42 protein-coding genes and 2 pseudogenes are annotated in these 44,637 nt (G+C 61.1%); 29 read left to right on the top strand and 15 right to left on the bottom strand.

Translation table 11 applies throughout. The annotated features are described in order from the left end of the window. Window positions 1–68 precede the first annotated feature (68 nt). The 3 genes and pseudogenes from M1B34_RS09150 to M1B34_RS09160 form a co-directional block, all read right to left on the bottom strand. Window positions 69–377 carry an AtuA-related protein gene (locus tag M1B34_RS09150; RefSeq protein ID WP_123328323.1) on the bottom strand — a complete coding sequence of 103 codons (309 nt, stop codon included), beginning with the start codon at window positions 375–377 and terminating at the stop codon, window positions 69–71. Next, window positions 374–1,704: pseudogene (locus M1B34_RS09155) on the bottom strand (acyclic terpene utilization AtuA family protein). Before M1B34_RS09155 ends, M1B34_RS09150 begins: the two are co-directional and overlap by 4 nt. Before the next feature lies 1 nt (window position 1,705). Next, entirely contained in the window at window positions 1,706–3,001 is a 1,296-nt protein-coding gene (locus M1B34_RS09160) for a CitMHS family transporter (protein WP_123328325.1), read from the bottom strand. Window positions 3,002–3,132: 131 nt separating this feature from the next. On the opposite strand from M1B34_RS09160, the gene M1B34_RS09165 reads away from it, so the two are divergent. Continuing rightward, the gene (locus tag M1B34_RS09165) at window positions 3,133–4,038 is read left to right on the top strand and encodes a LysR family transcriptional regulator (protein ID WP_268264908.1); all 906 of its coding nucleotides are present in this window, start codon (window positions 3,133–3,135) and stop codon (window positions 4,036–4,038) included. A gap of 37 nt (window positions 4,039–4,075) precedes the next feature. Here the strand turns inward: M1B34_RS09165 and M1B34_RS09170 are convergent, their stop codons facing one another. Then, window positions 4,076–4,678, bottom strand: a complete 603-nt coding sequence (locus M1B34_RS09170; RefSeq protein ID WP_268264909.1) for a glutathione S-transferase family protein — start codon at window positions 4,676–4,678, stop codon at window positions 4,076–4,078. A gap of 10 nt (window positions 4,679–4,688) precedes the next feature. Then, window positions 4,689–5,855: an aminotransferase-like domain-containing protein gene (locus M1B34_RS09175; protein ID WP_268264910.1), complete on the bottom strand. Its 1,167-nt coding sequence runs from the start codon at window positions 5,853–5,855 to the stop codon at window positions 4,689–4,691. Window positions 5,856–5,937: 82 nt separating this feature from the next. Here M1B34_RS09175 and M1B34_RS09180 point away from each other — a divergent pair, with 82 nt between their 5' ends. The 3 genes from M1B34_RS09180 to M1B34_RS09190 all read left to right on the top strand — a co-directional run bounded on the left by M1B34_RS09180 (window position 5,938) and on the right by M1B34_RS09190 (window position 8,666). Beyond that, the gene (locus M1B34_RS09180) at window positions 5,938–6,390 is read left to right on the top strand and encodes a MarR family winged helix-turn-helix transcriptional regulator (RefSeq protein WP_123328329.1); all 453 of its coding nucleotides are present in this window, start codon (window positions 5,938–5,940) and stop codon (window positions 6,388–6,390) included. A gap of 236 nt (window positions 6,391–6,626) precedes the next feature. Further along, a complete protein-coding gene (locus M1B34_RS09185; RefSeq protein ID WP_268264911.1) occupies window positions 6,627–7,976 on the top strand; it encodes an NCS2 family permease in 1,350 nt (449 codons plus the stop codon). Between the two features lie 63 nt (window positions 7,977–8,039). Continuing rightward, window positions 8,040–8,666 carry a LysE family translocator gene (locus M1B34_RS09190; protein WP_123328331.1) on the top strand — a complete coding sequence of 209 codons (627 nt, stop codon included), beginning with the start codon at window positions 8,040–8,042 and terminating at the stop codon, window positions 8,664–8,666. A 148-nt stretch (window positions 8,667–8,814) separates the two neighbouring features. Here the strand turns inward: M1B34_RS09190 and uraH are convergent, their stop codons facing one another. Continuing rightward, window positions 8,815–9,168 carry a hydroxyisourate hydrolase gene (gene uraH, locus M1B34_RS09195; RefSeq protein ID WP_078470741.1) on the bottom strand — a complete coding sequence of 118 codons (354 nt, stop codon included), beginning with the start codon at window positions 9,166–9,168 and terminating at the stop codon, window positions 8,815–8,817. A 423-nt stretch (window positions 9,169–9,591) separates the two neighbouring features. Between uraH and puuE the strand changes: the two genes are divergently transcribed. The 8 genes from puuE to M1B34_RS09235 all read left to right on the top strand — a co-directional run bounded on the left by puuE (window position 9,592) and on the right by M1B34_RS09235 (window position 17,926). Then, window positions 9,592–10,518: an allantoinase PuuE gene (puuE, locus tag M1B34_RS09200; RefSeq protein WP_123328333.1), complete on the top strand. Its 927-nt coding sequence runs from the start codon at window positions 9,592–9,594 to the stop codon at window positions 10,516–10,518. Continuing rightward, window positions 10,515–11,030, top strand: coding sequence for a 2-oxo-4-hydroxy-4-carboxy-5-ureidoimidazoline decarboxylase (uraD, locus tag M1B34_RS09205; protein WP_268261626.1), 516 nt, complete (start codon window positions 10,515–10,517; stop codon window positions 11,028–11,030). Before puuE ends, uraD begins: the two co-directional genes overlap by 4 nt. A gap of 91 nt (window positions 11,031–11,121) precedes the next feature. After that, window positions 11,122–12,117, top strand: coding sequence for an allantoicase (gene alc / locus M1B34_RS09210; protein WP_268264912.1), 996 nt, complete (start codon window positions 11,122–11,124; stop codon window positions 12,115–12,117). Between the two features lie 120 nt (window positions 12,118–12,237). Continuing rightward, window positions 12,238–12,741: an ureidoglycolate lyase gene (locus M1B34_RS09215; protein WP_123328336.1), complete on the top strand. Its 504-nt coding sequence runs from the start codon at window positions 12,238–12,240 to the stop codon at window positions 12,739–12,741. Window positions 12,742–12,791: 50 nt separating this feature from the next. After that, a complete protein-coding gene (locus tag M1B34_RS09220) occupies window positions 12,792–14,105 on the top strand; it encodes a urate hydroxylase PuuD (RefSeq protein ID WP_268264913.1) in 1,314 nt (437 codons plus the stop codon). A gap of 172 nt (window positions 14,106–14,277) precedes the next feature. Further along, a complete protein-coding gene (locus tag M1B34_RS09225) occupies window positions 14,278–15,636 on the top strand; it encodes a nucleobase:cation symporter-2 family protein (protein WP_268264914.1) in 1,359 nt (452 codons plus the stop codon). A 434-nt stretch (window positions 15,637–16,070) separates the two neighbouring features. Continuing rightward, window positions 16,071–16,856 carry an outer membrane protein OmpK gene (locus M1B34_RS09230; protein WP_268264915.1) on the top strand — a complete coding sequence of 262 codons (786 nt, stop codon included), beginning with the start codon at window positions 16,071–16,073 and terminating at the stop codon, window positions 16,854–16,856. 215 nt (window positions 16,857–17,071) lie between these two features. Then, window positions 17,072–17,926 (top strand): pirin family protein, encoded by an 855-nt coding sequence (locus tag M1B34_RS09235; RefSeq protein WP_268264916.1) that lies wholly within the window; start codon window positions 17,072–17,074, stop codon window positions 17,924–17,926. Here M1B34_RS09235 and M1B34_RS09240 read toward each other — a convergent pair. Together M1B34_RS09240 and M1B34_RS09245 are read right to left on the bottom strand one after the other, a co-directional pair. Beyond that, window positions 17,923–19,080, bottom strand: a complete 1,158-nt coding sequence (locus tag M1B34_RS09240) for a patatin-like phospholipase family protein (RefSeq protein WP_123328341.1) — start codon at window positions 19,078–19,080, stop codon at window positions 17,923–17,925. The genes M1B34_RS09235 and M1B34_RS09240 overlap by 4 nt on opposite strands. Before the next feature lie 43 nt (window positions 19,081–19,123). Next, complete coding sequence (locus tag M1B34_RS09245; protein WP_123328342.1) at window positions 19,124–20,056, bottom strand: lipid A biosynthesis lauroyl acyltransferase; 933 nt, start codon at window positions 20,054–20,056, stop codon at window positions 19,124–19,126. A 121-nt stretch (window positions 20,057–20,177) separates the two neighbouring features. On the opposite strand from M1B34_RS09245, the gene minC reads away from it, so the two are divergent. The 7 genes from minC (at window position 20,178) to M1B34_RS09280 (ending at window position 26,894) form a co-directional block, all read left to right on the top strand. Next, window positions 20,178–20,915, top strand: coding sequence for a septum site-determining protein MinC (minC, locus tag M1B34_RS09250; protein ID WP_123328805.1), 738 nt, complete (start codon window positions 20,178–20,180; stop codon window positions 20,913–20,915). Between the two features lie 199 nt (window positions 20,916–21,114). Then, complete coding sequence (minD, locus tag M1B34_RS09255; protein WP_123328343.1) at window positions 21,115–21,927, top strand: septum site-determining protein MinD; 813 nt, start codon at window positions 21,115–21,117, stop codon at window positions 21,925–21,927. After that, complete coding sequence (gene minE / locus M1B34_RS09260) at window positions 21,927–22,181, top strand: cell division topological specificity factor MinE (RefSeq protein ID WP_019693048.1); 255 nt, start codon at window positions 21,927–21,929, stop codon at window positions 22,179–22,181. The genes minD and minE overlap by 1 nt, the downstream gene beginning before the upstream one ends. A 90-nt stretch (window positions 22,182–22,271) precedes the next feature. After that, entirely contained in the window at window positions 22,272–22,907 is a 636-nt protein-coding gene (locus M1B34_RS09265; protein WP_123328344.1) for an RluA family pseudouridine synthase, read from the top strand. 140 nt (window positions 22,908–23,047) lie between these two features. After that, window positions 23,048–24,337, top strand: coding sequence for a M18 family aminopeptidase (locus M1B34_RS09270; protein WP_268261630.1), 1,290 nt, complete (start codon window positions 23,048–23,050; stop codon window positions 24,335–24,337). Window positions 24,338–24,484: 147 nt separating this feature from the next. Beyond that, complete coding sequence (locus M1B34_RS09275) at window positions 24,485–24,661, top strand: hypothetical protein (protein ID WP_185039065.1); 177 nt, start codon at window positions 24,485–24,487, stop codon at window positions 24,659–24,661. A 76-nt stretch (window positions 24,662–24,737) separates the two neighbouring features. After that, on the top strand, window positions 24,738–26,894 hold the full coding sequence (locus M1B34_RS09280; protein WP_268264917.1) for a mechanosensitive ion channel family protein: 2,157 nt from the start codon (window positions 24,738–24,740) through the stop codon (window positions 26,892–26,894). A gap of 50 nt (window positions 26,895–26,944) precedes the next feature. Here M1B34_RS09280 and M1B34_RS09285 read toward each other — a convergent pair whose 3' ends face one another. Then, complete coding sequence (locus tag M1B34_RS09285; protein WP_123328347.1) at window positions 26,945–27,658, bottom strand: UTRA domain-containing protein; 714 nt, start codon at window positions 27,656–27,658, stop codon at window positions 26,945–26,947. A 358-nt stretch (window positions 27,659–28,016) separates the two neighbouring features. On the opposite strand from M1B34_RS09285, the gene M1B34_RS09290 reads away from it, so the two are divergent. The 6 genes from M1B34_RS09290 (at window position 28,017) to M1B34_RS09315 (ending at window position 33,333) form a co-directional block, all read left to right on the top strand. Continuing rightward, the gene (locus M1B34_RS09290; protein ID WP_123328348.1) at window positions 28,017–29,084 is read left to right on the top strand and encodes an ABC transporter substrate-binding protein; all 1,068 of its coding nucleotides are present in this window, start codon (window positions 28,017–28,019) and stop codon (window positions 29,082–29,084) included. A 133-nt stretch (window positions 29,085–29,217) separates the two neighbouring features. Then, the gene (locus M1B34_RS09295) at window positions 29,218–30,024 is read left to right on the top strand and encodes an alkaline phosphatase family protein (RefSeq protein WP_268264918.1); all 807 of its coding nucleotides are present in this window, start codon (window positions 29,218–29,220) and stop codon (window positions 30,022–30,024) included. Continuing rightward, on the top strand, window positions 30,021–30,866 hold the full coding sequence (locus tag M1B34_RS09300; protein WP_123328350.1) for an ABC transporter permease: 846 nt from the start codon (window positions 30,021–30,023) through the stop codon (window positions 30,864–30,866). Before M1B34_RS09295 ends, M1B34_RS09300 begins: the two co-directional genes overlap by 4 nt. Beyond that, window positions 30,853–31,653, top strand: a complete 801-nt coding sequence (locus M1B34_RS09305) for an ABC transporter permease (protein ID WP_268264919.1) — start codon at window positions 30,853–30,855, stop codon at window positions 31,651–31,653. Before M1B34_RS09300 ends, M1B34_RS09305 begins: the two co-directional genes overlap by 14 nt. Further along, window positions 31,650–32,639 carry an ABC transporter ATP-binding protein gene (locus M1B34_RS09310; protein ID WP_268264920.1) on the top strand — a complete coding sequence of 330 codons (990 nt, stop codon included), beginning with the start codon at window positions 31,650–31,652 and terminating at the stop codon, window positions 32,637–32,639. Before M1B34_RS09305 ends, M1B34_RS09310 begins: the two co-directional genes overlap by 4 nt. A gap of 40 nt (window positions 32,640–32,679) precedes the next feature. Next, on the top strand, window positions 32,680–33,333 hold the full coding sequence (locus tag M1B34_RS09315; protein ID WP_268264921.1) for an HAD family hydrolase: 654 nt from the start codon (window positions 32,680–32,682) through the stop codon (window positions 33,331–33,333). A gap of 111 nt (window positions 33,334–33,444) precedes the next feature. On the opposite strand, the gene M1B34_RS09320 is transcribed toward M1B34_RS09315, so the two are convergent. Further along, entirely contained in the window at window positions 33,445–34,407 is a 963-nt protein-coding gene (locus M1B34_RS09320) for a zinc-binding dehydrogenase (RefSeq protein WP_268264922.1), read from the bottom strand. A gap of 139 nt (window positions 34,408–34,546) precedes the next feature. Between M1B34_RS09320 and M1B34_RS09325 the strand changes: the two genes are divergently transcribed. Together M1B34_RS09325 and M1B34_RS09330 are read left to right on the top strand one after the other, a co-directional pair. After that, a complete protein-coding gene (locus M1B34_RS09325; RefSeq protein ID WP_425273397.1) occupies window positions 34,547–36,628 on the top strand; it encodes a carboxy terminal-processing peptidase in 2,082 nt (693 codons plus the stop codon). A 131-nt stretch (window positions 36,629–36,759) separates the two neighbouring features. Next, window positions 36,760–38,580 (top strand): bifunctional diguanylate cyclase/phosphodiesterase, encoded by a 1,821-nt coding sequence (locus M1B34_RS09330; RefSeq protein WP_268264923.1) that lies wholly within the window; start codon window positions 36,760–36,762, stop codon window positions 38,578–38,580. On the opposite strand, the gene M1B34_RS09335 is transcribed toward M1B34_RS09330, so the two are convergent. The 5 genes from M1B34_RS09335 to bamJ form a co-directional block, all read right to left on the bottom strand. Continuing rightward, on the bottom strand, window positions 38,537–38,947 hold the full coding sequence (locus M1B34_RS09335) for an SEL1-like repeat protein (RefSeq protein ID WP_268264924.1): 411 nt from the start codon (window positions 38,945–38,947) through the stop codon (window positions 38,537–38,539). The two genes, M1B34_RS09330 and M1B34_RS09335, sit on opposite strands and share 44 nt — an antisense overlap. Continuing rightward, complete coding sequence (locus M1B34_RS09340; protein WP_007898892.1) at window positions 38,948–39,319, bottom strand: hypothetical protein; 372 nt, start codon at window positions 39,317–39,319, stop codon at window positions 38,948–38,950. Next, window positions 39,316–39,657: a helix-turn-helix domain-containing protein gene (locus M1B34_RS09345; RefSeq protein ID WP_123328806.1), complete on the bottom strand. Its 342-nt coding sequence runs from the start codon at window positions 39,655–39,657 to the stop codon at window positions 39,316–39,318. The genes M1B34_RS09340 and M1B34_RS09345 overlap by 4 nt, the downstream gene beginning before the upstream one ends. A gap of 115 nt (window positions 39,658–39,772) precedes the next feature. After that, a complete protein-coding gene (locus M1B34_RS09350) occupies window positions 39,773–40,228 on the bottom strand; it encodes a YkvA family protein (RefSeq protein WP_123328358.1) in 456 nt (151 codons plus the stop codon). A 293-nt stretch (window positions 40,229–40,521) separates the two neighbouring features. Further along, a complete protein-coding gene (bamJ, locus tag M1B34_RS09355) occupies window positions 40,522–41,235 on the bottom strand; it encodes a BamJ family beta-barrel-assembly machinery protein (RefSeq protein ID WP_123328359.1) in 714 nt (237 codons plus the stop codon). A 267-nt stretch (window positions 41,236–41,502) separates the two neighbouring features. Here bamJ and M1B34_RS09360 point away from each other — a divergent pair, with 267 nt between their 5' ends. Together M1B34_RS09360 and M1B34_RS09365 are read left to right on the top strand one after the other, a co-directional pair. Next, the gene (locus M1B34_RS09360) at window positions 41,503–43,311 is read left to right on the top strand and encodes a c-type cytochrome (RefSeq protein ID WP_268264925.1); all 1,809 of its coding nucleotides are present in this window, start codon (window positions 41,503–41,505) and stop codon (window positions 43,309–43,311) included. A 28-nt stretch (window positions 43,312–43,339) separates the two neighbouring features. Then, a pseudogene (locus M1B34_RS09365) lies at window positions 43,340–44,475 on the top strand (catalase family protein). Window positions 44,476–44,637: the final 162 nt, after the last annotated feature.

Raw genomic sequence — 44,637 nt, forward strand, 5'->3', positions numbered from 1 at the left:
GGCCTTGGATTGGGCGGTGATTTTGCGGCCGTAATCGCTGGCAAACCAGCGCCTACAAAAGCCAGCGGTTACAAGGTGAGGTCCAGCAGGGCCGAGCCCAGGCATTTGCCGTGGGCGTCCAGTGCCAGCGAGCGGGTCACGCCGCCGCGCAGGATGCCCGGCAGCACGAAGTTCAGCGCCTGTACGTTGGGCAACTCATAGCGCCGCACCGGCGCCGCACCAGGCTCCAGCAAGGCCGAAAAGAACTCGGCCACTCGCTCGGCCGTGAGCTGCTCGCGCAGCAACGGATAATCCTCGGCGCGGTAGGCGATGATCGAGATGTTCGAGGTGTCGCCCTTATCGCCGGTACGGGAATGGGCCAGGCTGTGCAGTTTCATGCTTCGATCCTCGGCTTGACCGTGCTACGGGGCACCAGCAATGAAGCCACCGCCACCACCTGGCGCACGCTCTTGCTGGCGCCGCCACCACCGGACGGGCCATTGGTGTAAAGGGTTTCCACTTCATTGCCAACTCGCACGGCCTCGCTGCGGTCCTCACAGCGGGCGGCCACCCGCAGGCGCACCTCCCAAGGCTCGACGCTGTTGCGCTGGCCATGCAGCGAATCCATTCCTATCAGCTCGGCACGCACGTCCTGCATTTTTGCGCCCATCAGTTCCAGGCGCTTGAGCACCACGTCCCGTGCCAACTGAGCCCGCGCAACGGCACCAGGGCCGCCATAGGACATCTGGCCTTCGCCGATCCAACCGTCCAGATAGCCCACGCTGACTTTCAACTGCTCCGGCTGCGCATGCCCCGCAGCCCCCTGGGCCCGCACCCGGTCAACGCCCTCCTCGACAAAGGCCACCTGAGAAAAGTCGGCGGTGACGTCCGGCGTCAGGTACGCCGCCGGGTCGTGGACTTCATAAATCAGTTGCTCCGTGCAGGTAGCACGGCTGACCCGCCCCCCTGACCCGGCCACCTTGGTGATCAAGGCCTCGCCCTCGGAATCGATCTCGGCCAAGGGGAAACCCAGGCGCGCCAGGTCATCCACATCCTTGAAACCCGGATCGGCAAAATAACCGCCGCTGACCTGGCCTGCACATTCCAGCAAATGGCCAACCAAGGTCCCGCGCCCCAGGCGCTGCCAGTCGTCCGCCGCCCAGCCGAACTCGAACATCTGCGGCGCCAGGAACAACGACGGGTCCGCCACGCGCCCGGTGATCACCACATCCGCATCGGCATGCAAGGCATCCAGAATGCCGTCGACACCCAAATAGGCATTCGCGGAAATCACCCGCGGCCCCAGGGAGCCCAGGCTCCGGCCGTTATCCAGCACCTGCTCGGGCTGCTGACGCAACAAGTCCAGTACATCGTCACCCACCACCGCCAGCACCTTGAGATCGAGCCCCAGTTCACTGGCGATCCGCCGGACCTCAGTGGCCGCGGCCACCGGGTTGGCCGCCCCCATATTGGTGATGACCCGCAGGCGCCGCCGACCTTCAGGCCGGCCGACAAAAGGCAGGACGCGGCGCATGCGCTCACTCAGCAGCGGGTCGTAACCGCCTTGTGGGTCGCTGATGCGCGCCTGCTGCGCCAGGGCAATGGTGCGCTCCGCCAAGCATTCGAAGACCAGGTAATCCAGGTCGCCCTGGGCCGCCAACTCGATGGCCGGCTCGATACGGTCGCCCGAGTAACCGCGCCGGCGCCGATACGTATGGTTTTCATCTTAAAAAACTCCCAGCAACAGCGCGGTCAGGGTCATCAACACCGACGCGGCGAACAGAAAAGGGATGGTGAAGCGCTGGTGGTCGGCCAGTTCGATCTTGCACAGGCCCACCAGCAGGAAAGTCGCTGGGGTCAGCGGGCTCACCGGGAAGCCGGTGGTGTGCACCCCGAGCAACGAGGCCTGGGCCACTTGCAACGGGTCGACGCCCAGGGCCTTGCCCACTTCGGCGATCACCGGCATCACGCCGAAGTAATAGGAATCGGGGTCGAACAGCATGCTCAGCGGCATGGACAACAAGCCCACCACCGTCGGAATCAGCTTGCCGTGGCCGGCGGGAATCTGCGCCACCGCCACTTCGGCAATCGCCTTGAGCATGCCGGTGCCCTGCATGATGCCGGTGAACACACCGGCGGCGAGCAGGATACTGGCCATGGTCAAGGCGGTCTTGGCATGGGCGTCGATGCGGGCACGCTGGGCCTCGACGTCCGGGTAGTTGATGCACAGCGCCAGCACGGTACCGACCATGAACATCACCACCGGATCGACCCAGCCGGCAATCATGATCAGCATCACCAGCAGGGTCAGCAGCAGGTTGATCCAGAAGCGCCCGGGACGACGCAGCGCTTCCTCGGCCTCGCTCAACACCCGGCTCGGCACCCCTGCCCCACTGACGGCATTTGCCCCCAGGCCCAGGCGCCGCTCTTCACGGCGGCCCAGCCACCAGGCACTGGCAAAAACAAACAGCAGACCGACGATCTGTACCGGGATCAGAGGCTGGAACAGGTCCGCCACCGGCACATGCAGGGCTGCCGAAGAACGCAGCACCGGGCCGGTCCAGGGCAGGAAGTTGACCCCGGCGGCCATGGCCGCGACGCAGGCGAGAATCCTCCGGTCGATGCCCAGCCGGGTATAGAGCGGCAGCATGGCCGGCACCGTGACCAGGAAGGTCACCGCACCGGAACCATCCAGGTGCACCAGCAGGGCCAAGAGTGCGGTACCCACCACAATCCGCGTCGGCCGGGTGCCGACCGTGCGCAGGATGCGATCGATGATCGGATCGAGCATGCCGGCGTCGGTCATGATGCCGAAGAACAGAATGGCAAAGACGAACATGCCCACCACCGGGGCGACGTTCTTGATCCCGGCGACGATAAAGGTGCTGGTTTGCAAGCCGAACCCGGCGAGCAAGGCGGCAATGATCGGCAGCGCAATCAGCGCAACCAGGGGAGAGAGGCGTTTGCTCATGACAGCGGCGAGCAGACAGAGAATGGTGATGACACCGATTGTGGCGAGCATGGGGCAGCTCCAGTGTGCCGTTTCGCTGTGCCGGGGCACGGAAGCGGGCGGTTATTGTTTTCCCCGAGTATTGGAACCGCGCTAGTCTTTGTAAATTGGAATATTCAGTGCCTTGCATTCGGAAAAACAAAATGAAAAATTCGATTCAGCACATCCAGGCCTTCCTCGCCGTGGCCCGCAGCGGCAACTTCACCAAGGCCGCCACTGAGCTGCATCTGTCGCCTTCGGCGCTGACGGTGCAGGTTCAACAATTGGAGGACTGGCTGGGGGTCGCCCTGCTGGATCGCAGCCCGCGCCACGTCAGCCTGACCGCCGCCGGCCAGGAAGCCCGTGGGCCGATGGAGAAACTCTTGCTGGACCTGGACAACATTGTCAGCGGCTCCCGGGACCTGGCCGCCCTGCGCCGTGGCGTGGTGACCATCGCCGCCCTGCCCTCGGTGTGCGCGGGCGTGCTGCCACCGGCCTTGCGCCTGTTTCGCGAACGTTTTGCCGGGATCGAGGTGCGCCTGCAGGATTTGGTCGCCCACCGCATCCACGCCCAGGTACGCGCCGGCGAGGTGGATTTCGGCATCGGCGGCCGCGCCCGACTCAGCCATGGGCTGGACTTCCAACCGTTGCTGGTGGATCGCTTGTGCCTGTTCGTCGCCCTCGACCACCCGCTGGCCCAGCGCACCTCGGTGGGCCTAAAGGAACTGGCGGTACACCCCATCATCCTCACCGGCCGCGATAGCAGCGTGCGCGAGCAGGTCGAAGCACTGTTCGATGAAAGCCGCCTGACCTTGCTCTCGGCGATGGAGGCCAACTACATGACCACCGTCCTGGCCCTGGTGCGCCAGGGCCTGGGCGTTACCCTGCTGCCGGAGTCTGCCGATGACGGTCGCGAAGGCTTGCGACGCATCACCGTCAAACACCCCAAAGTCAGCCGTGAAATCGGCCTGATCCGCCGCAGCGGCCAGCACTTGAGTCCGGCAGCCCAGCGTTGTTATCAAATGCTCGAAGAGTGCCTGGCCGACACTCCAGCAACTGAAAACCCCTAACGCACAAGGCCGGTTCAGGGGGAGATTCAGGCATGCCTCAGTCGAGCATCGCCACATGCCCGGGTTGGCTTTGCACCCGTCGGATCCAGGCCTGGATGCCCGGGTAGCGCTGCAAATCGAAGCCGCCCTCATCAGCGACGTGGGTGTAGGCGAAGAGCGCTATATCGGCGATGGAGTAATGTTCGCCGACCAGATAAGGCGTGCGGCTCAATTGCTGCTCCATCACGTCCAGCGCCTTGTAGCCACGCTTATGGAGTTTTTCATACTCCTGGCGTCGATCGTCCGGCAGCCCTTGGTAGTGCTGGATAAAACGCGCCACGGCAATGTAGGGCTCGTGGCTGTATTGCTCGAAAAACTGCCATTGCAGAACCTGGGTGCGCAAACGCGGCTCGCTGGGCAAAAACTCACTGCCGTCGGCCAGGAAATTCAGGATCGCGTTGGATTCCCACAAACAAGTGCCGTCTTCCAGCTCCAGCACCGGGATCTTGCCATTGGGGTTCTTCGCCAGGAACGCCGGGGTCTGCGTGTCGCCCCCCAGAATATCCACTGCCTGCCACTCATAGGGCAGGTCGAGCAGGTGGAGCATCAGCTTGATTTTGTAGCAGTTGCCCGAACGGTAATCGCCGTAAACCTTGTACATGACCTCCCCCTTAGGCTGCCTGTGCAGCCTGTGCCTGACGGATCACACCGGCCAAGCGCTTGAGCCCTTCGTCCAGGCGCGCCGGGTCAATGTGGCTGAAGTTCAAGCGAAAATGCCCCGGGTTCAGCTCCGGCTCGGAGAAGAACGGTTCACCCGGCATAAAGGCGACATCCTGCTCCAACGCGGCCTTGAGCAAGGTCCGGGTGTCCAGCGGCTGCTTCAGGGTGAGCCAGAAAAACAGCCCGCCTTGAGGCACCTGCCAGTCGGCCAGGTCAGAGAAATGCGTCTCCAGTGCGGTCTGAAAACCGTCCCGGCGTACACGGTAGAAGGACCGCAGTTCACTGAGGTGACGCTGAAATTTCTCGGTGCCCAGCCATTGCATCGCTTGCCACTGGCCCACACGGTTGGTGTGCAGGTCCGCCGATTGTTTCAGCCGCAACAGGTGGGGAAACAAGTCCGGGCTGGCGATCAGATAACCGACGCGCAACCCCGGCAGCAAGGTCTTGGACACAGTGCCAGTGTAGATCCAGCTGGCCTTTTTCAGGCGGCTGACAATCGGCGTGGCGCTGCCGCCGTCGAAGCTCAGTTCACGGTAGGGCTCGTCCTCGATCAGGGTCACCCCGAACTCGTCCAGCAAGGCGGCCACGGCATCACGCTTGGCTTCGCTGTAGCGCACTGCCGACGGGTTCTGGAAGGTCGGGATCAGGTAGATAAAGGCTGGCTGGTGCTGCTCCAGGTTGGCCCGCAGTTGCGTCAGATCAGGGCCATCCGCCTCCAGGGGCACGGTCAGGCAGTCGGCACCGAACAGTTGGAAAATCTGCAGCGCCGCCAGGTAGGTGGGCGCTTCGAGCATGATCTGCGTGCCCTTGTCGATGTACAGCTTGGCCGCCAGGTCCAGGGTCTGCTGGGACCCACTGACCACCAGAACCTGGCTGGCTTCGCAGGGCACGCCCAAGGCCCGGGCCTCGGCCGCGAGGATTTCGCGCAGCTGCGGTTCACCCTCGCTCATACCGTATTGGCCCATGGCGAGCGGCATCTCATCCCACTGAATCTTGGGCAACATCACTTCAGCCGGCAGGCCTCCGGCAAACGACATCACCTCCGGGCGCTGGGCGGCGGCAAGGATTTCACGGATCAAGGAGCTTTTAAGGCGCGAAACACGTTCGGAGAAGGCCATGGAGATCACCGCTAGCGAAGGCTGAAGGAAATACGTCAAACTGGTTGACCGAAATTACGCTGACCTGGATAGATACGTCAATATGCTTGACCTTAAAAACCAGACCTCACAACAAACCGCCATGGAAGCCTTTTTCTTCGGCTACCAGGCCTTCACTGCCAAGGCGGATGAAATGCTCGAGCGCCGCGGCCTGAGTCGAGTGCATCAACGCATCGTGTTTTTTATCGCCCGCTACCCGGGGCTTAGCGTCAAGGAACTGCTGACGGTGCTCGGGGTGAGCAAGCAGGCGCTGAACATTCCGCTGCGCCAACTGATGGAAATGCACCTGGTCAACAGCGTCGCGCCTGAGAGCGACAAGCGTAAGCGCCTGCTGGAACTGACCGCCGACGGGCGGCGCTTCGAGGAGTCCCTGCGCCGCGAGCAAGTCAAATTGCTGCAGCGAGCGTTCTCCGAAGCGGGCGAAGCCGCGGTCAACGGCTGGCTGGCGGTGAACCAGGCCCTGGGTGAGAACCAGCAACGCCCCGAACGCGACTGACCCCTCCTCCCCGGGCGCCGGCTTGCCGGCGATATGCCCTGCCCATCAGATTTTTCGCACACAACACAAAAAACATTATTTGCTTTCTTTGTATACAAAAGCATAATTCGCCACGTGCGAGTTCCTGACCTTTCAGTCAACAAAACCCGCCAGCCTTGCCTGCCTCAAAGAGCCGCTGCCCACCCTCGCGTGTCCGGTTCTGGAAAAAACAATAAAACTCTTGAGGAGTACTTGCTGTGGAAAGCCGCAAATCCGAAGCCCCGACGCTGGATCTCTCGCCGCCGCAGACCAGCGGTTGGCTGGAGCGAATCTTCAAACTCAAATTGCATGGCACCACGGTAAAGACCGAGTTGATCGCCGGGCTGACCACCTTCATCACCATGGCCTACATCATCTTCGTCAACCCCAACATCATGGCGGATGCCGGTATCGATCATGGCGCCGCCTTCGTCGCCACCTGCATCGCCGCGGCCTTGGGTTGCCTGTTGATGGGGCTCTACGCCAACTGGCCAGTGGGCCTGGCGCCGGGCATGGGCCTCAACGCGTTCTTCACCTACACCGTGGTCGGCACCATGGGCTACAACTGGGAAACCGCCCTGGGTGCGGTGTTTATTTCCGGCGTGCTGTTCATGATTCTGACCCTGTCGCGGGTTCGCGAATGGCTACTCAACAGCATTCCCGTGAGCCTGCGCTACGCCATGGGCGCCGGGGTCGGCCTGTTTCTCGGGCTGATCGGCCTGAAAACCGCAGGCATCATCGTTGACAGCCCGGCGACCCTGATCAAGCTGGGCTCGTTGCGCGAACCGGGGCCGCTGCTGGCCGCCATCTGTTTCCTGATGATTGCTGTGCTCAGCTACCATCGGGTGTTCGGCGCGATCCTGATCAGCATCATCACTGTGACCCTGGCCGGATGGGGCCTGGGGCTGGTGCAATACAACGGCATCCTGTCCACCCCGCCGAGCCTGGCGCCAACCTGGATGGCCATGGACATCGCCGGTGTGTTCAACGTCAGCATGATCAGCGTGGTGCTGGCCTTTCTCTTCGTACACATGTTCGACACCGCCGGCACCTTGATGGGCGTGGCCCAGCGCGCCGGGCTGGTGAACGCCGACGGCAAGATCGAAAACCTCTCCCGCGCCCTCAAGGCCGACAGCGCCTCCAGCGTATTCGGCGCCATGGTCGGTGTACCACCGGTCACCAGCTACGTCGAAAGCGCCGCCGGTGTCGCCGCAGGTGGTCGGACTGGTCTTACCGCTGTGACCGTAGGTGTGCTATTTATTGCCGCCATGTTCTTCGCCCCGCTGGCTGGCATGATCCCCGCTTATGCCACGGCTGGTGCGTTGATTTACGTTGCGATGCTGATGATGGGCGGCATGGCCCACATCAACTGGGACGAAGCCACCGACAGCATTCCGGCCATCGTCACGGCGATCATGATGCCGCTGACTTTTTCCGTGGCCGACGGCATCGCCCTGGGCTTTATCACTTACGTGGTGCTGAAGGCCGGCACCGGTAAACACAAGGAAATCTCCATCAGCCTGTACGTGCTGTGTGCGATTTTTATCGCCAAGTTCATTTTCTTGTAAGCAGTACCCGTTGCCCCCGCCTCACCCCGTCGGGTGGGGCTTTTGTTCATATGGAGGAAAGTGATGAGTCTGGAAACCTGGCTGCTGTTCAGCGGCGCTGCCCTGGTGGTGATCCTGATCCCGGGCCCCTTGTCGTTGCTGATGATCAGCAACAGCCTGAACTATGGCCTGCGCCGTTCGTACCCGGCGTTTCTGGGTGGGGTGATTGCCTCGATCTGCCTGCTCAGTGCCTCGGCGCTGGGCCTGGGCGCGTTGCTGCTGGCCTCGGAACAACTGTTCAGCGCGCTGAAAATCGTCGGCGCCCTGTACCTGTTTTACCTCGCCTGGCAGAGTTGGCAGCAATCACGCCAGCCGTCCCAGGGCGCCAATGTGCCGGAAGCCGCACCAATACCACGCTTCCGTGCACTCTTTGGGCGCGCCTTTGTGCTGGGTGCCAGTAACCCGAAGGACATCCTGTTCTTCGCCGCTTTCCTGCCGCAGTTTCTCAGTGCCCAACAGCCGTTTCTGCCCCAGTTGCTGATCATGATTGCCACCTGGACCGTGCTCGACCTGCTGTGCAAGCTGGCCTACGGCTTGGGTGCCCACGGCGCGGCGCGTTACCTGCGCAGCGGCAGGGGCCAGAGCTGGTTCAACCGCATCAGTGCCGGGCTGTTTGGTGGCGCTGGAGCCGCTTCCCTGCTCAGTCGTTAAGGGCTTCACGCCCCGCCAAGCCGGCGCTTGCCTGAGGGTGTAGGCGCCGGTTGGCGGGGAGGACTTTATGACCGGCGAAAAAAAGCCCGCAGTGTGAGCGGGCAAAAGACCAAAGAAGCTATTTGCGCAGGATTCTTGGGGGAAAGTCCTAGCTTCCTCTATAGGTCGAATAGCTGTAGGGCGAGATCAGCAGCGGCACGTGGTAATGATCCTGTTCAGCAGAGATGCCGAAACGCAGCACCACCACATCGAGAAACGCCGGCTCTGGCAATTGCACGCCACGGGCCCGGTAGTAATCGCCGGCATGGAACTGCAGTTGGTAAACCCCGGAGCGGTAGTCATCGCCCTGCAATAACGGGGCATCACAGCGGCCGTCGCTGTTGGTCAAGGCGCTGGCGACCAGTTCCAGCTGGGCGCCCTCGACCCGATACAGCTCGACCTTGATTGCGCTGCCGGGGCAGCCATGTGCGGCATCCAAAACGTGTGTAGTCAAACGTCCCATTGATTCTGCGTGCCGGCCGCCTTTCAAAGCGTCCAGGCCTCGCGCCTCCCGAGTCAGTTAGTAAGGAGACCGCACCGTTTTAGAGCGCGAACGGATGCGGCGAGGATCCGATTAAGACATTTTTCAAAAAAATTGTACACAATAATCAGCACAAATTAATGCATGGCTTTCAGCACTCGACAGCACCCGCCAAAAGACGCTCAAAGCATACGGGTAGAAGCTTTTTAATCGATTAGCTGACCACTCAGGCAAGTTTTTTGCAGGATCCATTCATCGAGAGCCCAGATGAAAAATGCAAAAAATCAGGCTTACAAAATTAATATGAATTTGTATACAATCATCCCATCGTCGTGACGCCAGCCTGGCTTCTCATTCTCAGGTCCCGCCACGCCACCGTTATCACGAACAAGAAGGAAGACTGCAGTGAGCGCTGACTACCCTCGCGACCTGATCGGTTACGGCTCCAACCCTCCTCACCCTCACTGGCCGGGCAATGCCCGCATCGCCCTGTCCTTCGTGCTCAATTATGAAGAAGGCGGCGAGCGCAACATCCTCCACGGCGACAAAGAATCGGAAGCCTTCCTCTCGGAAATGGTCTCGGCGCAGCCACTGCAGGGCGAGCGCAACATGAGCATGGAATCCCTTTACGAGTATGGCAGCCGTGCCGGCGTCTGGCGGATTCTCAAGCTGTTCAAGGAATTCGACATTCCCATGACCATCTTCGCCGTGGCCATGGCTGCCCAACGCCACCCGGACGTTATCCGCGCCATGGTCGCCGCCGGTCACGAAATCTGCAGCCACGGCTACCGCTGGATCGACTACCAGTACATGGATGAAGCCCAGGAACGCGAGCACATGCTCGAAGCGATCCGCATCCTCACCGAACTCACCGGCGAACGGCCACTGGGCTGGTACACCGGCCGCACCGGCCCGAATACCCGGCGCCTGGTGATGGAGGAAGGCGGTTTCCTCTATGACTGCGACACCTACGACGACGATCTGCCCTACTGGGAACCCAATAACCCGACCGGCAAGGCGCACCTGGTGATTCCTTACACCCTGGACACCAACGACATGCGTTTTACCCAGGTCCAGGGGTTCAACAAGGGCGACGATTTCTTCCATTACCTGAAAGATGCCTTCGACGTGCTCTACGCCGAAGGGGCCGAAGCGCCGAAGATGCTCTCCATTGGCCTGCATTGCCGGCTGATTGGCCGCCCGGCACGCCTGGCTGCACTCAAGCGCTTTATCGAATACGTCAAAGGTCACGAACAGGTCTGGTTCACTCGTCGGGTTGATATTGCCCGCCATTGGCAGCAAGTCCATCCCTTCGCAGGAGCGGCAAAATGACCGCCTTCCAGACCCTGAAACCCTCGACCCTGAGCCGCGAGGCCTTTGTCGAAGCCTTCGCCGACATCTACGAACATTCGCCATGGGTTGCTGAAAAAGCCTATGACCTGGGCCTCGATGCCTCCGTCGACCAGATCGAAACCCTGCATCAACGCATGAGCGATATCCTGTTGAGCGCCGATCACGCCAGCCAGCTGGCACTGATCAACGCTCACCCGGACCTGGCCGGCAAAGCCGCCGTCCAGGGCCAACTGACCGCTGCCAGCACTCAAGAACAGTCTGGCGCCGGTATTCACCAATGCACGGCCGAAGAGTTTTCTCGCTTCACCGAGCTGAACGACGCCTACAAAGCCAAGTTCAAGTTTCCCTTCATCATGGCGGTGAAAGGCAGCAACCGGCATCAGATCCTCGCAGCGTTCGAAACCCGCATTCACCATTCAGCCGAGGCCGAATTCAAATGCGCGTTAGCGGAGATCAACAAAATCGCGTTGTTCCGTTTACTGACCCTATAGCGAACTTAGCCCGAGAAACCTGATTCAACGCGTGCGTTTCCCAGGGCTCTGCAAGCATCCCCAGCCACTTATTTCAAGGCAGACAAGAAGAATGAAAGCTTACGCCGTACCTTTCGAGAAGTTCGTCAACCTGGCCGACGCCCGTCTGGGCACCAAGATCATTTCGGTCACCGATGACTGGTTCGCCGACGCCAACCGTCTGTTCCAGCCGACCCCGGCCGTATGGAAGGAGGGCGTGTTCGATGACAACGGCAAGTGGATGGACGGCTGGGAGTCGCGCCGCAAGCGCTTTGAAGGCTACGACAGCGCGGTGATCCGCCTCGGTGTGCCGGGCTCGATCAAAGGCGTGGACATCGACACTTCATTCTTCACCGGCAACTTCCCGCCGTCCGCCTCCCTGGAAGCCTGCTTCCTGGCTGAAGGCGAGCCGAATGAAAACACCCAGTGGGTCGAAGTACTGTCGGCTGTCGAGCTGCAAGGCAACAGCCACCACTACCACGAAATCAACAACGAGCAGGCGTTCAGCCACCTGCGTTTCAACATCTACCCGGATGGCGGCGTAGCTCGCCTGCGCGTCTACGGCATTCCGTACCGCGACTGGTCGGCCGTGGGCGACAACGAACAGATCGACCTGGCTGCTGCCCTCAATGGTGGTCGCGCCCTGGCCTGCTCCGACGAACACTTCGGGCGCATGGGCAACATCCTCAACCCAGGCCGCGGCATCAACATGGGCGACGGCTGGGAAACCGCACGTCGTCGCACCCCGGGCAATGACTGGGTCATCGTCGCGCTGGGCCACCCGGGCGAAATCGAGAAGATCATCGTCGACACCCTGCACTTCAAGGGCAACTACCCGGACACCTGCTCGATCCAGGCCGCATTCGTCAAGGGCGGCACCGACAGCCAGATCGAAACCCAATCGCTGTTCTGGCGCGAGCTGCTGCCGGCACAGAAGCTGGAAATGCACGCCGAACACAGCTTCGCCGAGCAGATCAAGGCACTGGGCCCGATCACCCACATCCGCCTGAACGTGTTCCCGGATGGTGGTGTGAGCCGCCTGCGGGTACTCGGCAAGGTCGCTAAATAAGCGCTGAACCGAAACCTGTAGGAGCCGGCGTGCCGGCGATAGCGATCAAACCGACGCCATCGCCAGCCAGCCGGGCTCCTACACAGCAATCACATCATTCAAAAGATTAAGAAGACAGCCATGCGCACACTGATGATCGAACCCCTGACCAAAGAAGCCTTCGCCCCTTTCGGAGACGTTATCGAAACCGATGGCAGCGATCACTTCATGATCAACAACGGGTCGACCATGCGCTTTCACAAACTGGCGACGGTGGAAACCGCTACGCCGGAGGACAACGCGATCATCAGCATCTTCCGCGCCGACGCGCAGGACATGCCGCTGACCGTGTGCATGCTGGAACGACACCCGCTGGGCAGCCAGGCTTTTATTCCGCTGCTCGGCAACCCCTTTCTGATCGTGGTCGCGCCACTTGGCGATGTACCTGTATCGGGCTTGGTCCGCGCCTTCGTCACCAACGGCAGGCAGGGCATTAATTACCATCGCGGCGTCTGGCACCACCCGGTGCTGACGATCGAAAAGCGGGATGACTTCCTGGTGGTTGATCGCAGTGGCAATGGCAACAACTGCGATGAGCATTTCTTCAAAGAGGATGAGCGATTGATCCTCGCCCCCCACCAATAAGAGAAGGTCTGATCACTCGAAACAAGAGTGACAGGCGAGAGGTAAAGACTGTGGAAGCACATCTGTTGGAATGGCTCAACCTGAGCGTGCGTTGGATACATATGATCACGGGTGTGGCCTGGATTGGCGCATCGTTCTACTTCGTCTGGCTGGAGAACAACCTCAACCGCGCCAACCCCAAGGACGGCCTGTCCGGTGATCTCTGGGCGATCCACGGTGGTGGTATCTATCACCTGGAAAAATACAAACTGGCCCCTCCGTCAATGCCGGAAAACCTGCATTGGTTCAAATGGGAAGCCTATTTCACCTGGATGTCAGGGATTGCCCTGCTATGCCTGGTGTTCTACTTCAACCCCATGCTTTACCTGGTTGCCCCCGGCAGCGGCCTCAGCGGCCCTGAAGGTGTGGCCATCGGCATCGGCGCCTTGATCGCCGGCTGGTTCATCTACGACTTCCTCTGCGACTCCCCCCTGGGCAAGAAACCCGCCCTGCTCGGTTTTATCCTGTTCGTGCTGCTGATCGCTGCGGCTTATGGTTTCAGCAAGGTGTTCAGTGGTCGCGGTGCCTATCTGCACGTCGGCGCCATCATCGGCACCATCATGGTGGGTAACGTTTTCCGCATCATCATGCCGGCCCAGCGTGCGCTGGTGGCGGCGATCGCCGAGAACCGCACCCCGGACCCAACCCTGCCAGCCAAAGGCCTGTTGCGTTCGCGCCACAACAACTACTTCACCCTGCCCGTGCTGTTCATCATGATCAGCAACCACTTCCCGAGCACTTATGGCAGCCAGTACAACTGGTTGATCCTGGCCGGGATCGCAGTGCTGGCGGTGCTGGTGCGTCACTACTTCAACACCCGGCATGACAGCCACAAGTTCGCCTGGACCCTCCCCGTCGCCGCACTGGGCATGATTTGCCTGGCCTACGTAACTGGCCCGGTGCCCATGAACAGTGCCCCTGAAGTGGCCAAGGCACCGGGGCAAATCGAGTATCAACCCCTGCCTGAAACCGCCCTGGGCGGTGGTGCCAAGCCTAAAGCCGAAACCGCACCGGCCGCGCCTGCCGCACCCGCCAGTGCTCCGGCCCAGGCATCCAACGCCGGCCCGGCCTTCGACAAAGTACACAGTGTGATCCAGGAGCGTTGCGCGGTTTGCCACTCGGCCAAACCCACCAGCCCCCTGTTCAGCACCGCACCGGGTGGCGTGATGTTCGATACACCGGAACAGATCCACCTGCAGGCTGCACGGATCCAGGCCCAGGCAGTCGCCAGCCAGATCATGCCACTGGGCAACATCACCCAGATGACCCAGCAGGAACGTGAGCTGATCGGTGCCTGGATCGCCCAGGGGGCTCAAACCAACTGATCAACGCCTGTCACCAGGCTGCTTCGCGGGCAAGCTCGCTTCTACAGAACCGAATTCATCTGTAGGGGCGGGCTTGCTTGCCATCAGCCGATCAAGATTCGCCTGTTGCAGACACGCTGTGCGCAAAGACCCAGCGGTTAAATCACAAGAATAAAAAGATCCGAGGTGTTGCATGTCCGATTCATCCGAACGGTGCGTTCCTGATGCGCCTGCCATCCAGCGCTTGCCCCTCTTGCAACTGATCCTGGTCGGTCTGCAGCACGTTCTGCTGATGTATGGCGGTGCCATTGCAGTGCCTCTGATCATCGGACAGGCCGCGGGCCTGAGTCGTGAAGAAATCGCCTTCCTGATCAACGCCGACCTACTGGTGGCGGGGATCGCCACCATCGTCCAGTCACTGGGCATCGGCCCCATGGGCATCCGCATGCCGGTGATGATGGGCGCCAGTTTTGCCGCGGTGGGCAGCATGGTCGCCATGGCCGGCATGCCCGGTATCGGCATGCAGGGGATCTTCGGCGCGACCATCGCCGCCGGCTTCTTCGGCATGCTGATTGCGCCCTTTATGTCCAAAGTGGTGCGTTTCTTTCCGCCCCTGGTCACCGGCACGGTGATCACCTCGATCGGTTTGTCGCTGTTTCCCGTGGCGGTGAATTGGGCTGGCGGCGGCAGCTCCGCCGCCCAGTTCGGCTCGCCGATCTACCTGACCATCGCCGCCCTCGTGCTGGGCACCATCCTGTTGGTCCACCGTTTTATGCGCGGCTTCTGGGTGAATATTTCCGTGCTGATCGGCATGGGCCTGGGTTATCTGCTGTGCGGATTGATCGGCATGGTCGACCTCTCCGGAATGGCCGAGGCGCCCTGGTTGCAAGTGGTCACCCCGCTGCATTTCGGCATGCCACAGTTTCACCTGGCACCGATTCTGTCGATGTGCCTGGTGGTGGTGATCATCTTTGTCGAGTCCACCGGCATGTTCCTGGCCCTGGGTAAAATCACCGGCCAGGACGTCACCCCTCGGATGCTGCGCCGTGGCCTGTTGTGCGATGCCGGTGCCTCGTTCTTCGCCGGTTTTTTCAACACCTTCACCCACTCCTCCTTCGCCCAGAACATTGGCCTGGTGCAGATGACCGGTGTGCGCTGCCGATCGGTAACCATCGTCGCCGGCGGCCTGCTGGTGGTGCTGAGCCTGCTGCCCAAGGCCGCCTTCCTTGTGGCGTCAATTCCGGCGGCGGTGCTGGGCGGCGCGGCAATTGCCATGTTCGGCATGGTCGCCGCCACGGGCATCAAGATTCTCCAGGAAGCCGACATTGCTGACCGTCGCAACCAATTGCTGGTGGCGGTAAGCATTGGCATGGGCCTGATTCCAGTGGTCCGGCCAGAGTTTTTTGCCCACCTGCCGCTGTGGATGAGCCCCATCACCCACAGTGGTATTGCCATGGCGACCCTTAGTGCACTGGTGCTGAACCTGTTGTTCAACATCCTCGGTGGCGCCGAACGTGCTGCCGACAATCCCGCCCACGTGCACCCGCACTAATCCCGCGCCCCTCTACCTCAGCGCACCCTCGCCCCCCCATGAGCCTTGACCCGATGCTCGGCAACAGTGCCCCAAAGTTGTTTCAGGCGCTCTGTTGCGGGGCACTTGAGCGCGGTTGCCGGAGCCAGTATTCTCCGCGGCCGCGCCAATCCGGGGTAAAAAAAAGCCCGGATAAAAAACCTGACCTGAACGCCAACTTATCCCGGCCCTGTCAGGCGCCAAAGCGCACGGATTCGAAGCCCAATCCACTCTTAATCGACTGTATTCGTATCGTCGAGCGGGAGTTTTTTTGCTTTTTTCCAGCCTTGGCTCAGCTCTTGCTAAGAGCAATAAAGCTGACCGTTTGGATGATTTTTACCGCAGTGAAAAAAGGCGCCACACCAGAGTGCCGACGCTTGAAAAAACGTGGAACCACTTACTTTGGGAGCAACCGAATGAAACAGACGTGCACCAGCCTGATGCTTGCAGGATCCTTGCTGGCCGGGGGGCAGGCCATGGCCGGCGACCTGCTGCAATGGCAGAACAACAGCCTGACTTATCTGTATGGCAAGAACTTCGAGGTCAATCCACAAATCCAGCAGACCGTGACCTTCGAACACGCCGACGGCTGGAAATACGGGGACAACTTCTTCTTCCTGGACCGCATCTTCTACAACGGCAAGGAAGACGGTAATGCCGGCCCGAGTACTTACTATGGCGAGTTCAGCCCACGCCTGTCGTTCGGCAAGATCTTCGACCAGAAGTTGGCGTTCGGCCCCATCAAGGACGTGTTGCTGGCAATGACCTATGAGTTCGGCGAAGGCGACAACGAGTCGTACCTGATCGGCCCGGGCTTCGACCTCGCCATCCCCGGCTTCGACTACTTCCAACTGAACTTCTACAACCGTCAGACCGAAGGCAGCCGTGCCGGCGACAACGTCTGGCAGATCACCCCGGTCTGGGCCTACACCATTCCCGTGGGCAAGTCGGACATCCTGATCGACGGTTTCATGGACTGGGTCGTCGATAACGACAAAAACAGCAAAGGCACTTACCACGCCAACCTGCACTTCAACCCGCAGATCAAGTACGACCTGGGCAAAGCCCTGAGCTGGGGTGAAAAGCAGTTGTACGTCGGTATCGAGTACGACTACTGGAAGAACAAGTACGGCATCAAAGACTCTGGCGCGTTTGAAACCAACCAGGACACCGCCAGCCTGTTGGTCAAGTTCCACTTCTGACGTTCGCTGTCGCTGACAAGCCCGCTGCCGCACCCAGGCACCTCAATGCCTGGGCAGCAGCCGGCTTGCCGGCCACAGGGTGGCTGACCGGGCAAAAACAGGCTCCACCTCAAAACATCTAAATAGTCGATAAAAATACAGAAGAATTCGCAACCTTTGATCGATCGGACTGGCATAGCATGTCGACCATTCCCACCTGATCAGGAGTTGTACCCATGACTCAATTACGCAACGTTATCAGCGTCCATAGCGGCCAGCCCTCCTCGGACGGCGCCGGGGTCAAGCTGACCCGGGTCTTCGGTGGCCAAGGCGTAGAGCGTTTCGACCCCTTCCTGATGCTCGATGAATTTGGCTCACAGAACCCCGACGACTACATCGCCGGCTTCCCGCCTCACCCCCATCGCGGTTTTGAAACCGTCACCTACATGCTCGAAGGTCGCATGCGTCATGAGGACCACCTGGGCAATGTCGGGCTGCTGGAAGGCGGAGGCGTGCAGTGGATGACCGCGGCCAAAGGCATCATCCACAGCGAGATGCCAGAGCAGGAAGAAGGCGTGATGCGCGGCTTTCAGTTGTGGCTCAACTTGCCGGGCAAACACAAGCTCGACCCGGCCAGCTACCAAGACATTCAACCCAAGGACATTCCGCGCCTGACCACGGCTGCCGGGGTCGAGGTGGTGGTGATCGCCGGCACCTTCGATGATGGCCAGGTCCGGCAACCAGGCGCCGTGCAGCGTCCGGACACTGAGCCCTGCTACTTCGACCTGCACCTGGGTGCCGGCAGTCAGGTCGCCCCGCGCTTGCCCGAGGGGCATCGGGCGCTGCTCTATGTCTACGAAGGCGCCCTGGAACTGCCGGGCCACCCTCAGAGCGTGACCAGCAGCAAGCTGGTGCGCCTGTCCGATCACGGCGACCTGCAACTGGCCAGCCAGTCCGGGGCCAAGGTGCTGCTGATTGCCGGCAAGCCGCTGGGTGAACCCATCGTCCAGTACGGGCCCTTTGTCATGAACACCCGGGAAGAGATCGAACAGGCCCTGAGGGACTTTCGTGACGACAAGCTGACCGCTTAAACCGACAGCCCCAGGAAGCGCGACAACTCTTCACGCTTGGCCAAGGCATCGCGGCGCCCCAGTTCGATCAGCTCACTGCAGTAGCTGGCCTCGAACAGCAGGTAACTCAGGACACCGGCGCCGCTGGTCTTGGTAGCCCCTGGCCCGCGCAGGAACAAACGCAAGGCCTTGGGCAACTCTTGCCGATGCCGCGCAGCAATTTCATCGATCGGCTGGCTGGGAGCGATCACCAGCACATCCACCGGTGCCACCCCAAGGCTGCGCACGGGCACTTGCCGTGGCATCAGGTGGCTGAACTGGTTGAGCCGCTCCAGCAGCTCGATGTCACTTTCCAGGCTGTCGATGAAGGTGCTGTTGAGCATGTGCCCACCGATCTGCGCCAGGGTCGGCTGCTGCCCGGTGTACGTGCGCTGCGCTGCGCTGTCCGGGTCGACGCCCCGGGGGTTGCCGCTGACGCCCACCACCAGCACCCGGCTGGCCCCCAGGTGCAGCGCCGGGCTGATCGGTGCCGATTGCCGCACCGCGCCGTCGCCAAAGTACTCCTGTTCGATCTTGACCGGGGCGAACAGCAACGGAATTGCCGAGCTGGCCAGTAAGTGCTCCACGCTGATCTGGGTAGGGATCCCGATGCGCCGATGACGCAGCCAGGGTTCGATGACCCTGCCGCCCTGATAAAAAGTCACCGCCTGTCCGGATTCATAACCGAAGGCCGTCACCGCCACCGCATGCAATTGCCCCTGGGCGATGGCGTCATCGATCCCGGACAGTTGCAGCTTGTCGTTGAGCAGGTCTTTGAGGGGCGAGCTGTTGATCAGTGCCACAGGTACTTGGGCACCGAGCCCGAGCAGGCTGTGGCCGACAAAGCGGCTGGCCTGGCGAATCACCCCCGGCCAGTCACTGCGCATCACCTGATGGCTGCGAAAGCTCTGCCAAAAGGCCGTGAGGCGCAGGATCGCCGTCTTGAAATCCGTGGCACCGCTGGCCAGGCTCACCGCATTGATCGCCCCGGCCGAGGTGCCGACAATCACCGGAAACGGGTTGTCGGCGCCCGGCGGCAGCAACTCGGCAATGGCCGCCAGCACCCCCACTTGATAGGCCGCTCGTGCCCCGCCACCGGAAAGAATCAGGCCTGTAACCGGTTCAGCAGGGCTCATCGCAACACTCCATGGCGCTCGGGGGCCTTTTATCGTTATGGGGTCAACCGCGTTTGGGATACAGCTTCGGCTCGCCAGGTGGCCGGCTCTTGAAGCGTCGATGGGCCCACAGGTATTGCTCGGGGCATTCGCGCAAGGCGCTTTCGATCCACTGGTTAATGCGCAGGCAGTCGGCTTCCTCGGTCTCCCCGGGGAAATCACTCAGGGGCGCATGGATCACCAGTCGATAACCGCTGCCATCAGCCAGGCGCTCCTGAGTGAACGGCACCACCAGGGCCTTGCCCAGGCGAGCGAACTTGCTGGTGGCGGTGACGGTGGCCGCCTGGATGCCGAACAGCGGCACGAAAATGCTTTGCTTGGCGCCGTAGTCCTGGTCCGGCGCATACCAGATGGCCCGCCCGGCACGCAGCAGCTTGAGCATGCCGCGCACATCCTCGCGCTCCACCGCCAGGGAATCCAGGTTGTGGCGCTCACGACCGCGGCGCTGGATAAAGTCGAACAACGGGTTTTTGTGCTCGCGGTACATACCGTCAATGGTGTGCTGCTGACCGAGCAGGGCCGCGCCGATTTCCAGGGTGGTGAAATGCAGGGCCATGAGAATCACGCCCTTGCCTTCACGTTGGGCCGCCTGCAGGTGCTCCAGCCCTTCGATATGGGCCAGGCGCGCCAGGCGCGGCTTGGACCACCACCAGCTCATGGCCATTTCAAAGAAGGCAATGCCGGTGGAGGCGAAGTTGTCCTTGAGCAGGCGTCGACGCTCGGCGGCCGACTTCTCGGGAAAACACAGTTCAAGATTGCGCTTGGCAATCCGCCGCCGTTCGCCGGCGACCCGATACATCAACGCGCCCAAACCACGACCGATGACCAGCAACAGCGGATAAGGCAGTTGGACGACCAACCACAAGAGGCCAAGCCCCAGCCACAATGGCCAAAAACGCGGCGATAAAAATGCAGCTCGAAAACGCGGGCGATCCATTACAGATTCCGGACAGACAACAAGGTCGCGCATTCTACATCGGTTCGACCCGGGTTGCGGCTCGCGGGCGTTCTCGTTATAAGTCTCGGCACTTTTAGTGACAAGCCGCTTTATGCCGACCATGAGCCAAACCGAATCGCTAGACCAAGATCCTGTGTTCCAGTTAAAGGGCAGCATGCTCGCCATCACGGTGCTGGAACTGGCCCGCAATGACCTCGAAGGCCTGGATCGCCAGTTGGCCGCGAAGGTCGCGCAAGCGCCGAATTTCTTCAGCAACGCGCCCCTGGTATTGGCCCTGGACAAGCTCCCAGCCAGCGAAGGCGCGGTGGACCTGCCCGGGCTGATGCGCGTGTGCCGCCAGCATGGCCTGCGCACCCTGGCCATCCGCGCCAACCGTATCGAAGACATTGCCGCGGCCATCGCCGTGGACCTGCCGGTGTTGCCACCGTCCGGCGCCCGGGAGCGGCCTCTGGATCCCCAGGAAGGCGAAGTCCGGAAAAAACCGGAAAAACCGGCCGAACCGACGGTCAAGCCGACCCGTATCATCACTTCGCCAGTGCGTGGCGGGCAGCAGATCTATGCTCAAGGCGGCGACCTGGTGGTGATCTCCTCGGTGAGCCCCGGCGCGGAACTTCTCGCCGATGGCAACATCCATGTATACGGCCCCATGCGCGGTCGCGCGCTGGCCGGCGTCAAGGGCGACACCAAGGCACGGATTTTCTGTCAGCAATTGAGCGCTGAATTGGTCTCCATCGCCGGCCAATACAAGGTGTCCGAAGACCTGCGTCGAGATCCATTGTGGGGCTCCGGGGTCCAGGTCAGCCTGTCGGGCGATGTGTTGAACATCACTCGTCTTTAACGGATACTGCCGCATTTTCCAAGCATCTCTAAAACGTAGCGAAAACGGCTCAAACGAAGTAGGAAGTTGCCAGCACGTCGTGTTTACCAGGGGTAAATGGCGCCGCTGATCAAGCTCCAGCCAAGGCTGTCCGACTGCAGTAGTTTCAAGAGATGTTTTTCAGGGGCTAAAAGTCCTTTTTCTTTAGGGGTGAAACACCTTGGCCAAGATTCTCGTGGTTACATCCGGCAAGGGTGGTGTGGGTAAGACCACCACCAGCGCCGCTATCGGTACCGGCCTCGCTCTGCGCGGCCACAAAACAGTCATCGTCGACTTCGACGTCGGCCTGCGTAACCTCGACCTGATCATGGGCTGCGAACGCCGCGTGGTTTACGACTTCGTCAACGTCGTCAACGGCGAAGCCAACCTGCAACAAGCCCTGATCAAAGACAAGCGCCTGGAAAACCTCTACGTACTGGCCGCCAGTCAGACCCGCGATAAAGACGCGCTGACCGTCGAAGGCGTGGAAAAAGTCCTGATGGAGCTCAAGGAACAATTTGAGTTCGTGGTCTGCGATTCCCCGGCAGGCATCGAAAAAGGCGCTCACCTGGCCATGTACTTCGCTGATGAAGCGATCGTCGTGACCAACCCGGAAGTCTCCTCGGTCCGCGACTCCGACCGTATGCTCGGCCTGCTGGCCAGCAAATCCCGGCGCGCGGAAAACGGCGAAGACCCGATCAAGGAACATTTGCTGCTGACCCGCTACAACCCGGAGCGCGTCAACAACGGCGAAATGCTCGGCGTCGAAGACGTCAAGGAAATTCTCGCCGTCACCCTGCTGGGTGTGATCCCAGAATCCCAAGCGGTGCTCAAGGCCTCCAACCAGGGCGTGCCGGTAATCCTCGACGACCAAAGCGACGCCGGCCAGGCGTACAGCGATGCCGTCGATCGTTTGCTGGGCAAAACCGTGGAACACCGGTTCCTTGATGTCGAGAAGAAGGGATTCTTCGAGCGCCTGTTTGGAGGTAGATAATGAATCTTTTTGACTTCTTTCGTGCCAATAAAAAGGTAAGTACCGCGTCGGTGGCGAAAGAGCGTCTACAGATCATCGTGGCGCATGAACGCGGCCAGCGCAGTACCCCAGATTACTTGCCCGCCTTGCAGAAGGAACTGGTGGAAGTGATCCGCAAGTACGTCAATATCGGGTCCGATGATGTGCATGTCGCCCTGGAAAACCAGGGTAGCTGCTCGATTCTGGAACTCAATATCACCCTGCCAGATCGCTGATCGATCCGGCTGGAGCCACGGCGGCTCGGGGACTTGGTGCAATGCATCGGGTTCCTGAGCCGCCGTTGGCGTTTGTTACGAGACTGTTTTATGCCGCTGTCGAATATTCACATCATTCACCAGGATGCCGCCGTGCTGGTGGTGAACAAGCCCACCCTGCTGCTTTCCGTGCCAGGGCGTGCCGATGACAACAAAGACTGCCTGATCACCCGCCTGCAGGAAAACGGTTACCCGGAAGCCCGCATCGTCCACCGTCTGGATTGGGAAACCTCGGGCATCATCCTCCTGGCCCGCGACCCCGATACCCACCGCGAGCTGTCGCGGCAGTTTCATGACCGGGAAACCGAAAAAGCCTACACCGCACTCTGCTGGGGCCAACCCGAACTGGACAGCGGCAGCATCGACCTGCCCCTGCGCTACGACCCGCCGACCAAACCCCGGCACGTGGTGGACCATGAGTTCGGCAAGCACGCCCTGACGTTCTGGCGTGTGCTGGAGCGTTGCGGTGACTGGTGCCGCGTAGAGTTGACCCCGATCACCGGCCGCTCCCACCAGTTGCGGGTGCATATGCTGTCCATCGGTCATCCGCTGCTGGGTGACGGCCTCTACGCCCACCCACAAGCCCTGGCCGCCTGGCCGCGCCTGTGCCTGCACGCCAGCATGCTCAGCTTCACCCATCCGCAAAGCGGCGAGCGCCTGCGCTTCGAGTGCCCCGCGCCCTTCTGAGACAACCTTTGCAGGAGCCGGCGTGCCGGCGATAGCGGCTCGAAGGCCCGACCCAGGTCGACGACCGCTTCGCCAGCAAGCCGGCTCCTACAGGGCTCGCCTATACGTTAAACTCGCGCCACTGCTGTCTGGAGCTATTTATGCGCGAAGAGTTGAACCAAGGCCTGATCGACTTTCTCAAGGCCTCCCCTACCCCTTTCCATGCCACCGCCAGCCTGGTTCAACGCCTGGAAGCGGCCGGTTATCAACGCCTGGACGAACGCGAAACCTGGACCACCGAAGCCAACGGTCGCTACTACGTCACCCGTAATGATTCTTCGATCGTAGCCTTCAAGCTGGGCCGACACTCGCCGCTGTCAGGCGGTATCCGCCTGGTCGGCGCCCACACCGACAGCCCCTGCCTGCGGGTCAAGCCGCAACCGGAACTGCAACGCCAGGGCTTCTGGCAACTGGGCGTGGAAGTCTATGGCGGGGCTCTGCTGGCGCCGTGGTTCGACCGTGACCTGTCCTTGGCCGGCCGCGTAACCTTCCGTCGCGACGGCAAGGTGGAAAGTCAGTTGATCGACTTCAAGGCGCCCATCGCGATCATTCCCAACCTGGCCATCCACCTCAACCGTGAAGCCAACCAGGGCTGGGCGATCAATGCCCAAACCGAACTGCCACCGATCCTCGCCCAATTCGCCGGCGACGAGCGCGTGGACTTCCGCGCTGTGCTCACCGACCAATTGGCCCGCGAACACGGCCTCAACGCCGATGTGGTGCTGGACTACGAGCTGAGTTTCTACGACACCCAGAGCGCGGCGGTGATCGGCCTGCACGGCGACTTTATCGCCGGTGCGCGCCTGGACAACTTGCTGTCCTGCTACGCCGGCCTGCAAGCCCTGCTCAATGCCGACACCGAAGAAACCTGCGTACTGGTGTGCAACGACCACGAAGAAGTGGGCTCCTGCTCCGCCTGTGGCGCCGACGGCCCGATGCTCGAACAAACCTTGCGCCGCCTGCTGCCCGAAGGCGACGAGTTCGTGCGCACCATCCAGAAGTCCCTGCTGGTTTCGGCGGACAACGCCCACGGCGTGCACCCCAACTACGCCGACAAGCACGACGCCAACCACGGTCCGAAGCTCAATGCCGGCCCGGTGATCAAGGTCAATAGCAACCAGCGCTACGCCACCAACAGCGAAACAGCTGGCTTCTTCCGCCACCTGTGCATGGCCGAAGAAGTGCCGGTGCAAAGTTTCGTGGTGCGCAGCGACATGGGTTGCGGCTCGACCATCGGCCCAATCACCGCCAGCCACCTGGGCGTGCGCACCGTGGACATCGGCCTGCCGACCTTCGCCATGCACTCGATCCGCGAGCTGTGCGGCAGCCACGACCTGGCACACCTGGTGAAAGTCCTGAGCGCCTTCTACGCCAGCCGCGACCTGCCATAGCAGCAAGCCCTGGGAAGCGTCCGCAAACGCGGCGCTTCCCAGGGCTGCCCTCGCGCCCGCACCACAAAAATCGCCTGATGCATATCAATCGCAGTTCCCACAAAGCGGCCTAGACTCAACAGCATCCCTTCTGACAAGGCTGTCACTATGATCCCGATGTCTGCGTTCCATGCGATGCTGCTGCCCATCCTCGCGGGGATGATCCTGCTGGCCATCGGCTTCAACTTCCGCGACAAGAATATTGGGGTCTTCGGCATGTGGATCGGCATGCTGCTGATCCTCTGCACCGTGATCTACAAGATCCTTGCCAAGCTCGCCGAATAAAACCACACCAGACTCGCATTGGCCTGGGCTGCCTCGTACACTCGGCCGATCCGTTTTCTCCGAGGTTGACCGCCCCGTGCTTGCTCGTCTTTTCGCTTTGCCCTGCTGGCTGCTCGTCTGCCTGTTGACCCTGCTGCCGAGCATGGCTGCCCAGGCCGTGGGCCTGCCGGGGTTGCTCAATACCCAGAGCCAGGCGCAGCCCCAGTCCCAGGAACCCTTGGGGCAGTCGCTGGATGAAGTGATCAAATCCCTGGAAAACGATCAGCAGCGCGCCAAGCTGCTGGCCGACCTGAAGAAACTCCGAGACGCCACCAAGAAAGCCCAACCCACCGCCGAGGAAGGCGTGCTGGGGCTGATCGGCGGTACCCTGGCCAGCTTCGAAAAACAGTTCGCCGGTGCCGACAGCCCGCTGAGCCGCTGGTCAGATGAGTTCGACCTGGCCAAGGACGAACTCGGCGCGCTGATGCTGCCGGCCAGCCAATGGCTACCGATGATCTTTGCCTTCGCCCTGATCCTGCTGGTCTGGAGCCTGCTGGCAACCGCGCTGATCTGGCTCAGCCATCGGATTCGCCTGCGCTTCGGCCTGACCGAAGAGCTGCCTCAACACCCCAAGACCTGGGACATGTTGCGCTTCGCCCTGCGCAAGCTCGGCCCCTGGCTGATTGCCCTGCTGATCACCGTCTACATGAGCTACGCCCTGCCCTCATCCCTGGGCAAGGACCTGGCGATGGTGCTGGCCTATGCCTTGGTGGTGGGCACCTGCTTCTCGGCCATCTGCGTGCTGGCCTTCTCCTTGCTCGACGGCCCGCATCGCCATCGGGCGTTGTACATCCTGCGGCGCCGGGCGTTTCGTCCACTGTGGTTGATCGGCAGTTTCGCCGCCTTTGGCGAAGCCCTGAGCGATCCACGATTGGTGGCCAGCCTGGGCGCCCACCTGGCCCACACCGCAGCCACCTTCACCAATGTCCTGGCGGCGCTGTCGACCGGCGTGTTCATCCTGCGTTTCCGCCGCCCCATCGCCCACCTGATCCGCAACCAACCCCTGGCCCGGCGCCTGACCCGGCGCGCCCTGAGCGACACCATCGAAATCATCGGCACCTTCTGGTACCTGCCGGCCCTGGTGCTGGTCGGCATCTCGCTGTTCGCCACGTTCGTCTCGGCGGGCGATACCAGCACCGCCCTGCGGCAGTCGCTGATCTGCACGGTGCTGCTGGTGCTGTGCATGGTGATCAACGGCCTGGTGCGCCGGCATGCCCTCAGGCCCCAGCGTGGCCACAAGCGCCATGCGCTGTATTCGGAACGCCTGAAAAACTTCTTCTATACCCTGGCGCACCTGGTGGTTTGGCTGGCCTTTATCGAACTCGGGTTGCGGGTCTGGGGCTTGTCGCTGATCCGCTTCACTGAAGGCGAAGGCCATGAAATCAGCGTCAAGCTCTTCGGCCTCGGCGGCACGCTGCTGTTCGCCTGGCTGATCTGGATCCTCAGCGATACCGCGGTGCACCATGCCCTGACCCGTTCGCGCAAAGGCCTGGCCAATGCCCGGGCGCAGACCATGATGCCGCTGATCCGCAACGTGCTGTTCGTGGCGATTTTCATCATTGCGCTGATCGTCGCCCTGGCGAACATGGGGATGAACGTCACACCGCTGCTGGCCGGTGCCGGTGTGATCGGCCTGGCTATCGGTTTCGGTGCCCAGTCCCTGGTGGCCGACCTGATCACCGGGCTGTTCATCATCATTGAGGACTCCTTGGCCATCGACGACTACGTGGACGTTGGCGGCCACCTCGGCACGGTCGAGGGCCTGACCATCCGTACCGTGCGCCTGCGGGACATCGACGGTATCGTGCACACCATCCCCTTCAGCGAAATCAAGAGCATCAAGAACTACTCCCGGGAATTCGGTTATGCGATTTTCCGCGTGGCGATCCCTTACAACATGGAGATCGATGACGCGATCAAGCTGATGCGCGATGTCGGGCAAAAGATGCGCAGCGACCCTCTGCAGCGACGCAATATCTGGTCACCGCTGGAGATTCAGGGGGTGGAGAGTTTCGAGTCCGGCAGCGCCATTCTGCGTGCCCGGTTCAAGACTGCGCCGATCAAGCAGTGGGAGGTCTCGCGGGCCTTCAACCTGTCCCTCAAACGCCAGCTCGACGAGGCCGGCCTGGACTTGGCCACGCCACGCATGAGCATCCAGGTCATCACCCCCGGCATCACCCCGGACAACAAATAACGGGTAGGAGCCGGGTGGCCGGGGAAACCCTTCACCCCTGCCGGTAGCCTCTACAGCACATCGACGCCGACATGAATCGCGTCATGGCGCCAGAACTCCAGATCGCAATCGATCAGCCGTTCGTGCTGGTCGTAGTTGACCCGGGCAATCCGCAGCCCGGGGCTGCCCACGGACACCTTCAAGGCCGCCGCCGCTTCAGGCTGCAATGAGGTCGGCACGATTTCAAAGCGCACCCGGCCGTAATGCAGGTCGTAATGCCGGGCATAGAGTTCGGTCATCGACTGGTTCAGGTCGAAGTCGAGAATCTGCGGAAAATACTGCGGGTTCAGGTAGTGCTCCACGTACAGCACCAGCCGCTCATCGATACGCCGGGCCCGACAGATCTGAATCACGCTGGACAACGCCGGCAGTTGCAACCAGGCACAGACCGCTGCCGAGGCCGGCAACAGCCGTGCCGAGATCACTTCGGTAGAAGGCACTCGCCCCTGGGCGCTGACCATGGCGTGGAAATGGCTGCGCTGCATGAGGTTGTAGGCCAGCCGCGGCGGCGAGACGAACCAGCCACGGCGCTCCTCGCGATAGATCTGCCCTTGAGCCTCCAGTTGCAGCAAGGCCTCACGCACGGTAATCCGCGTGGTGTCGAACAACTCACTGAGCTTGCGCTCGGCGGGCAACTTGCTGCCGGGCGCCAATAGGCCATGGCTGATCTGCTCCTGCAGGACCTGGCCGATGCTTGTCACCGCTTTGGTTGTCTCGCTGCGCATCAATGTTACCCATCTGGACTAGACCAGCACTGTTACAGGGCGCAACGCCCCAGGAAAAACCCCTTGCCTGCCAAGCGAAGCCTAGGCAATGCACATGACTGACAGATGACAAAGCCGCTGAACGGCCCATCCAGATACCTGCAATTGATCAGCCAAGTCCTTGTGTATCAGCCGTTTAACCATGGTCTACGCTTATCTCGCAGCCCCGCCCCTGCGGCCATGAAAACCCTTGCAGGACCAATGCCGACATTAAAGTGTCATCCGGCAAGCTTAAATTGGCTCAGGTATTGCTGACCTAGACCAATCCAACCGCAAACCTAAAAAAGTGCAGCGCTAACCACGCCCAAAGGAGCTTCGGATGAAACAGCTTTTCCTGGCATCACTGTTAGGCTCGACCATTGCCATGTGCACCGCCGCCATGGCCGCTGATATCGATTTGAAAACCCTGGAAGCCGCCGCCAAAACGGAAGGTGCGGTCAACAGCGTCGGCATGCCCGATGACTGGGCCAACTGGAAAGGCACTTGGGAAGACCTGGCCAAGAATTACGGCCTCAAGCACATGGACACCGACATGAGCTCGGCCCAGGAAATCGCCAAGTTCGCCGCCGAGAAAGACAACGCCAGCGCCGACATCGGCGACGTCGGTGCGGCCTTCGGTCCAATCGCGGTCAAGCAGGGCGTGGTGCAACCCTACAAGCCAAGCACCTGGGACCAGGTCCCGGACTGGGCCAAGGATAAAGACGGCAACTGGGCCCTGGCCTACACCGGCACCATTGCCTTCATCATCAACAAAAAGCTGCTGCACGGCTCCGAAGCACCGACCCGTTGGTCAGACCTGGAGAAAGGCAAATACAAGGTCTCCATCGGTGACGTGAGCACCGCGGCCCAGGCTGCCAACGGCGTGCTGGCCGCCGCCATTGCCAAAGGCGGCAACGAGAAGAACATTCAGCCGGCGCTGCTGATGTTCGCCGAGATTGCCAAGCAGGGGCGCCTGTCCCTGGCCAACCCGACCATTGCCACCCTGGAAAAAGGCGAGGTAGAAGTGGGCGTGGTCTGGGATTTCAACGGCCTGAGCTACCGCAACAAGATGGTCAACAAGGACGACTACATCGTACTGATCCCGTCTGACGGTTCGGTGATCTCCGGCTACACCACCATCATCAACAAGTACGCCAAGCACCCCAACGCCGCGAAACTGGCACGTGAATACATCTTCAGCGATGCCGGCCAAATCAACCTGGCCCGGGGCAATGCCCGTCCCATCCGCGCCGAGCACCTGACCCTGCCGCCAGAAGTACAGGCCAACCTGCTGCCCAACGAACAGTACAAGCACGTCACGCCGATCAAGGATCCGGATGCCTGGGAAAAAACCTCCAAGGCCCTGCCGCAGAAGTGGCAGGAAGAAGTGATCATCAATATGCAATGACACGATCACTGTAGGAGCCGACTTGCCGGTGATGCAGGCCTGACGTTCAACCCTGATGTTGACGGACAGACCGCAATCGCAGGCAAGCCGGCCCCTGCAGTTGGTCCGTTTTATTGATCGGAGCCTTGCCCCTATGAAGCACAACGTCATCCTTGTGGTGCTCGACGGCCTCAATTACGAGGTTGCCCGGCATGCCATGGGGCACCTCCAGGCTTATGTCGGCGCCGGCCGCGCGGCGCTCTACAAGCTGGAATGTGAATTACCCGCGCTCTCGCGCCCGCTGTACGAATGCATCCTCACGGGCGTACCGCCGATCGACAGCGGCATCGTCCACAACAATGTCTTGCGCCTGTCCAACCAGCGCAGCATTTTCCATTACGCCACTGACGCCGGCTTGAGCACCGCGGCGGCGGCTTACCATTGGGTCAGCGAGCTGTACAACCGCTCCCCCTTTATTGCTGCCCGCGACCGGCATACCGACGATACGGCACTGCCGATCCAGCACGGGCACTTCTACTGGAACGACCACTACCCCGATTCCCACCTGTTCGCCGACGCCGAGCATCTGCGCCTGGGCCATCAGCCAAATTTTCTCCTGGTGCATCCGATGAACATCGACGATGCCGGGCACAAGCATGGCCTGGACAGCGCGCCCTACCGTAACAGTGCGCGCTCGGCAGACATCATCCTCGCCGACTACTTGCAAGGCTGGCTCGACGCCGGCTACCAGGTGCTGGTGACCGCCGACCACGGCATGAACAACGACCGCTCCCATAACGGCCTGCTGCCGGAGGAGCGGGAAGTGCCGCTGTTCGTGATGGGCGATGCGTTCAGCCTCAATGCCGCTGCCGCACCCCGGCAAACCGAGTTGTGTGGCACCGTCTGCCAACTGCTGGGCATTGCCCATGACAAACCCCTGTGCCAGGAGCTGCTCAAGTGAACTCATTCACCCGAGGCAAATGGCTGGCGGTGCTGTGCCTGGTGCCCTTCGCCCTGTTCTTTATCGTGTTCCAGATTGCCCCGCTGCTGTGGGTCATGATCAACAGCCTGCAGTCGGAAGAGTTCGGCTGGGGCCTGGCCAACTTCAGCAAGATCTTCAGCTCGAAGTTCTACCTGCAGGCCATTCAGTACAGCCTGGAGATCAGTTTCTGGTCCAGCCTGTTCGGCATCATCATCGCCGTGCTGGGCAGCTACTCCCTGCGCCGGGTGGACTCGCGGCTGCGCAATTTCGTCAACGCCTTCGCCAACATGACCAGCAACTTTGCCGGCGTGCCCCTGGCCTTCGCCTTCATCATCCTGCTGGGCTTCAACGGCACCTTTACCCTGATGCTCAAGCAGTCCGGAATCATTCAGGACTTCAACCTGTACTCCAAGACCGGGCTGATCATTCTCTACACCTATTTCCAGATCCCCCTCGGGGTGTTGCTGCTCTACCCGGCATTCGACGCCCTGCGCGAAGACTGGCGTGAATCCGCCGCGCTGCTGGGCGCCAACGGCTGGCAGTTCTGGCGGCATATCGGCCTGCCGGTGTTGACCCCGGCCTTGCTGGGCACCTTCGTGATCCTCCTGGCCAATGCCCTGGGCGCCTACGCCACGGTGTTCGCCTTGACCACTGGCAATTTCAACGTGCTGCCGATCCGTATCGCCGCCATGGTGTCCGGGGATATTTCCCTGGATCCGAACATGGCCAGCGCCCTGGCAGTGGTGCTGGTGGCGTTGATGACCCTGGTGACCATCGTCCATCAGTTGCTGCTGAAGAGGAGCTACCATGTCTCGCGCTGAACCCGGCTCGGCCGTGCTCTACCACCGCGTGGTGGTGTACCTGCTGTTCGCGATTCTGTTGCTGCCTCTGCTGGGGACCTTGATCTACTCCATCGCCAGCAGTTGGTCGGCAACCATCCTGCCCAGCGGTTTCACCTTCAAGTGGTACCTGCAGCTGTGGAGCGACCCGCGTTTTCTCAACGCCTTCGGCCAGTCCCTATTGGTGTGTGTCGGCGCATTGATCCTCTCGGTGGTTTTGATCCTGCCGTTGCTGTTCGTGGTGCATTACCACTTCCCCAAGCTCGACGCGCTGATGAACATCCTCATCCTGTTGCCCTTTGCGGTGCCGCCGGTGGTGTCTTCGGTGGGCTTGTTGCAACTCTATGGTTCAGGCCGCTTTGCCATGGTCGGTACGCCGTGGATCCTCATCGGCTGCTACTTCACCGTGGCCCTGCCGTTCATGTACCGGGCGATCACCAACAACCTGCAAGCCATCAACCTGCGAGACCTGATGGACGCCGCCCAGTTGCTCGGCGCCAGCACCTGGCAGGCGGCGTTCCTGGTGGTGCTGCCGAACCTGCGCAAGGGGCTGATGGTCGCGTTGCTGCTGTCGTTTTCGTTCCTGTTTGGCGAGTTTGTGTTCGCCAACATCCTGGTGGGCACTCGCTATGAAACCCTGCAGGTCTACCTGAACAACATGCGCAACAGCAGCGGCCACTTCACCAGCGCCCTGGTGATTTCCTACTTCTTCTTTGTGCTGCTGCTGACCTGGGCCGCCAATATCTTGAACAAGGACAAAAGCCAATGAGCTTCGTCAGCGTCCAACACCTGCAGAAAAACTACGCGGGCACCACCGTGTTCAGCGACATCAATTGCGAGATTCAAAAGGGTGAGTTCGTCACCCTGCTGGGGCCATCGGGTTGCGGTAAATCCACCCTGCTGCGCTGCATCGCCGGCCTGACCCCGGTGGATGGCGGACAGATTCTGCTCGACGGCCAGGACATCGTGCCCCTGAGCCCACAGAAGCGCGGGATCGGCATGGTGTTCCAGAGCTACGCACTGTTCCCCAATATGACCGTGGAACAGAATGTCGCCTTTGGCCTGCGCATGCAGAAGGTCAATGCCGACGACAGCCGCAAGCGGGTGCTCGAAGCCCTGCAACTGGTGGAACTCAGTGAATTCGCCAGGCGCTACCCACACCAACTGTCCGGCGGCCAATGCCAGCGCGTGGCCCTGGCCCGCTCCCTGGTGACCCGGCCGCGGCTGTTGCTGCTGGATGAACCGCTGTCGGCACTGGATGCGCGCATCCGCAAACACCTGCGCGAGCAGATCCGCCAGATCCAGCGCGAGCTGGGCCTGACTACCATCTTCGTCACCCATGATCAGGAAGAAGCCCTGACCATGTCCGACCGCATCTTCCTGATGAACCAGGGCCGGATCGTCCAGAGCGGCGACGCCGAAACCCTCTACACCGCGCCCGTGGATGTGTTTGCCGCCGGTTTTATCGGCAACTACAACCTGCTGGACGCCGACAGCGCCAGCAAACTGCTGCAACGCCCCATCAGCGGACGCATCGCCATTCGCCCGGAGGCCATCGAACTGCACAAGGATGGCGTGCCCAACGCGCAAATCCGCAGCCACAGCCTGCTGGGCAACGTGATCCGCTACCGAGTCGAGGCCCGCGGTGTGGAGTTGGTGGTGGACGTGTTGAACCGTTCGGCAGCGGACCTGCATGCCGATGGCCAGCAACTGACACTTTCCATCGATCCGACGGCCCTGTGTGAGGTAGCCTGATGCCTTTGATGCCAATGATTTTGAAGAGAGAGTTGCACTGATGGCCCTGGCAATTTTTGATCTGGACGAAACCCTGATTCATGGCGACTGCGCCACCCTCTGGAGTGAGCAGATGGGTCGCCTGGGCTGGGTCGACAGCGAATCCTTCATGCGCCGCAACCACGAGCTCATGGACGCCTACAGCCAAGGCAAACTGGCCATGGAAGAGTTCATGGCGTTCAGCCTCGAGCCCATGGCCGGACGTACCCCGGAAGAGATCGAGCACTTGGTGGCGCCCTGGGTCGAGGACGTGATCGAGCCGATCATCTTCAGCGATGCGTGCAAGGCCATCGCCGCCCACCGCAAGGCTGGCGATCGGATCCTGGTGATCTCGGCGTCCGGGACCCACCTGGTGAAGCCGATTGCCGAGCGCCTGGGCATCGACGAAGTACTGGGGATCGAGCTGGAGGTGCAGCACGGGGTGTACAGCGGCCACACCGTCGGCACCCTGACTTACCGCGAAGGCAAGATCACCCGCTTGCTGGAATGGCTCGATGCCGAGGAGGAAAACCTGGAAGGCGCTAGCTTCTACTCCGACTCGCGCAACGACTTACCGTTGCTGCTTCGGGTCGACCATCCACAGGTGGTCAACCCGGACCCGGTGCTGCGCGAACACGCGGAAAAGGCCGGCTGGCCCATCCACCACTGGAAATAACCTTCAGAAAACCACGACCTATCCTGTAGGCGCTGGCTTGCCAGCGATCAGGCCCCTCGCCCCAACAAGGCTTGAGGCCCCTTCGCCGGCAAGCCGGCTCCTACAATAGGGTCAGGTGAGGCTGGGATCGATCACCAGCACCAGCTTGCCCGAGACCTGATTGGTCGCCAGTTCGGCAAATGCCGCTTCAGCGTCCTGGATCGGGAAGGTCTTGGCCAATTGCGGGCTCAGGCGCCCCTCGCTGAACAACGGCCAAACGTTCTGCCCCAGGTCGCTCAACAGATCGGCCTTAAACTGGTCATCGCGACTGCGCAAGGTGGACCCCAGCAGTTGCACGCGCTTGGCCAGCACCTGGGCCAGGTCCAACTGGGCTTCGCGACCGCCCATCAGGCCAATCAGCACCCAACGCCCGTCGCGGTTGAGCAATTTGATATTCAGCGCGGCGTAATTGGCGCCGACCGGGTCGAGAATCACATCGAAAGGCCCGAAATCCTTCAATGCCTCCAGGCCATCGGTCCGCACCACGCCGCCCTGGGCACCCAGCGCCTCGCAGTAGGCCAGGCGATCAGCCGAACCAACACTGACCCAACACGGATTGCCGAACGCCTTGCACAACTGGATGGCCGCCGAACCCACACCGCTGGCCCCCGCGTGCAGCAAGACTTTTTCCCCCGGCTTGAGGCCCGCCAGTTGGAACAGATTCAGCCAGGCGGTGCTGTAGACCTCGGGCAGCCCGGCCGCTTCGGCCAGGGACAGGCCCTCGGGCACCGGCAATACGTGGCGACCATCGACCACCACTTCTTCAGCCATGCCGCCACCGGCCAGCAGCGCGCACACCCGATCGCCGATCTGCCAGGACGAGCCTGGGCCCACCTCGCTGATAACCCCGGAGCATTCCAGCCCCAACACTTGACTGGCGCCCGGCGGTGGCGGGTAAAGCCCGGCGCGCTGCAACAGATCGGCCCGATTCAGGCCGGCAGCGGCAACACGAATGCGCACTTGCCCTACATCACAAGCAGGACTTGGCTCTTCAACCCACTCCACATGACCTTCAACGCCTTGCAATGCTTTCACAGTGCCTCCATAGTGAGTCCGGACTGAGCCCGGAGCGGTAGCGCCGGGCTTTTTGCATTATGCGACCGGCCCTTTATGGAACCGGCGACTTCAAAGACGGCCTAATATGCGTTATCAATTGCCCCCGCGTCGAATCAGCATGAAGCATTTGTTCCCCAGCACCGCCCTCGCTTTTTTCATTGGTCTCGGCCTGTTGCCGATGTCGACCAATACGTTCGCAGCCAATAGCTGGGACAAACTTCAGCCTGATCGTGATGAGGTGATTGCCAGCCTTAACGTCGTTGAGTTGCTCAAGCGTCATCACTACAGCAAACCGCCGTTGGACGATGCGCGTTCGGTGATCATCTATGACAGCTATCTCAAGCTGCTGGATCCGTCGCGCAGTTACTTCCTGGCCAGTGACATCAACGAATTCGACAAATGGAAAACCCAGTTTGACGACTTCCTGAAAAGCGGCGACCTCAACGCCGGCTTCACCATCTACAAACGCTACCTGGATCGGGTCAAGGCACGCCTGGACTTCGCCCTGGTCGAGTTGACCAAAATCGACAAGCTCGACTTTACCGTCAAGGAGAGCTTGCTGATCGATCGCAAAGACGCCCCTTGGCTCAAGAGCACTGCGGAACTCGACGACCTGTGGCGCAAACGCGTCAAGGACGAAGTGCTGCGCATGAAGATCGCCGGCAAGGACACCAAGCAGATTCAGGAAACCCTGACCAAGCGCTACAAGAATCAGTTGGCGCGCCTGGACCAGACTCGGCCGGAAGATATCTTCCAGGCCTACATCAACACCTTCGCCATGTCCTACGACCCGCACACCAACTATCTGTCGCCGGATAACGCGGAGAACTTCGACATCAACATGAGCCTGTCCCTCGAGGGCATTGGTGCCGTGTTGCAGAGCGACAACGACCAGGTCAAGGTCGTGCGCCTGGTGCCGGCAGGCCCGGCGGACAAGACCAAGCAAGTGGCCCCGGCCGACAAAATCATCGGCGTTGCCCAAGGCAACAAAGAGATGGTCGATGTGGTCGGCTGGCGCCTGGACGAAGTGGTCAAGCTGATCCGCGGTCCGAAAGGCACCCTGGTGCGCCTGGAAGTGATTCCGGCCAGCAATGCGCCCAACGACCAGACCAGCAAGATCGTGCCGATCACCCGTGAAGCGGTGAAGCTCGAAGACCAGGCCGTGAAGAAGTCCGTGCTCAACCTGAAACAGGACGGCAAGGACTACAAGCTGGGGGTGATCGAAATCCCGGCCTTCTACCTGGACTTCAAGGCCTTCCGCGCCGGTGACCCGGATTACAAGAGCACCACCCGCGATGTGAAGAAACTGCTGACCGAACTGCAGAAAGACAAAGTCGACGGCGTGGTCATCGACCTGCGCAACAACGGCGGCGGCTCCCTGCAGGAAGCCACGGAACTGACCAGCCTGTTCATCGACAAAGGCCCGACCGTCCTGGTACGCAATGCCGATGGCCGCGTGGATGTGCTGGAAGATGAAAACCCCGGTGCTTTCTACAAAGGCCCGATGGCGCTGTTGGTCAACCGTCTTTCGGCCTCGGCCTCGGAGATTTTCGCCGGTGCCATGCAGGACTATCACCGCGCCTTGATCATTGGCGGCCAGACCTTCGGCAAAGGCACGGTGCAAACCATCCAGCCGCTGAACCATGGCGAGCTGAAGCTGACCCTGGCCAAGTTCTACCGGGTTTCCGGGCAGAGCACACAGCACCAGGGCGTACTGCCGGACATCGATTACCCGTCGATCATCGACACCAAGGAAATCGGCGAAAGCGCCCTGCCGGAAGCCATGCCGTGGGACACCATCCGCCCGGCCATCAAGCCGGCAGTGGATCCGTTCAAGCCGTTCCTGGCGCAACTGAAGTCCGAGCATGAAAGCCGTTCCGCCAAGGATCCGGAGTTCGTGTTTATCCGTGACAAACTGGCCCTGGCACAGAAACTCATGGCCGAGAAAACCGTGAGCCTCAACGAAGCCGACCGTCGCGCCCAACATGCCGATATCGAAGCCAAGCAGTTGGCCCTGGAAAACATCCGCCGCAAGGCCAAGGGTGAAGAGCCGCTCAAAGAGCTGAAGAAAGAGGATGAGGACGCGCTGGCTGCCGCCGAGCCGGACAAAACCAAGCCGGAAGACGATGCTTACCTCAGCGAGACCGGGCGCATCCTGCTGGATTACCTGAAGCTCAACACCGCTGTCGCCAAGCACTGATGATGGCAATTTAATGCGAACGCTCCTCGGAGCGTCATTAAACAGTCATCATTCTGTCGTGAAATAAAGGACCGGGCGCTGCTCTTGAATCAAGGGCCGCCCCGGTCCTTTTTTTATCGACAGAGATCGCCATGACCACGACCGAGCAGCTGAGTGCCTTGAGTTCAATCCTGGCTCAAAGCGGTTTACACAGTCTGTTCCAACCGATCATCAGCCTCTCTGAACGGCGCATTCTGGGCTATGAAGCCCTGAGTCGCGGCCCCTCCAACAGTCCGCTGCATTCCCCCGTGGCGTTGTTCGCCGTGGCACGCCAGGCCGGCCGCCTGAGCGAGTTGGAAATAGCCTGCCGGCACAGCGCCTGCAAACGGTTCAGCGACCAGCAACTGCCCGGCAAGCTCTTCCTCAATGTATCGCCCGAGTCCCTGCTCGAAGCCGCGCACCAGCCAGGTCGGACCTTGCAACTGCTACAAGATTTCGGCATTCCTCCCAGCCAGGTGGTGATCGAACTCACCGAGCAAACACCGATCGATGACTTCCAGTTGCTGCAGAACGCTCTGCATCACTATCGGGACATGGGGTTCTCGATTGCCCTGGATGACCTGGGTGCCGGTTATTCCAGCCTGCGCCTGTGGTCCGAGCTCAGGCCCGACTATGTGAAGATCGACCGGCACTTTATCGACGGTATTCACCAGGATGCGCTGAAACGCGAATTCGTCGGTTCGATCCTGCAAATCGCCAAGGCCTCCCGGGCCCAGGTGATTGCCGAGGGCATCGAGTTGGCCGAGGAGCTGACGGTGCTGACGGAAATGGGCGTGGACCTGGTCCAGGGCTACCTGCTCTGCCGTCCCCAGGAGCAGCCGCCACGGGATGCCCGGAGCATGCTGCCCAAGCAGGACAACCCGGCGACGGTGCTCAACGATGAGAGCAGTGACCTCAGCGCCCTGCTCAATGAACAACCGGCCGTGGCCCGCAACACCCCTACCGCCACGGTACTGGAAGCCTTTCGCCGCCAAGCCAACCTGAACTCCCTGGCGGTCCTCGATGAGCAAGGCCAGCCATGCGGCATCGTGCATCGACATTCCCTGTCAGATGCCCTGCTCAAGCCCTTCGCCACCGACCTGTTTGCCCGCAAGCCCATCAGCCGCCTGATGAACGACGACTTCCTCGCGGTCGAACTCAGCCAGTCGCTGCAGCAGGTCAGCCGGCTGATCACCAGCCGCGCCCGACAGCGCATCGAGGAAGACTTCATCATTACCCTCAACGGCAGCTACTTGGGCCTGGGCCGGGTCATCGATGTGCTGAAACTGATCACCGAGCTGAAAATCCAGCAAGCACGATACGCCAACCCCCTGACGCTGCTGCCGGGCAACGTGCCGATTCAACAGTGCCTGACACGCCTGCTGCAACAGGCTCGGGAGTCGGTGATCTGCTACGTCGACATCGACAGCTTCAAGCCTTTCAACGACATCTATGGTTACGGTCGTGGCGATGAAGTGCTGCTGTGCCTGGCCCAATGCCTGAGCGATAGGGTCGATCCCAGCCGGGATTTTGTCGGGCATATCGGCGGCGATGATTTTTTACTGGTGCTGGGCCCTGAAGACTGGCGCAAGCGCCTCAACCAATTGCTGGATGACTTTCACAGCCAGTGTCGACGTTTTTATCGCAGTGAACACCTGGAGGCCGGTTGCTTTATCGCCCCCAACCGCCAGGGCGTGCGCCAGGAATTCCCACTGTTGTCGCTGTCGATCGGGGTGGTGCACTTGCATCCACAGGCCTGTGGACAACTGGACTCCAGCCAGTTGGCGGAGCTGGCCTCAGAGGCCAAGCACCACGCCAAGAATATGCAGGGTTACAGCGTGCACGTGATCGACAGCCTGGAGGTGACTCAGCGGTTGGCGAGCGATGCCACTAATCCCGAGGCACAGGCGGCTGATTCAGCTGCGCCAGCTTGAGCGCCGCCAGAGGGTGGCCGGCACGCGCCGAGAGCGCCCACCAGCGCGCAGCTTCGGTGGCGTCAGACGGCTTGCTGGGCGAGCCTGCCAGGCTGATGACACCGAGTTGATACGCGGCCTTGCCATCCCCCGCCAACGCCGCCAGGCGCAGCAGACGCAGCCCCTCCTCCCGAGCCGCCAGGCCCTGACCGCGGAAGGTCAGGATATGCCCATAAAAACTCTGCGCTGACACATCACCCAGGTTGGCCATGCGCGCAAACTGCCCCTCAAGCCAACGCCAGCCACGCGGTTGTTTCACCCACCATTGCCAGTGAAACAACCGACGCGCCAGCCAGTAGCTGAGCCGGGCCCGGAGCCGCCAGAGCATTCAGGCCTCCGCCGACTCGGGGTACTCATACTCGAACACCCGTACGACTTCAGACGCATGCCAGGACGCCGCCGCCACCCCATCGGAGGGGCCGGAAAAACGCCCCAGGCGCTCGACGCATTCAAAAAAGCCGGTACGTGGCAAACGGCTCGCGCCCTGACTGATCACCAGCGAGCTGCGCAAGGGTTGTTCCGCACGCGCGTCCAGGGCCGCCAGGTGCTCCAAGGCCGCGGTCAGGGTTTGCATGGCCGGAGTGGGTAACTGCAAGCGCTCCAGTAGCGCACGATAGGTAAGAAGATGCCGTTGTCGCCGGGCCTGGTCCAACTCCCCGAGCAACCCATCCCAATGTTGACGACTGATCCTGACGCTCACGATTGCTCCCTCCAACCCGGCACCGTCAGTTCCCAGGCCAGACTGCGGCGTATCGCAGCGTCGGGCTGACGCTCACCGCTTTCAATCAAGGCCAGGTAAGACGGGCTGATACCCACTTTGCGGGCCAACGCCTCGATGGCGATGCCCTTCCCTTCGCGCAAACTGCGTAGTTGATCCAACCCCGGAAGATCATCGGCCGGTGCGGCCGCCTGGCTGACCGTTGCGGCCAGTGGAGAGGAGTCGGTGATGCCTGCTGCTTTTAACAAAGCCTGATAGTGAGCCCACGGCAAAACCGCATATTCGGGCTCGCCATCGCGTGCAATGATCTGAATATCCATTACTACCCCGTAGGACAACGACACTTAGCGAGTCGGACTTTTCCTTTGAAGTGTAATCCTAACAGCGGCGATGGTCGCGGGAAGCATCATTTACCGGTTCAGTCTCCAGGCAGGCTCAGTTTTTTCTCGGCCCCTCCAGCTGCAACTGCTCAGGGGTATCGGGCAAACGCTCGACTACCGCGAGCTTTTCCGGCAGTTGGCGATTGCGCCAGGCGCGAAAGGCATTGAGTTCGTCATCCAGGGTTTTCATCAACCAGGCCAGCACGGCGATGTCATCGAGCATGCCGAACACCGGGATGAAATCCGGAATTGCATCCAGCGGGCTGAGGAAATACATCAGGCCGGCGACCACCGAAAGTATGGCCTTGGGGCTGATCGCCCGGTACTCGCCACGCCAGTAAGCCAGGCACAGTGCCTGGAGCATGCGCAGGTCATCTTTGAGCTTGCCGAGGCGATTACCCTGGCTCGCACCTTTACTGGCAACCGCAAACAACAAAGTGGGCAAACGGCCACGGCTGAGCAGCCGGCCAGCCAGTGGCAGGAAGCGGGCAAAATTCCAGGGTGTCTTCATAAATCCCTCCCACTGAAATGTTATCCACACAAATTGTGGATAACCTTGTGAACAGAGCTATTTTTCACGGCTGAAAGCCCCGTTTTATAAGGGCTGAGCTCAGATCGGGCGTTTTTTACTCACATAAAAAAACCCAATATTTCATTGACTTGGCAGTCTTCAACGACTACCCGCTGGCGGTCTCTGGTTAAGACTGTGAGGGTCGCCTGGCGTTCGTATTTTTTACCAGCTTTAACCGCCAGATACGACAACGCCCCGTAGAGACGGGGCGTTGTCTGTGCAGCAGACGCGAATTACTTGGCGGCGTCTTGCTTGGCTGGGTCTTTGATAGCCAACAGCTCCAGCTCGAACACCAGCACCGAGTTGGCTGGAATTGCCGGGCTCGGGCTCTGGGCGCCGTAAGCCAGGTCGCTAGGGATGTACAGCTTGTACTTCTCGCCGACGTGCATCAGTTGCAGGCCTTCGACCCAACCCGGAATCACGCCGCTCACCGGCAGGTCAATCGGGCTGCCGCGCTCAACAGAGCTGTCGAACACTGTGCCGTTAGTCAGGGTGCCGGTGTAATGAACGGTCACTACGTCGGTCGGCTTAGGCTGAGCGCCGTCGGCCTTCTTCAGGACTTCGTATTGCAGGCCGGAAGCGGTGGTGGTGACACCGGCTTTCTTGCCGTTTTCTTCAAGGAACTTCTTGCCCGCTGCGGCGGACTCTTCGCTCATCTTAACCATGCGTTCTTCGGCACGCTTTTGCAGCGCTGCGAAGGCTTCGACCAATTCGTCATCTTTCAGCTTCTGTTCTTTCTTGCCGACGGCATCTTCGATGCCCTGGGCCACGGCTTTGGAATCCAGGTCATCCATGCCTTCCTGAGCCAGGCTTTTGCCCATGTTCAGGCCGATACCGTAGGAAGCTTTTTGCGCCGGGGTTTTCAGCTCTACGCTGGTCTGCGAATCACAACCCGCAAGGACCAGGCTAACCAGGGCTACCGCCGCCGCCAACCGATGCTGTTTCATGCTATTTCCTTGTTCATGCGCCAAAAGGGCAATCGAATAAAGCCGCGAGCTTATCAGGCTGCCACGACCAATGGCTACCGGCATAAGAGCAGGAAACCGTCGATAAGTTCACGTCTGCAAAGGCATTTTCTAGCCCGCGATAAACGCCCGACTGGCAAATGGCCGCAGCCCGAAAAAAACCTCAATCACCTTAGACCAAGTACTGGCTACTTGCCGCTTCCGATGGGCTAAGGCATAAGGAAACAAAATTCGACAAGGATGTTTATCTTGCGCCTCATCTACCGTGTTTTGCTGTTGATCGCCGTGCTGCTCGCCGGCGCTCTGGCCCTGGTTCTGTATTACGTCGCCAACCCCAAACTCCCCAGCTATGAGCCTGTGCAACAGGTGCACTACCTGGACCAGTGGAGTGCGGCCGACCGCCAGACTTACTACTTCACCCCCCAAGGCACTCAGGTCAAAGGGCTGCGCTACGACTGGTTCGGCGCCCTGGAGTTGCCATTCTCCAAGGAGCGCTTCTCCTCCCCGGAATACCTGGCGCGTTTCGGCTTCCTGGTGGACCCGCAACAACACGCCACGGCGGACAACCCCGGCAATCTCCCGGTAGGTTTTGCGCGGCATCAAAATCCCGGCAGCCAGGAGTACTACCTGGATATCACCTGTGCCGCCTGCCACACCGGCGAGTTGCGATTCAATCACCAGGCCCTGCGAATCGACGGCGGTACCGCACAGCACGTGCTGCCCTCCAGCGTACCGACGCTACAAGGGGGCAGTTTCGGCCAGGCACTGGTGGCGAGCCTGGCCGCCACCTATTACAACCCATGGAAATTCGAACGCTTTGCCCGCCAGGTACTGGGCCAGGACTACGACAGCCGCCACGAACAGTTGCGCCAGGACTTCAAGGCTTCGCTGAACAACTTCCTGCGGGTGGCCTGGAACGACACCCATCGTGGCCTCTACCCGACCGAGGAAGGCCCTGGGCGCACCGACGCATTCGGACGCATCGCCAACGCCAGCTTCGGCGATGCGATTACCCCCGATAACTATCGTGTGGCCAACGCCCCAGTGGACTACCCCCAGCTCTGGGATATCTGGACCTTCGACTGGGTGCAGTGGAACGGCTCAGCCCAGCAACCCATGGCACGCAACATTGGCGAAGCCCTTGGGGTCGGTGCGACGCTGAATTACTTCGACGCCCAGGGACAACCACTCAAAGGCGCCGACCGCTACCCCTCCAGCGTTCGCGTCAACGATCTGCATCAGATCGAAGAGACCCTGCAACGTTTGAAGCCGCCTGCTTGGCCCGAAGCCCTGTTCGGCAAGGTCGACACCCGCCTGGCCGCCAAGGGCCGCGCGCTGTTCACCGAAAACTGCGCCGGTTGTCATGTGCCCGACGTCACCGAAATCAACGGCCGTCCCGTGCAGCAATTGAAGATGCTGCCGCTGGCAGTCATCGGGACCGACCCCAACAGCGCTAACAACATCGCCGATCAGCGCTATGACCTCAGCGCCTTGCAGTGGGACCCAGCAGAATTGGCAGCCTCCAATGTCGAACTGCACCCCACGCCCAGCGAACCACTGGACCTGAGCCAACTGTCCGTGGCCAAAGGCCTGGCCTACGTCACCGCCTTTGTCGAAGAGCGAGCCTACCGCGACGCCAAGGTCACCCCGGCCGAACGGCCACGCCTGGACGGCTTCGGCCTGCCCATTGGCGTGCGCGAACTGCGGGCGTACAAGGCCAGGCCGCTGGCAGGCGTCTGGGCCACCCCGCCCTTCCTGCACAACGGCTCGGTGCCCAGCCTGTATGAGCTGCTATCGCCGCAAAGCGAACGCTCCAACACCTTCTATAGAGGCACCTTCGAATACGACCCGCGCCACCTGGGTTATCGCACTGAAGCGTTTACCAACGGTTTCCTGTTCGACACCCGCATCAGCGGCAACCACAACAGCGGTCATGAATTCCGCTCCGGAAGCCGGGGCAACGGGGTCATCGGGCGCTTGCTGCAACCCGAAGAACGCTGGGCCCTGCTGGAGTACCTGAAAGTGCTCGGCGGCCCGCTGGAGTCGCAACTGCCATGAGCCTCGCCTTCGTCATAAGGATCTACCCATGTTGATTACCCTCTGGCTGCGCCTCGGCGCCTTGCTGGCCAAGACCCTGATGTGGCTGCTGGGCCTGGGCCTGCTGGCCTGGGCACTGGCCAGTGCCTGGTTCGCCTGGCAACACCGCGGCCCGGTGTCCACTGAAGAACAGATCGCGGCCGGCGAAAGCGCCATGAGCCAGGAAATCATCCAGACCGCCGTGCGCATCGTCGACCAGCACCGGGACAACAGCCGCTACCTGCGCGACGCCCACGCCAAGGCCCATGGCTGCGTCAAAGCCCAGGTCCAGGTGCTCAATGATTTGGCGCCGGTGCTGCGCCAAGGGGTGTTCGCCGAACCGGGGAAAACCTGGCAAGCCAGCGTGCGCCTGTCCAATGGCAACGCCTACCCGCAGTTCGACAGTATTCGCGATGCCCGGGGCATGGCAATCAAGCTGCTGGACGTCCCCGGCACACAGCTGCTGCAGGAACAGCCGTGCGCACCGAGCAGGATTTCGTGATGTTCAACCATCCAAACTTCTTCGTCAGCGATGTGGCGGAGTACCGCACCAATGTGGCGGCGCAGGCGGACGGCAAGAAAGTCATGGCGTTCTTCCCAAGCCTGGACCCACGCAGTTGGCAGGTCCGACATCTGTTTATCGCCCTGGCAACCCTGTCACCGGCACCCGCCAGCCCGACCCAGACCACTTACTTCTCGGTGTCGCCATACAAGTTCGGGAATGCCAATGTGAAGTTCCGCGTCGCGCCGGACCCGCAAAGCTGCCCTGGCTACACGCTACCGGCGCAAAATGAAAAGTTACCGAACTTCCTGCGCAGTGCCCTGGTTCAACAACTGTCCACCGACCGCGTGCCGGCCTGCTTCGTCTTGCAGGTGCAGCGCCAGGACCCGAGCAAATTCATGCCCATTGAGGACACCAGCATTGAATGGCGGGAAAGCGACGCACCGTTCGAGACCGTGGCGCGGGTCAAGATCCCGGCCCAGGACTTCGATACACCGGCGCAAAACCTGCAGTGCGACAACCAGTCCTTCAACCCCTGGTTCGGCCTTGAGGCCCATCGCCCCATCGGCGGCATCAACCGCCTGCGCAAGGCGGTGTATGAAGCCGTGAGCGACTATCGCCACAGCCGCAACGCCGAACAGTAAGCCCATCACGAAAAAAGCGGCCCAAGGGCCGCTTTCTTTATTCATTGGGCTCACGCAGCACCGCGCCAAACCCCAGACAGCAAAAAGCCCGCACTGGGCGGGCTTTCTGTGATGATCTGGCGTTCAGTGGTCCAGATCATCGAATATGGCGCAGCGGACGGG

This window comes from Pseudomonas morbosilactucae (genome assembly GCF_023241715.1).
Classification (GTDB): domain Bacteria; phylum Pseudomonadota; class Gammaproteobacteria; order Pseudomonadales; family Pseudomonadaceae; genus Aquipseudomonas; species Aquipseudomonas morbosilactucae.

Coding starts and splice junctions, on each gene's coding strand:
- M1B34_RS09150 (WP_123328323.1), bottom strand. CDS start 377: ATGAAACTGCACAGCCTGGCCCATTCCCGTACCGGCGATAAGGGCGAC.
- M1B34_RS09160 (WP_123328325.1), bottom strand. CDS start 3,001: ATGCTCGCCACAATCGGTGTCATCACCATTCTCTGTCTGCTCGCCGCT.
- M1B34_RS09165 (WP_268264908.1), top strand. CDS start 3,133: ATGAAAAATTCGATTCAGCACATCCAGGCCTTCCTCGCCGTGGCCCGC.
- M1B34_RS09170 (WP_268264909.1), bottom strand. CDS start 4,678: ATGTACAAGGTTTACGGCGATTACCGTTCGGGCAACTGCTACAAAATC.
- M1B34_RS09175 (WP_268264910.1), bottom strand. CDS start 5,855: ATGGCCTTCTCCGAACGTGTTTCGCGCCTTAAAAGCTCCTTGATCCGT.
- M1B34_RS09180 (WP_123328329.1), top strand. CDS start 5,938: ATGCTTGACCTTAAAAACCAGACCTCACAACAAACCGCCATGGAAGCC.
- M1B34_RS09190 (WP_123328331.1), top strand. CDS start 8,040: ATGAGTCTGGAAACCTGGCTGCTGTTCAGCGGCGCTGCCCTGGTGGTG.
- uraH (WP_078470741.1), bottom strand. CDS start 9,168: ATGGGACGTTTGACTACACACGTTTTGGATGCCGCACATGGCTGCCCC.
- uraD (WP_268261626.1), top strand. CDS start 10,515: ATGACCGCCTTCCAGACCCTGAAACCCTCGACCCTGAGCCGCGAGGCC.
- alc (WP_268264912.1), top strand. CDS start 11,122: ATGAAAGCTTACGCCGTACCTTTCGAGAAGTTCGTCAACCTGGCCGAC.
- M1B34_RS09215 (WP_123328336.1), top strand. CDS start 12,238: ATGCGCACACTGATGATCGAACCCCTGACCAAAGAAGCCTTCGCCCCT.
- M1B34_RS09225 (WP_268264914.1), top strand. CDS start 14,278: ATGTCCGATTCATCCGAACGGTGCGTTCCTGATGCGCCTGCCATCCAG.
- M1B34_RS09230 (WP_268264915.1), top strand. CDS start 16,071: ATGAAACAGACGTGCACCAGCCTGATGCTTGCAGGATCCTTGCTGGCC.
- M1B34_RS09235 (WP_268264916.1), top strand. CDS start 17,072: ATGACTCAATTACGCAACGTTATCAGCGTCCATAGCGGCCAGCCCTCC.
- M1B34_RS09240 (WP_123328341.1), bottom strand. CDS start 19,080: ATGAGCCCTGCTGAACCGGTTACAGGCCTGATTCTTTCCGGTGGCGGG.
- M1B34_RS09245 (WP_123328342.1), bottom strand. CDS start 20,056: ATGGATCGCCCGCGTTTTCGAGCTGCATTTTTATCGCCGCGTTTTTGG.
- minC (WP_123328805.1), top strand. CDS start 20,178: ATGAGCCAAACCGAATCGCTAGACCAAGATCCTGTGTTCCAGTTAAAG.
- minE (WP_019693048.1), top strand. CDS start 21,927: ATGAATCTTTTTGACTTCTTTCGTGCCAATAAAAAGGTAAGTACCGCG.
- M1B34_RS09265 (WP_123328344.1), top strand. CDS start 22,272: ATGCCGCTGTCGAATATTCACATCATTCACCAGGATGCCGCCGTGCTG.
- M1B34_RS09270 (WP_268261630.1), top strand. CDS start 23,048: ATGCGCGAAGAGTTGAACCAAGGCCTGATCGACTTTCTCAAGGCCTCC.
- M1B34_RS09275 (WP_185039065.1), top strand. CDS start 24,485: ATGATCCCGATGTCTGCGTTCCATGCGATGCTGCTGCCCATCCTCGCG.
- M1B34_RS09285 (WP_123328347.1), bottom strand. CDS start 27,658: ATGCGCAGCGAGACAACCAAAGCGGTGACAAGCATCGGCCAGGTCCTG.
- M1B34_RS09290 (WP_123328348.1), top strand. CDS start 28,017: ATGAAACAGCTTTTCCTGGCATCACTGTTAGGCTCGACCATTGCCATG.
- M1B34_RS09295 (WP_268264918.1), top strand. CDS start 29,218: ATGAAGCACAACGTCATCCTTGTGGTGCTCGACGGCCTCAATTACGAG.
- M1B34_RS09305 (WP_268264919.1), top strand. CDS start 30,853: ATGTCTCGCGCTGAACCCGGCTCGGCCGTGCTCTACCACCGCGTGGTG.
- M1B34_RS09310 (WP_268264920.1), top strand. CDS start 31,650: ATGAGCTTCGTCAGCGTCCAACACCTGCAGAAAAACTACGCGGGCACC.
- M1B34_RS09315 (WP_268264921.1), top strand. CDS start 32,680: ATGGCCCTGGCAATTTTTGATCTGGACGAAACCCTGATTCATGGCGAC.
- M1B34_RS09325 (WP_425273397.1), top strand. CDS start 34,547: ATGAAGCATTTGTTCCCCAGCACCGCCCTCGCTTTTTTCATTGGTCTC.
- M1B34_RS09330 (WP_268264923.1), top strand. CDS start 36,760: ATGACCACGACCGAGCAGCTGAGTGCCTTGAGTTCAATCCTGGCTCAA.
- M1B34_RS09335 (WP_268264924.1), bottom strand. CDS start 38,947: ATGCTCTGGCGGCTCCGGGCCCGGCTCAGCTACTGGCTGGCGCGTCGG.
- M1B34_RS09345 (WP_123328806.1), bottom strand. CDS start 39,657: ATGGATATTCAGATCATTGCACGCGATGGCGAGCCCGAATATGCGGTT.
- M1B34_RS09350 (WP_123328358.1), bottom strand. CDS start 40,228: ATGAAGACACCCTGGAATTTTGCCCGCTTCCTGCCACTGGCTGGCCGG.
- bamJ (WP_123328359.1), bottom strand. CDS start 41,235: ATGAAACAGCATCGGTTGGCGGCGGCGGTAGCCCTGGTTAGCCTGGTC.